Below are 56734 nucleotides of genomic sequence, written 5' to 3'. Positions count from 1 at the left end.
TCGCAGCTGGTCGGCAAAGCCGGTACGGCGGTAGACACGACGGCTGAAGGGCTGAAGGGCAAAACCATCGGCGTGCTGCAGGGGTCCATTCAGGAAACCTATGCGAAAGAGCACTGGGAAAAGCACGGTGTCACCGTGGTGTCTTATAAAGATCAGAATATGGCGTGGGGCGATCTGCTGAATGGCCGTATCGACGCCTCGCTGGTCATGTCCGCGGCCGGGCAGGCAGGTTTCCTCAGTAAGCCGCAGGGTAAAGGGTTTGGCTTTATCGGCAAACCGGTGTCGGACGACACCATCCTCGGCAGTGGGATCGGTTTTGGGTTGCGCAAAGGTGACGAGGCCACCAAAAAGCAGCTTGATGCCGCGATTGATAAAGTACGTGCCGACGGCACGATCGCTAAACTCGCTGATAAGTACTTCCCGGGTATCGATGTCAGCGTAAAATAACCGCCTCGTTAGCCCCGTCAGCCGATGTCCTGACGGGGCATTTTTCTACACATTTTCCAGGCTTTCTTTACACCACTTTCGGGCCGTTCTGGTCGACAGAAAATATTTCTCACTTTGTTCATATAATCACCGGCCAACAATTGGATTCTTAACCATTATTGTTTAGGCTGTGCGTTCTTTCTTGCCGTCATTTCGCCGCGCGCGAAACACATTCACACGACCATAAGGACGTTTTTCCAGGCATGAATCGCAGACGTTTTCTAAAAGGCTCGCTTGCAATGGCTGCCCTGAGCGGCACATCTGGCCTTGCTTCCCTGTTTTCCAAGGCGGCCTACGCGGCTGACTCTGACATTGCAGACGGCCAGAGCCGTCGTTTTGACTTCTCCGTCCTGCAATCCATGGCGCATGACCTGGCGAAAACCCCGTGGGGTGGCGCGCCGCGTCCGCTGCCGGAGACGCTGGCAACCATGACGCCGCAGGCGTATAACGCCATCCGCTACGACGAAAAACAGTCTCTGTGGAATAACATCGAAGGCCGTCAGCTGGACGTGCAGTTCTTCCATATGGGGATGGGGTTCCGCCGCCGCGTGCGTATGTTCTCGCTGGATCAAACAACCTCTCAGGCGCGTGAAATCCACTTCCGCCCTGAACTGTTCAGCTACGGCGACACGGGTGTTGATACGAAACAGCTTGAAGGCCAGAGCGATCTCGGTTTTGCGGGCTTCCGCGCCTTTAAAGCCCCCGAGCTGGCGCGTCGCGACATCGTCTCGTTCCTCGGTGCGAGCTACTTCCGCGCGGTGGATGACACCTATCAGTACGGCCTTTCCGCACGCGGTCTGGCGGTGGATACCTTCACCGACACGCCGGAAGAGTTCCCGGATTTCACCTCCTTCTGGTTTGAAACCGTTAAGCCGGGGGATACCACCTTTACCGTCTATACGCTGCTGGATAGCCCAAGCATCACCGGGGCGTATAAGTTCGTGATCCACTGCGAGAAGAGCCAGGTGATTATGGAGGTGGAAAACCATCTCTATGCACGTAAAGACATCAAGCAGTTGGGCATCGCGCCGATGACCAGCATGTTCAGCTGCGGCAATAACGAGCGCCGCATGTGCGACACCATTCACCCGCAAATCCACGACTCCGACCGCCTGGCGATGTGGCGCGGCAACGGGGAGTGGATCTGTCGTCCGCTGAATAACCCGCAGAAGCTGCAGTTCAATGCCTACATGGATAAGAACCCGAAGGGCTTTGGCCTGCTGCAGCTTGACCGTGATTTCTCTCACTATCAGGACGTGATGGGCTGGTATAACAAACGTCCAAGCCTGTGGGTGGAGCCGCGAAACAACTGGGGGAAAGGCGCGGTAGGGCTGATGGAGATCCCAACGACGGGCGAAACGCTGGATAACGTGGTCTGCTTCTGGCAGCCGGAGAAGCCGGTGGAAGCGGGGGACGAGCTGGACTTCAAATACCGACTTTACTGGAGCGCGCAGCCGCCGGTGCGTTCTCCGCTGGCGAACGTTTTCGCCACCCGTACCGGTATGGGGGGCTTCCCGGAAGGCTGGGCACCGGGCGAAAATTACCCGAAAGTCTGGGCGCGTCGCTTTGCCATTGATTTCGTCGGTGGCGACCTGAAGGCCGCTGCGCCAAAAGGTATCGAGCCGGTAATCACGCTCTCCAGCGGTGAAGCGAAGCAGGTTGAGATCCTCTACGTTGAGCCGTTTGACGGGTATCGTATTCTGTTTGACTGGTATCCTACCTCGGATTCAACCGAGCCGGTGGATATGCGCCTGTTCCTGCGCTGTCAGGGCGATGCCATCAGTGAAACCTGGCTGTATCAGTATTTCCCACCGGCGCCGGATAAGCGTAACTACGTTGACGACCGGATAATGCGTTAACGTTTGTGGGGTTGTGCCGGGTGGCGGCTTCGCCTTACCCGGCCTACTCTGGACGCATTTGTAGGCCGGGTAAGCGTTAGCGCCACCCGGTAATTGAGAGGCACCATGTCTTCAGAAATCATCCCCGTTTCACAGCAAATCGAACTGCGATCCGTCGAAGAGCGTTACACCACCGACCTGCACAACCTCGTCATCAAAAACAAAATCTTCCTGCAAACCGCCTTTGACTGGGCGCAGCACGTGGGCAGCGAAGAGGATACCCGCCGCAACGTGCAGAGTAACCAGATGCTGCACCAGCGCGGCTACGCCAAAATGTTTTTAATTTTTCATGACGATGCGCTGGCAGGTGTGCTGTCGTTCAACGCCATTGAACCCGCGAACAAAACGGGCTATATCGGCTACTGGCTGGATGAAGCGCATCAGGGAAAGGGCATCCTCTCCCGGTCGCTGCAGGCGTTTATGCGCCATTATGTTGAACTCGGGACCGTTCGCCGCTTTGTGATTAAGTGCCGGGTGGATAACCACAGCAGCAACGCCGTTGCGCTGCGCAACGGGTTTATGCTCGAAGGGTGCCTGCGTGAGGCCGAATACCTGAACGGCCGTTATGATGATGTAAATACCTACGCGAGACTGTTCCCGCTATAGCGCGCCAAGCAGCGGCGTGCGGGTAATGCGCGTATCGCCGTTGATCGCCTTTTCCCCACGCAGGTGAATGTTCTCGCCCATAAAGGCTTCAATCACCGCATCGTCGGTAATCTCCACCCGATGTTCGATAAACACGTCGCCACTGATGCGCGCGCGTCCCTGAATAACGACCTTATCGTCAATCAGAATCGGCCCACCGCGCAGCCACGCCTCTCCACCGATCAGCACGTGATGCTTGATTACGCAGTTACCTTCGATAACGGCGTTTTCTGCAACCTGCGAGCTGTAGCGCACCGTGGGGATAGCGTCGTCATCAAAGCCCGCAATAAGACGCGCGTTGCCGTACACTTTGGCGCAGTCACAGACCCAGACGTTGTTGAGATCGTTACCCTCCAGGATGGCCCTGTCGAAGACTTCGGCTCGATGCTCGATAAAGGCATAGCTGACCAGCGCGTCGCCGTAGATTTGCGCCTGGTGCACAATGCGCGATTCGCTCACCGTGGCCCGGTCATAAATTTTGAGGATCTGTTCCTGGTCGGGCGTTAAGCCTTTCGCGGCAATCACCACGCTGTTGTGGATCACACGGGCATCACCATAAATATGGCATTCGCCGCGCACGGTGGATTGCTGAATGGTGACGTTGTCACTTATTTTTGCCTCATGGCTCACCTGTGCATTGTCCAGCCAGCTGTTACCGCCGACGCGGGCACGGTGACTCACGACACAAGGCTGGGTAAGACGGGCGTTATCCGATATTGTCGCGCCCGCAAATACCACGCTGTTCTCGTCGTAGATCCAGCAGTCACCGTCCTGCGCGAGGGCACTCTCGTCGTCAATCCAGCCGCCTTTCGTGCCGGTCGTTACGTCGTTAAAATCCGCCGTGGCGATAATCTGCCGCAGCGTGGCTGAGTGGGTTGTCTCGCCATTTTTCCACTGCCAGAGGCGGGTCTCGTCGCTAAGGCGGTATTTGTTCATCATGTTATCCCAGGTGAGCGTCTCCACTAAACGTAGCAAACTTTCGGCTTTCCGTTGTGCTGGCATCCGTAGCGGAAACCTCTTAAAATGGCATTTAAAATACATTTTAAAAAATCAAATTAATGAATAACTTTAACAAATCCCAACAGGTGCTTAACCTTCCCGCGGGGTATTTTGGCATGGTGCTTGGCATCATTGGCATGGGCTTCGCCTGGCGATACGCCAGCACCCTGTGGCCGGTGACGCGCTGGCCGGGTGAGATTCTGGTCGCTCTCGCGGTTACATGCTGGTTTTTACTGACGGCGGCATTTGTCACCAGAGCGATCCGTTTCCCGTGCAGCGTGCTGGCAGAGATGCGCCACCCGTTGATGGGCAGCTTCGTCAGCCTTTTTCCGGCCACCACCATGCTGGTTGCCATTGGCTTTGTACCCTGGTTCCGCCCGGTATCGCTGGTACTGTTCAGTGTGGGCGTGGTGGTGCAGCTTGCCTATGCTGCCTGGCAAAGCGCCGGGCTATGGCGGGGGACGCACCCGCAGGAGGCCACCACGCCGGGATTATATCTGCCAACGGTGGCGAATAATTTTATCAGCGCAATGGCATGCGGAGCGCTGGGATTCAACGACGCAGGGCTTGTCTTCCTCGGCGCAGGCGTCTTTTCCTGGCTCAGCCTGGAGCCGGTGATCCTCCAGCGTCTTCGCAGCGCCGGAGAGCTTCCCTCCGCGCAGCGTACTTCTTTAGGCATTCAGCTGGCGCCCGCGTTGGTGGCGTGTAGCGCCTGGTTTAGCGTCAACGGTGGGGAAGCCGACACCTTCGCCAAAATGCTGTTCGGCTACGGCCTGTTGCAGTTGCTGTTTATGCTGCGCCTGCTGCCGTGGTATTTGTCTCAGCCGTTTAACGCCTCCTTCTGGAGTTTTTCGTTTGGCGTGTCGGCTCTGGCTACTACGGGGCTGCATCTGGGACACGGCAGTTCGTCTGGATTCTTCCATGCCATTGCCGTGCCGCTGTTTATCTTTACCAATCTCATCATTGGGATGCTATTGGTTCGTACATTTATCCTGCTGATACAGGGCAAACTTCTGGTGCGCACTGATAAAGCACTGCTTATGCAATCTGAGGAAAAATAATGGCTGTCGATGAAAATTACTTCACAGAGAAATATGGTTTAACCCGTACCCACTCTGAGGTGCTGTACAGCGCGGAGATCGTTAAACCGGGCAAAACGCTGGATCTGGGCTGCGGCAATGGCCGCAATAGCCTTTACCTGGCCGCCAACGGCTTTGACGTGACCGCGTGGGACAAGAACCCGATGAGCATTGACAACATCGAGCGCATCAAAGCGGCAGAAGGGATTACGGCGCTGCAGACTGCGATCAAAGATCTTAACAACCTGAGCTTTGACGGTGAATATGATTTTATCCTCTCCACCGTAGTGCTGATGTTCCTGGAAACGAATACCATCCCTGGTCTTATCGCCAATATGCAGCGCTGCACGACGCCGGGCGGCTACAACCTGATCGTTGCCGCCATGGATACGGCAGATTACCCGTGCACCGTTGGCTTCCCGTTTGCGTTTAAAGCCGGTGAGCTGAGCAACTACTATGAAGGCTGGGAGTTGCTCAAATACAACGAAGAGGTGGGCGAACTGCACCGCACCGACGAAAACGGCAACCGCATCAAGCTGCGCTTTGCCACTATGCTGGCGCGCAAGCCCGCTTAACGGGCGGCCAGCAGGCAGATCTGCAGGGCAGTTTTATACGACGCCTCGAACGACGACAGCGGAAGGAATTCAAACTTCGAATGGAAGTTATGCGCGCCGGTGAAGAAGTTCGGGGTGAGCAGCCCTTTAGCAGAGAGCGCCGCGCCGTCGGTACCGCCGCGCATCGGCGTCGGTTTTGGCGTGATGCCCAGTGATTCCATCGCCTCAAACATCAGATCGATGGCGCGTCTGTCTTCGCCAATCGCATTGCTGATATTGCTGTAGGTGTCTTCAATGCGATAGTCCACCCTGGCCGTTGGATGTTGGGCGGCAATCAGTGCGGCTACGTCGGCAATCTGCTGCTTGCGGGCGGCAAAGTTGTCCTTGTCGAAGTCCCGGATATTGGCTTTAAGAATGGCCTCGTTCTGCCCGGCCTGTATGCCGTTAAACCAGATATAGCCTTCACGCCCTTCGGTGCACTCCGGCGTTTGCTGGCGTTCAAAATGGTTGATGTAGTCAGTCGCCATCAGCAGTGGGTTCACCAGCACGCCTTTGGCGGACATCGGGTGCGCTGTTACGCCGGTAAAGCGGATCTCAGCGGCTGCCGCGTTAAAGTTTTCGTAGACAATTTCCCCCAGCTCGCAGCAGTCGATGGTCCAGGCGAAATCGACGTCGAAGCGCTTCAGATCCAGCGCTTTGGCACCGTTCAGGCCGATCTCTTCATCAGGCACAAATGCCACGACGATATCCCCATGCTGATGCTCCGCCGTCAGGTTTTCCAGCACCGTCATCACCACCGTCACCGCAGATTTATTATCTGCGCCTAATACGCTGGTTCCGTCGCTGAAAATAATCTCTTCACCAGGATACGCCAGAATTTCCGGGTGCTCTTTTACACGTAACCAGATGTCTTTCTCTTTATTCAGGCAGAGATCTTCACCATGAAAGGTTAATATTTGCGGATGAATATCCGGTGACAAACCCACGTCTACGGTATCAATATGCGTAATAAAGCCGATGCGCGGTGCGCCGGGCACGTTGCCTTTTTTTACCGCTGTTACCGTGGCGAATGCATCAATCACAATATCGTCTAACCCCAGCTGTGCCAGCTCCTGCGCCAGCTCCCGCGCCATATCATGCTGCCCTGGCGTTGAGGGCAGGGTTTTAACTTTGGGATCGCTCTGGCTGGTGATAGCGAGATAGCGGAAAAAACGATGCGTTAATTGTCTGGAAAGCGGCGAGCCCATAGTGATTTATTCCTTATTTATTTTTCAGGTGTTTGCCACATCACTTTAATGTTATTTATGGAATGGAAAAAGAATTAATTAGCCGTCGAATTAAAAAGACAGGAATAAATGATGAAAAGCAAACTCACAATGTTAACGCTCGCGTTTGCTGCGCTGACGGTCAGTTCCACCGTGGCGGCGAAAACGCTGGTGTATTGTTCCGAAGGATCGCCGGAAAACTTTAATCCTCAGCTATATACCTCGGGAACCAGCGTGGATGCCAGCGCCGTGCCGGTCTATAACCGACTGGTCGATTTTAAGCCGGGCACAACGGAGCTGGTGCCGAGCCTGGCGGAGCGCTGGGAGGTGAGCGAGGACGGCAAGGTCTACACCTTCCATCTGCGAAAAGGGGTGAAATTCCAGAGCAACAAAGCGTTCAAGCCAACGCGGGATTTTAACGCAGACGACGTGATTTTCTCGTTTATGCGCCAGAAGGATGTCAATCATCCGTACCATAACGTCTCCAACGGCAGCTATTCCAACTTCGAAAGCCTGGAGTTTGGCAGCCTGATTACCGCGATAGACAAGGTGGATGACCATACCGTGCGCTTTACGCTGGCTCACCCGGAAGCGCCGTTTGTGGCCGATCTGGCGTGGTATTTTGCCTCGATTCTTTCGGCGGAATATGCCGATGCGATGCTCAAAGCCGGTACGCCGGAGAAGGTCGATATGGATCCTGTCGGGACCGGGCCGTTCAGGCTGGCGCAGTATCAGAAAGACTCCCGCATTTTATTCACGGCGTTCCCGGAATACTGGCAGGGCAAATCGAAGCTGGACCGTCTGGTCTTCACCATCACGCCGGATGCGTCTGTGCGTTTTGCGAAAATCGAAAAAAATGAGTGTCAGGTGATGCCGTTCCCGAATCCGGCCGATCTGCCGCGCATGAAGGCGAACAAAGACATCACGTTGATGAGCAAGGCGGGGCTGAATACCGGTTTTCTGGCATTCAATACGCAAAAGCCGCCGCTGGATAATGTGAAAGTCCGTCAGGCTCTGGCGATGGCGATCAATAAACCCGCCATTATTGACGCGGTATTCCACGGTACGGGCACTGCGGCGAAAAACCTGCTGCCGCCGGGCGTCTGGAGCGCAGACAGCGAGCTTAAGGATTACGATTACGATCCCGAAAAGGCGAAAGCGCTGCTGAAAGAGGCCGGTTTTGCTAACGGTGTCAGCATCGACTTGTGGGCGATGCCGGTGCAGCGTCCCTACAATCCGAATGCGAAACGCATGGCGGAGATGATTCAGGCCGACTGGGCGAAGGTTGGCGTGCAGGCCAAAATTGTCACCTATGAGTGGGGGGAATACCTCAAGCGTGTGAAAGGGGGCGAACATCAGGCTGCGCTGATGGGCTGGACAACAGCCACGGGCGACCCGGATAACTTCTTTGGCCCGCTCTTTACCTGTACGTCCGCCAACGGGGGGTCGAATTCGGCCAAATGGTGCTACAAACCCTTTGATAAGATTATTGCCGAAGCAAAATCGATAACCGATCAGAATAAACGCATTGCCTTGTACAAAGAGGCGCAGCAGATAATGCATGACCAGATGCCAGCCGTCATGATTGCGCATTCCACTATATTTGAACCGGTGCGTAAGGAAGTCACTGGCTACGAAATAGACCCGTTTGGTAAGCATCTGTTCTGGCAGGTGGATATTAAGCCGTAATTTTGTCCTGCCCGGACCGCGTTCGGGCAGTCTTTTCGCAATTTGTGCTGCCTGCATCATTTTTTGCCACAACAAATCCCCCCATCTTTTGCTATAACTTCAAGTGCATACTTGCAGATAACATGGAATACCATCATGCGTACTCACACTTTTTTTAAAGTTGCAGTGCTTTCTGGTCTGTTGGCGTTGGCGGGCTGTGCATCGAAAGTTGCCGCTCCCGAACAATATTCAGGCTTTTTAAAAGATTATTCAGGCTTGCAGCAAACGACGTCCGCGACGGGGAAACCAACGCTGCGTTGGGTTGATCCTTCGTATAACGAAGCCAATTACGACAGTATTCTCTGGACGCCGATAACCTATTATCCGGCGCCAAAACCGACGACTCAGATTGGTCAAAAAACGCTTGATGAGCTCCTGGCCTATACCAATACCAAAATGAAAACGGCAATTGGTCAGCGTAAACCTGTTGTGTCGACGCCGGGCAAACACAGCCTGATCTTCCGCGGGGCTATCACCGGCGTGAGTTCGCAAAAAGAAGGCCTGCAGTTCTATGAAGTGGTGCCTGTCGCGCTGGTCGTAGCGGGTACGCAGATGGCAACCGGTCACCGCACCATGGATACGCACCTGTTCTTCGAAGGTGAATTGATTGATGCGGCAACGAACAAAACCGTCATGAAAGTAGTGCGTAAAGGCGAAGGGAAAGAGTTGGCAAACGAAAATACGCCAATGGGCTTCGCAACGCTGAAGCAAGTTGTGGATGACATGGCGACAGATGCCACCATGTTTGATGTGCATAAAACAGCGAAATAATGAATCAGGGCCTGCAGCGATGCAGGCCTTTTTTTATGCCGTTCTCAGTCGTCTGTACCAGGTTTCTGGCTTCGTAAACATCACCATATTCCCGCCCAAAATCAGCAGTAGCCCAACAATCCCATTTACGTGCCACACGTATCCTTCATAAATCGTCGAAATAGAGAGCGCAACCAGCGGGAATAACAGGGTGCTGTAGGCGGCTTTACCCGGACCGATGCGTCCGACCAGCGTAAAGTAGGCGCCAAAGGCAATCACCGAGCCAAACAGGGCCAGATAGAGCAGCGCACCAATGTAGCTTACCGTCCACTCCGGCATAAAATTGTCCCCTCTGACGAGCGCAATACCGCCCATCACCAGCGTACCGTAGAGCATCGCCCAGGCGTTTGTGGTCATGGTCTCCAGACCGTTACGCTGGTGGCGCATGCTGATCATATTACCCAGTGAGAATCCGTAGGTGCCCAGCGCCGACAGGCCAATGCCCGTCAGTAAAGAGGCGCTCCAGCCGCTTGCCAGCAGGTCGTCCCAGAAGAGGGTGATGATCCCGACCAGGCCCAGCGCGGCGGCCGTCCAGAAACGAGCGGGCGGGCGCTGTCCGAAGAAAATAAAGCTGTTAATGGCGTTATACAGCACCGCCATGGAGAAAATCACCGACTCCAGGCCGGTATTGATGTGCGCGGCGGCGGCGTAAAAGCACCAGAAGTTGAAGCAGAAAACGCAGCATCCCTGCAGCAGGCAAAAGAGGTGATCCCGCAGGGCCATCTTACGCAAACGGCGAAGGGCAAGTAAGACGATCATTATCGTGGCGGTGGCCACGGCAAAGCGCCAGAAAATCGACACCGGGGCCGCGACCGGTCCCTGCTGCAGAAAAATTGCAATCCAGGTCGTTCCCCATATCACGACCACCAGTCCATAGAGCAATGCGTTCATTGTTTCTCTCTTCTCATACCGCGAAAAGCACAGTCTGACCCGTCTGGCGCTGGGCTGCTTTCATCCTCTTGCGCTGGACTTGCAAATTCTTGCGCTTTTTTGTTGCGCGAAGGCTGGCATCGCGCGACAACACTTCTTAGACTGAGGGTCTGATCAACCATCCGTTCACGGCTATGTCTCACGCTTACGATACCTTTGAAACGCTACGCCAACAGAATGCAGTGCTCCGGGAAACGGTCGCGCTCAATTCCGGTATTCAACTGGCGGCGTGGTACAACAAGCACGATACGATCACCGTAAAAAGCAATCACCATACCCTCAGCCTGTACGTGGCCGATGGTTACGAAAGCTACCAAAAAACGCCGGGCGGCTGGAAGAATGGCGGCGGTCCGGACCGTTTCTGCCTGATGCCGAAAGAGAGCGAATCGACGTGGGATATCCGCGATGACCTGTCATTTGTTCATCTGTACTGTACCGATGAACATCTGCGCGATGTTGGCGAAAAAATCTGGGATAAACGCCCGCTGTCGCTGACGCTTGATGAGAAAATCTTCGGCAGCGATCCGAAAATCACCGCGCTTTATCGCCAGTTTTTGCTTGGCTGCGACTGGCAGCAAAAAGCGAATCAGCTCGCCCTCAGTACCGCCTCTACGCTTTTACTGACGCATCTGCTCCAGAATTACGCCAGCGTGCAGTGGAAGCTGCCGGTCGTCACCGGCGGGCTGTCGCCGTTTGTGCTGCGAAACGTGCTGGCGTTTATCGAAGAGCATCTCTCCCAGTCGCTGACGCTGGCCGATCTGGCCGATCAGGCTGCGCTGAGCGAGTATCACTTTGCCAGAATGTTTCGTCAGTCGATGGGGCTGGCTCCGCATCAGTACGTTATGCAGCGCCGTATGGAGAGAGCCAAAGCGCTGGTGCAGCATACCAACACACCGCTTACGGATATCGCACTCGCCTGCGGGTTTAACTCCGCCAGCCACTTCAGCAACCGTTTTCGCAGCATCATGGGGATAACCCCGTCACAGCTACGCGCGGCGACGGCGTGAAAACACGGCGTAACAGAGGCCACCCAGCACCAGCCCCCAGAAAGCAGAGCCAATCCCCAGAATTGTTGCCCCGCTGGCGGTCATCAGAAAGGTGACGATCGCCGCGTCGCGTTCTGCCTCGTGATGCAATGCCTGATACAAACTCCCGCTGATGGTGCCGAGCAGCGCCAGACCGGCAAGCGTCTGGATCCAGCTGAGCGGTAATGCGGCCATTAATCCGGCGATCGATCCGCCAAAAATGCCCGCCAGGAGATAAAACGCGCCCGCAGCCGCGGCGGCAAGCCAGCGTTTACCCGCATCCGGATGGGCATCAGGGCTCTGGCAAATGGCGGCGGTAATGGCGGCGATACAGATGGAGAACACGCCGAAGGGAGATAACAGCAGCGCCAGCCCGCCCGTCACGATAATCAGCGGTGAGAGCGCCAGCGGATAGCCCGATGCTTTCATCGTGGCGAACCCCGGCGCGTTTTGCGAGGCCATGGTGACCAGGAAGAAGGGCACGCCGATGCTCAGCAGGCTGGTGAAGGTAAACGCCGGTGCGATAAATTGCGGCATAGCGACAGAAAGGGCGATATCACTTGTGACAACGTCACCTCCCGCCCATGCGACTGCGCTACCCACCAGCAGTGTGGCGACAATGGCGTACCGGGGCGCAAAGGCTTTGGCCATCAGCCAGGCCGCAAGCATGCTCCCGCACAACAGAAAATGCCCGTCGAGATTGCTGAACGCCTGCAGGCCAAACCGCAGCAGCACGCCTGCCAGCATCGCGGCAGCAAGGGAATGCGGGATGAGCTTCATCAGGCGGGCAAATAGGCCGGTCACGCCGCACAGTAAAATGAGCGCGTTGGCAAAGATAAAAATGCCGATGGTTTCGGCAAGCGTCACGCCGTTGAGGCTGGTGGCTAACAGCGCCGCGCCGGGCGTTGACCAGGCGGTGAGTACCGGGGCTTTGTACCACCACGATAACGCAAGGGTGCTGAGGCCCATCCCAATGCCCAGCGCGGTCATCCAGCCCGCAATCTGGTGCGCATTTGCGCCCGCCGCCGCTGCGGCCTGCCAGATGATGGCTGCCGAGCTGGCATACCCCACCAGTACGGCAACAAACCCTGCAAGGACGGCAGGAAAGAGATGAGTTGAAGGGCGCATAAAAAAACTCCGTTGTGCGTTATAGCGTCCGGCATAAAGTACCACTGTGCGTTATAGCGTACAAGTGGTATGCTGTGTGGGTATCTGGAGGGACCATGGAAATTACACAACATCTTGCTCATACCCTGAAAACAGAGCGCCAGGCGCGCGGCTGGAGCCTGTCGAGGCTGGCAGAAGAGACGGGCGTGTCAAAGGCGATGCTGGGCCAAATTGAGCGCAATGAATCCAGCCCGACGGTGTCGACGCTGTGGAAAATCGCCACCGGGCTGAACGTACCCTTTTCTGCCTTCATCGCACCAGAGGCGGACGGGCAGGCCGTGTTTGATCCCCAGCAGCAGGCGATGGTTGTGAAACCGTTATTCCCGTGGGATGAAACGCTGAGGTTTGACCATTTTTCGATTACCCTCGCGCCCGGCGCGCTGAGCGAATCCACGCCGCATGAAGCGGGCGTCATTGAACATGTGGTGGTGATCAGCGGCGAACTGGAGATGAACATCGACGGCGAGTGGCGCACGATCCACGCTGACGCCGGGGTGCGTTTTGCGGGGGATAAACCGCACGCCTACCGCAACAGCAGCGCCCGGACGGTGCATTTTCACTCCCTTATTCATTATCCCCGCTGAGGCTACGCAAAACTGTTTCGCTGACGCATACTTCTGACTACAATAGCCGCCATTTTGACCATAACGGATAACGACGAAGTATGCGCCTGCAATCCCATCATCTTGAACTTTTAAGCCCGGCCCGTGACGCCGCCATTGCCCGTGAAGCGATCCTTCACGGTGCCGATGCCGTCTACATTGGTGGCCCTGGCTTCGGTGCCCGCCATAACGCCAGCAACAGCCTGAGCGATATTGCCGAGCTGGTACCGTTCGCCCACCGTTTTGGGGCGAAAGTGTTCGTGACCCTGAACACGATCCTTCATGATGATGAACTGGAGCCTGCGCAGCGTCTGATTACCGATCTCTACCAGACCGGCGTAGATGCCCTGATTGTTCAGGATATGGGCGTTCTTGAGCTGGATATTCCGCCCATTGAACTCCATGCGAGCACCCAGTGCGACATCCGCACGGTAGAAAAAGCGAAATTCCTCTCTGACGTCGGGTTCTCGCAGATCGTGCTGGCGCGCGAGCTGAACCTGAACCAAATCCGCGATATTCACCAGGCCACGGACGCGACCATCGAGTTCTTTATCCATGGCGCGCTGTGCGTCGCCTATTCCGGCCAGTGCAACATTTCACACGCGCAGACCGGGCGCAGCGCCAACCGCGGCGATTGCTCGCAGGCCTGCCGTCTGCCGTACACCCTGAAAGACGATCAGGGCCGCGTGGTGGCCTTCGAAAAACACCTGCTGTCCATGAAGGATAACGATCAGACCGCTAACCTTGGCGCGCTGATTGACGCGGGCGTGCGCTCCTTCAAGATCGAAGGGCGCTATAAAGACATGAGCTACGTGAAGAATATCACCGCGCATTATCGCCAGATGCTGGACGCCATCATCGACGATCGCGGCGACCTGGCGCGGGCTTCCGCCGGGCGTACAGAGCATTTCTTTATTCCGTCGACGGATAAAACCTTCCATCGCGGCAGCACCGACTACTTTGTGAATGCCCGTAAAGGGGATATCGGCGCGTTCGACTCGCCGAAGTTTATCGGTTTACCGGTTGGCGAAGTGCTGAAAGTGGCGAAAGATCACCTGGACGTAGAAGTGACGGAGCCGCTGGCGAACGGTGACGGCCTGAACGTGATGATCAAGCGTGAAGTCGTGGGCTTCCGCGCCAATACCGTGGAAAAAACCGGCGAAAATCGCTATCGCGTCTGGCCAAACGAGATGCCTGCGGATCTCTACAAAGCGCGCCCGAACGCGGCGCTGAACCGGAACCTTGACCATAACTGGCAGCAGGCGCTGCTGAAAACCTCCAGCGAGCGTCGCATTGCGGTAGATATTGAGCTCGGCGGCTGGGAAGAACAGCTGATCCTGACCATGACCTGCGAAGACGGTATCAGCGTGACGCATACGCTCGATGGCCTGTTCGAGGTGGCAAACAACGCGGAAAAAGCGCTGAACAGCCTGAAGGACGGGGTGGCGAAACTGGGGCAGACGATTTATTACGCCCGTCACATCGACGTGAATCTCCCGGACGCGCTGTTTGTCCCCAACAGTCTGCTTAACCAGTTCCGCCGTGAAACGGCCGACATGCTGGATGAAGCACGTCTGGCGAACTACCCGCGCGGTAGCCGTAAAGCCGAAGCGGTGCCCGCGCCGGTTTATCCGGATACGCACTTGTCCTTCCTGGCGAACGTCTACAACCACAAAGCGCGTGAATTTTATCACCGCCACGGCGTGCAGCTGATCGACGCGGCCTATGAAGCGCATGAAGAGAAGGGCGATGTGCCGGTGATGATCACCAAACATTGTCTGCGCTTTGCGTTTAACCTGTGTCCGAAACAGGCGAAGGGGAATATCAAGAGCTGGAAAGCAACGCCAATGCAGCTGGTGAACGGCGACGAGGTATTGACCCTTAAGTTCGACTGCCGCCCGTGTGAAATGCACGTCATCGGTAAAATGAAAAATCACATCTTTAAGATGCCGCAGCCCGGCAGCGTCGTGGCGTCAGTCAGCCCCGATGAACTGATGAAGACCCTGCCTAAGCGTAAAGGCAGCTAACTAGCGAAAATGGGTATCTGGTTTGCGCGATTTCTGCCACTGGTGGTGTTCGCGCAAACCCTCCGCTGACTCCTCCGCTGCGGTACGCAGCTCATCGCTGTCGGCTTCATGCCGAAGCTGATGCTCCACACTCTTCACATACAGAAATTCATGTCCTTTATGTCCGGCCATCAGCTGCCCAGAAAACAGTGCACAGACCAGCATAATGAGTGATAACTCTTTTCTAAACATTCGTTCACCGCAGAATGACAATTCACGGCTATCATGCAGGTAATTTCTTTGGGTTATTATTCGGAAGTTCAAATTAACGAAAAGAAATTGTCAGAATCCGTACTCTATACCCGCAATAAATGTGTATAAATAGTGAAGTGGTAACATCCTGAAAAAAGAAAGGACAGATTCGTCTCTATTTTAGGATTAAACTGAATTACATTACCCCTGCCAAATTTGATATGTCTCCGACTCACCAAAAAGTAGAATAATCCTATATAATGGTATTCCTCTGGCTAAGGAATGAGTCTGATTAAATGAAAAAAATATTACCTATTGCGCTCGTGGTGGTTTCTGTTGGTGCAGTTGCAGGGATAGGCTATACCCGTACTGGCGCCCCGGAATATATCCAGTCGGCCGAATCCCGTGTGGGCTCCTATTTAACCAGCGATTACGGCCGTGTGGCGTGTATTAGCAGCCAAAAGAGCGAGCAGCGCTGGGAATTAGATTGCACCAATCAGGCAAAAGGGAAGTCATTCCAGTTTGCCGTATATCCTTCCGAAAAGGCGCCCTATGGCGTATCACGCTCTTTTTATCTTGAAGCGATTAACGATGATGCTAAACAGAGTGCGGAACAGGGACTGATGCGTTACCTGCAAATAAACACCCAGGCAGGTTAAGCGGTCTGTTTACCTTTCGTTGAGTCTCATGGTGTTAGGTTGTACGGGATCCGCACCCCGGCATGGAATGTCGGGAACGTAGATACCAAAATACAAATCTATCCATGCAAGCATTTACCGCCAGCTAATGGCGGTTTTTTTTTGCCCGTATTCAGCCCGCGCGGGCGAACTGTTTACGGTACCGTGCCGGGGAAAGGGCGTAATGCTGCCGGAAATGGTGCCTCAGGGTAGCGGCCTGGCCAAATCCGGTCTGTTCAGCGATGCTGTCGATGCTTAATTTACTGTTTTCAAGGTAATCTTTGGCGCGCAGCAGGCGTTCATTCAACAGCCAGCGCGTGGGCGTGGTCCCGGTGGCGTCCTGAAAGCGCCGCAGAAAGGTGCGCTGACTCATGCCAACCCGACGCGCCAGGGAGTCCACGGTGTGCGCCAGAGCCAGATGCTGGTGCAGGAAATCAAACAGCTGGCCCAGACGCTGGCTTTCCCGCAGCTGGGCAACTGGACGGCTCAACTGTTGGGTTTGCGAACCGTCCCGATGCGGCGGAATAACCAGACGCCGCGCCACGCGGTTTGCCGCTTCCATGCCGTAATCCCGACGCACCACGTGCAGGCACAAATCGATTCCCGCAGCGCTGCCCGCAGAGGTCAGAATATCGCCTTCGTCCTGATACAGAACATCTTCAACTACGTCGATGGCCGGATAACGGGTTTTAAGCGCCTCAATGTAGCGCCAGTGCGTGGTGGCTTTGCGCCTGTCAAGCAGTCCGGTAGCGGCAAGTACAAAGACCCCTGAACAGATGGACAACAGCTGGCACCCGCGCGCGCTGGCCCTGCGTAAGGCATCACAAAGCGCGTCCGGTACGGCGGCGTCAATACCGCGCCAGCCCGGCACGAGGATTAAATCTGCATGCTCAAGCAGGCTCAGATCGCCATCGGCCAGAATACGGATGCCCCCCGTTGCCCGTAACTCGCCTTCATCCACACCTGCAACCGCAAACCGATACCAGCTCTCGCCCATTTCCGGGCGCGGCAGACCGAAGATTTCCACGGCCACACCAAACTCAAAGGTACACAAACCGTCATAGGCCAGAACGACCACTCTGGGAGGAGAAACCTGTCTTAAGTTTGTCATCTTTTTGCTGTTTTCTGGCATACGCGGACGCATTCACTGGCTGAATTTCTGGATAGAGTAGTGTTAACACAAACACCCAAGATGAGGAAGGATCATGAGCTATGTTACTGAAATCCCGGCAGCAGAACCGCAGGAAGCCGTTGCCCATTTTCTGCGTAGGCTGAGCGTCGAGACCGATTGTGCTGACGTGCATCATGCCATTGCAAATAATGAACAGGACTTTGTTTTGCTGCACGTGGTGGGTAAAGCAGAGCAGTTTTCCCGTCGCCACGTCCCCGGCGCGCTGCATTTACCCTGGAGCCAGATTTCCGCAGAGCGCATGGCGCAATGGCCTGCCGGTACGCTGTTTGTCGTGTATTGCGCCGGGCCTCACTGTAACGGTGCAGACAGGGCCGCGCTTAAGCTCGCACGCCTTGGGCTGCCGGTAAAAATCATGCTCGGAGGGATTACCGGGTGGGAAGACGAAGGGTTCACGTTTGCTCATGAAGGATCGCCCGTTTCGCTGTGAAGATGAATTTTTTTCAACACAGGTGAAATTTTCTCGCTTGCCGGAATGCGGCAGATATGACATCTTTTTTGGACATTTAGACATCCAGAAGTCTAAAGATTCAAATGATGAATTATCACTGTTGGCAACCATTGCCGACAGACAGAGGAGATTTCCATGCAGCGACAACACGCCCCGTACCGCGCCGATGTAGTTGGCAGTTTTTTACGCCCGGATGCCATCAAGCAGGCTCGCCAGAAATTTGCCAGCGGTGAGATTGATGCCGGGCAGCTTCGTGCGGTAGAAGATGAGGCTATCCGCCATGTTGTCGAGCAGCAGTGCGCCTGCGGGCTACACGTCGTCACTGACGGTGAGTTTCGCCGCGCCTGGTGGCATTTTGATTTCTTCGACGGCCTGCAGGGCGTGGAGCGTTACGATTCACAGCAGGGCATTCAGTTCAACGGCGTGCAGACGAAAGCCCACGGCGTTCGCGTGACGGGCAAGCTGGGCTTTGGCGAGCACCCGATGCTTGATGATTTCCGCTACCTGAAAAGCATTAGCGGGAACGCGCAGCCGAAGATGACCATTCCAAGCCCGAGCGTGCTGCATTTCCGCGGGGGACGTAAAGATATCGATGCCACGGTTTACCCCGATCTGGCTGATTATTTTGACGATCTGGCGACCACCTGGCGCGATGCCATCCGCGCGTTTTACGATGCGGGCTGCCGCTATCTGCAGCTGGACGACACCGTCTGGGCCTATCTCTGCTCGGACGACCAGCGACGCCAGATCCGCGAGCGCGGCGATGATGCCGATGAACTGGCGCGGATCTATGCCCGCGTGCTGAACAAAGCGCTCGAAGGCAAGCCTGACGATCTGACCATCGGGCTGCATGTTTGTCGCGGTAACTTCCGTTCGACCTGGATTTCCGAAGGCGGCTATGAGCCAGTGGCTGAGGTGCTTTTCGGGACGGTCAACGTTGACGCGTTCTTCCTCGAATACGACAACGACCGAAGCGGCGACTTTGCGCCATTGCGTTTCGTGCGTCCGGGCAAGCAGCAGGTGGTACTGGGCCTTATCACCACCAAGAACGGCGAGCTGGAAAACCCGGAAGGGGTGAAGGCGCGTCTGGAAGAAGCGGCGAAATACGTGGCGAAGGAGCAAATCTGCCTTAGCCCGCAGTGCGGCTTTGCCTCGACAGAAGAGGGTAACAGCCTGAGCGAATCCCAGCAGTGGGACAAAGTGCGTCTGGTGACGCAGATCGCCAGCGAAGTCTGGTAAGCCTCCTCCAGCGCTGCATTATAAAAGTGCAGCGCTGATTCATTCTGAGTCGTTCTCTTTACAACCCGCGCCTTATTTCCCGCCATTCCGCTTTCTCCATTCTGGCATCCTTTTTGCTCTCCTGAAGCTGACACCTTGTTTATCTGCGTCCCTGCGGTATCGGACGCTTTCGCACAGCTTTCTTTTCAGGAGTGAAAATATGCACCGTCGTACCTTGTTAAAAGCTTTTGCACTGTCGGCCTCCGTGGTCGCGATGGGAATGAGTTTTGGCGTGCAGGCTGCCGATACCATCAAAGTGGGAATTATGCACTCGCTGTCCGGCACGATGGCGATCTCCGAGACGCCTCTGAAAGACGTTGCCCTGATGACGATTGATGAGATCAACGCCAAAGGCGGCGTGCTGGGCAAGAAACTGGAGCCGGTGGTGGTTGACCCGGCGTCGAACTGGCCGCTGTTTGCCGAGAAAGCCCGTCAGCTCATCAGCCAGGATAAGGTGGCGGTGGTCTTCGGCTGCTGGACGTCGGTGTCGCGTAAATCCGTGCTGCCGGTGTTTGAGGAGCTGAACGGCCTGCTGTTCTACCCGGTTCAGTACGAAGGTGAAGAGATGTCGCCGAACGTCTTCTATACCGGCGCCGCGCCGAACCAGCAGGCGATCCCGGCGGTGGAGTACCTGATGAGCGAGGACGGCGGCGCGGCGAAGCGCTTCTTCCTGCTGGGCACGGACTACGTCTACCCGCGTACGACCAACAAGATCCTGCGTGCCTTCCTGCACTCAAAAGGCGTTGAGGATAAAGACATTGAAGAGGTTTACACCCCGTTTGGTCACAGCGATTACCAGACCATCGTAGCCAACATTAAGAAATTCTCTGCAGGCGGTAAAACGGCGGTGGTGTCGACCATCAACGGCGATTCCAACGTTCCATTCTATAAAGAGCTGGCTAACCAGGGGCTGAAGGCTACCGATGTTCCAGTGGTGGCGTTCTCTGTCGGTGAAGAGGAGCTGCGCGGGATCGACACCAAACCGCTGGTGGGGAACCTGGCGGCGTGGAACTACTTCGAATCCGTGGATAACCCAACCAACCAGACCTTCGTGGCGGATTACAAAGCCTACGCCAAAGCGCACAAGCTGCCGAATGCCGATACCGTCGTAACCAACGATCCGATGGAAGCCACCTATGTGGGCATTCACATGTGGGCGCAGGCCGTCGAAAAAGCAGGCACCACCGACGTGGATAAAGTGCGTGCCGCGATGGCGGGCCAGTCCTTTAACGCGCCGTCCGGGTTTACGCTCACCATGGATGCCACCAACCACCACCTGCACAAGCCGGTCATGATTGGGGAAATCGAGGGTAACGGCCAGTTTAACGTGGTCTGGCAAACCGACGCGCCGGTGCGCGCCCAGCCGTGGAGCCCGTTCATCGCCGGAAATGACAAAAAGCCTGACCAGCCGATGAAAACCGCCAGTAACTAAGCCATTACCGCAGGGAGAAACGTCATGAACGCCATGCGCATGTTCATCGCTCTTGTATGGCTTACCGGACTGCTGCCAGGGATGGCGCAGGCATCGGATGCCGATAACTTTGTTGCTGCTAACCGCACGCAGCAAGCAGCAATGCTGACCGCGTGGGCGGCTTCACCGGATGCGGCAAGGATGCCGCTGCTTCAGGCGCTGCAAGCTGAAAGCCTGTTTATCGACGGCCAGAAGCATGCCTTTGCCAGGCATGGCGGCGAGATGGTGCCGCTCGGGGCGGCAACGACGGTAGAAGGGCCAACCAAAGCCGTACGCCTGACCAACCGACTCCGTGTGCTGGCGGCGACTGCCCTGGCGACACATCAACTCATAAGTGACAGTGTCACCGAAAGGCGAGGCGCAGCCCGGCAGCTCCAGCGGGATATCCAGCCAGATATGCTCGGTTTTCTGCAAAAACGGGTCAGTCTCGAAACGGATGATGTGACGCGGCAGTCCCTGCTGCTGGCGCTGGCGAACCTCCAGCTTGCCAGTCCACTGGCGGAGACTCGTCTTCAGGCTATTGAACTGCTGGGTCAATCCGACGACCCGGACGTGCAGGCAAAAATCACACCGTTTACCCAACCGCAAACGGAGCCGGATGCGAAGGTGCGTGCGGCCGCCGCCGAGAGCCTGAGCCACATTCAGCACCGTCTGATGTGGGGCGACCTGCTCGGGCAAGCATTTATGGGGCTTTCTCTGGGCTCTGTCCTGCTGCTGGCTGCGCTGGGGCTGGCGATCACCTACGGACTGCTTGGCGTCATCAACATGGCGCATGGTGAAATGTTGATGTTAGGGGCGTATGCCACCTGGATGGTGCAGCAGGTGATGGCGCAATTTATGCCCCAGTGGCTGGCGCTTTATCCGGTTATTGCGCTGCCCGTGGCCTTTTGCCTGACGGCGGGCATCGGAATGATTCTCGAGCGCACGGTGATCCGCCATCTTTACGGACGTCCACTGGAAACGCTGCTGGCGACATGGGGGATCAGCCTGATGCTTATCCAGCTGGTACGCATGACGTTTGGGGCACAAAACCTGGAGGTGGCAAACCCGTTCTGGCTTTCCGGAGGCGTGCAGGTGTTCGCCAACCTGACGCTGCCGTGGAACCGCATTGTGGTGCTGGGTTTTGTGCTGCTGGTGCTGTTCTTCACCTGGCTGATTCTGAACAAAACCCGTCTTGGCCTGAACGTCCGCGCGGTGACCCAAAACCGCAGCATGGCTGCCTGCTGCGGGGTGCCTACCGGGCGCGTCGACATGCTGGCGTTTGGGCTGGGGTCCGGCATTGCCGGTCTGGGCGGCGTGGCGCTTTCCCAGCTGGGGAACGTGGGGCCGGAGCTGGGCCAGGGCTACATCATCGACTCGTTCCTGGTGGTGGTGCTGGGCGGCGTGGGCCAGCTGGCCGGTAGCGTCGCGGCGGCGTTTGGCCTGGGGATTTTCAACAAAATTCTCGAACCGCAGATGGGTGCGGTACTCGGCAAAATCCTGATTCTGGTGGCAATCATTCTGTTTATTCAGAAACGCCCTCAGGGACTCTTTGCCTTAAAAGGGAGGGTTACTGACTGATGAGCCAGCCACTTACCTTAACGATGGCGCGTAAAGCGCCGCGTACGACTCAGATTGCGGGCAGCCTGCTGGTGGCGTGTCTGCTGATCTTACCGTTTTTCGCGCTGCTGCCCGCCACGCATCCCCTGGCGCTTTCGACCTGGATGCTGACGCTGATTGGCAAGATCCTCTGCTATGCCATCGTGGCCGTTGCGCTCGATCTGGTGTGGGGATACGCAGGCATGCTCTCGCTGGGGCACGGCATTTTCTTTGCGCTTGGCGGCTATGCGATGGGGATGTACCTGATGCGCCAGGCGGCGGGTGACGGTCTGCCTGCGTTCATGTCCTTTCTCTCCTGGAGCGAGCTGCCGTGGTTCTGGTGGAGCACCCAGCACTTTGCCTGGGCGCTGGTTCTGATTGTGATGGTTCCGGGATTGCTGGCGCTGGTGTTTGGCTGGTTTGCCTTCCGTTCAAGAATCAAGGGGGTCTATTTTTCCATCATGACCCAGGCGCTGACCTACGCGGGCATGCTGCTGTTCTTTCGTAACGAGACCGGTTTTGGCGGTAATAACGGCTTTACCGGTTTTACGACCCTGCTCGGATTTCCGGTGACGGAGACCGCTACGCGCATCGCGCTGTTTCTGGCGACCGTGTTGCTACTGATACTGGCATTAGGCACAGGATTTGCGCTGGCGAAAAGCAAGTTTGGCCGCATCCTGACGGCGGTGCGTGACGCGGAAAACCGCCTGACGTTCTGCGGTTACGATCCGCGCGGGTTCAAGCTGCTGGTGTGGACGCTGTCCGCGGTGCTGTGCGGTCTGGCGGGGGCGCTGTACGTCCCGCAGGTGGGCATTATCAACCCTGGCGAAATGTCGCCGACCAACTCGATTGAAGCCGCTATCTGGGTGGCGCTGGGCGGGCGCGGCACGCTGGTCGGTCCGGTGATTGGCGCAGCGCTGGTGAACGGCGCCAAGAGCTTCTTCACCGTCGCGATGCCGGAGTACTGGCAGCTGTTTTTGGGGCTGATTTTTATCGCCGTCACGCTGTTCTTGCCGCGCGGCGTCTATGGCCTGTTGCGTAAGGGGGAGAAATAATGCAGCCATCTGACGGATTATTCACCCGGCAGCTGCCCGGTGACCGCTACCGGGAACAGACCGATCCCGTGTTGCAGCTTGAGGCCATCAACGTCAATTTTGACGGGTTTCAGGCGTTGACGGATCTCACGCTCAATATTGGCGTGGGCGAACTGCGCTGCGTAATTGGGCCTAACGGCGCGGGCAAAACGACGTTAATGGACGTTATCACGGGCAAAACGCGGCCTCAAAGCGGCAAAGCGCGCTATGACCAGTCTGTCGATCTGACCCTGCTCGATCCCGCCGCTATTGCCCGACAGGGGATCGGGCGTAAATTCCAGAAACCCACGGTCTTTGAAGCGCTTACGGTGTGGGAAAACCTCGAAATCGCGATGAAAACCGACAAATCCGTCTGGGCGAGTCTGCGGGCAAAGCTAAACGGCGAACAGGTCGATCGCATTGATGAAATGCTGGTGCTTCTGCGGCTTAGCAGCGAGCGCGACCGCCGCGCCGGGCTGCTTTCTCACGGGCAAAAACAGTTTCTGGAGATCGGTATGCTGCTGGTGCAGGATCCGCATCTGCTGTTGCTGGACGAGCCCGCCGCCGGAATGACGGACGCGGAAACCGAATACACCGCAGAACTGTTCAGAACGCTGGCGGGTAAACACTCTCTGATGGTGGTGGAACATGACATGGGGTTTGTGGAAACCATCGCCGATCGGGTGACGGTGCTGCATCAGGGGCGCGTGCTGGCGGAAGGCTCGCTTCGTGAGGTACAGGCCAACGAGCAGGTGATTGAAGTCTATCTGGGACGCTAAGGAGCCGTAATGCTACAGGTTAACGAACTGAATCAATACTACGGCGGCAGCCATATTCTGCGCGGCGTGAGCTTTCAGGCTCTTCGCGGCGAGGTCACCTGTCTTTTGGGGCGCAACGGCGTCGGTAAAACCACGCTGCTGAAGTGTCTGATGGGGCTGATCCCGGCGAAAAGCGGTGATATCGTCTGGCAGGGCAAGAAAATCACCCACAGCAAGCCGCACCAGCGGGTGCATGCTGGCGTGGCGTATGTCCCGCAGGGGCGTGAGATTTTCCCGCGCTTAACCGTTGAAGAGAATCTGCTGCTGGGGCTGTCACGCTTTTCCGCCCGCGATGCGAAGCAGGTGCCGGATGAGATCTGGCAGCTGTTTCCGGTGTTAAGAGAGATGAAACACCGCCGCGGGGGCGATCTCTCCGGGGGACAACAGCAACAGCTGGCGATAGGACGCGCGCTGGCAAGTCGGCCCCAGCTTCTGATCCTCGATGAACCGACGGAGGGCATTCAGCCATCGGTTATCAAAGAGATTGGGCAGGTGATCCGCTCGCTGGCGGATCGCGGCGATATGGCGATTCTGCTGGTTGAGCAGTTTTACGACTTTGCCGCCGAGCTGGCCGACAGCTATCTGCTGATGTCGCGCGGAACCATTATTCAGCAGGGTCGTGGTGAAAATATGGAGCAGGAGGGCGTTCGCGGTCTGGTTGCGATCTGAGATGTTATAATATAACATCCTCATTCTTATAAAACGGAATGAGGGTTTTGTTTTGGCTGCACATATTGGAAAAATTGCCATGACTCTGGGGGCGCTGCTGGTCAGCGGCCAGCTGTTTGCCCATTCGCATGGTCACCAGATGACCGAGGCGGAACAGAAGGCGGCGAACGGCGTGTTTGAGGATAAAGACGTGAAGGACAGAAAGCTGTCTGACTGGGACGGCACCTGGCAATCCGTCTATCCGTTCCTGTTGGACGGTTCGCTCGATCCGGTATTTAAGAAGAAAGCGGAGAAGGACCACAAATCCGTTGAGGCGGTGAAAGCCTATTATCGGACGGGCTACGCAACGGACGTGGGATCTATCGGCATCGAAAATAACGTCATGGAATTCCACCAGGGGGAAACGGTAAGCCGCTGTCACTACGACTACAGCGGCTACAAAATCCTGACCTACGCCTCGGGGAAAAAAGGCGTTCGCTATCTGTTTGAGTGTAAGGATGCCAGCAGCAAGGCACCAAAGTTTGTTCAGTTCAGCGACCATATCATTGGACCGAAAGCCTCTTCACACTTCCATCTTTTCATGGGCAACACCTCCCACGAGGCGCTGCTGAAAGAGATGGATAACTGGCCGACGTACTACCCGAACGAGATGTACAAAGAACAGGTGGTTGAAGAGATGTTGCACCACTAAGTGGTTGCTTTTGCTGTTGTTGTTGCTGTTGTTGCCGGGTGGCGGCTACGCCTTACCCGGCCTACGATTAGGGTTTTGTAGGTCGGGTAAGCGTAGCGCCACCCGACACGGTATCTTCATTTTTCACGCTCATCCCACGCAAAATCATCATCCAGGCAATGACGATGGCGGCCATCATAATCACAAACAATGACCAGTGCGGCAGATGGGTCAGGATGAGCCCGGTGATCATCGGGTTCGCCGCCGCGCCCAGCCAGCCCAGCGCCTGGGCGGAGAAATAGCTCGCCTTCATTCCCGCCGGGGCGATGTTGTCGATCAGCATATATTCCCCCGGTGCATAGATAATCTCCCCGAGGGTAAAGATCGCGGCAGCGATGCCCCAGTAAACCAGGTTTTCACCGGAGAGCATAAACCCGCCCAGACCCACGATGAAAAACAGGGTGGCAACGGTCATCAGCGGGCGAATGTTGCTGGCTGAAATTTTACGCCCGAGGGCGTATTGCAGCGTCACCACGACGGCGGCGTTGACGGGCAATACCACGGCGACCACTTTTTCGGCGAAATCACTGTCTGCATGCGCGGCCAGAACGTATTGCGAAATGCAGGTCGCGAACGATCCGCCGACGTAAGAGGCGAGCAGACCAGACAGCGTGTACCAGAACAGGGCGCGGTCCTTCAGCAACACCGACGGCTGCCATGGCGCCTTTTCTTCAGCGGCATCTAACGCAACGCTTTTCTGTACAAAGAAATGGATAAAGCCGAGCGGCAGTGCGGCGCAAAAGGCCGCCAGCCAGAACGGGAGCTGCAGGCTGTACATCACCAGCAGGGTCCCAAGCGGTGGGCCGATCGTCCAGCCGATGTTCAGGAAGCTGTAGTTCAGGGAGAAGACGCGGGCTTTCTCGCTTGAGGTCAGCACGTCGGCAAACCAGGCTTTGAGTACCGTTGAAAAAACCGAGTAGGCGCAGTTGATCAGCGCAAAAAACAGCACCACCAGCGTGACGTTATTCACCAGCGGAATGGCCACAAAGCCCGCAATAAACGCCACAATGGCGATCAGCATATAGCGCTTTTTATCAAACTTATCGGCCAGAATACCAAACCCTAAGCTGAACACGACGCCAATAGTCAGCGCAATGGTCAGCGCATAACCGATATTCTCGACGCTCATGCTATACGCGCGCGTGAGATAAATGGTCATAAACGGCAGCGTTGCCCCTCGACCAATTGTTAATAACAATGACGATGCCAGCAGCGCTGCGGTAGAGCGCCTGAGAGATGGTTTCATATTCCTGCCCGACAAATGCTTATGCTTTTTTTGTTGTGTTATAAAAGGAGTATCACGACATAAGGGGCTTGTATAGCGCCTAATTTATCCCTAAGTGCTTCGCCTGACTGCCAGAATTAATGATCTTCTCGTGGTGCTATTTTTTCTGTTACTTTGAAGTGTTAACAAATTATTAATAATTCAGGGGCAGGGTATGACGCGTAAAGACGGGCTGCTGGCATTGCTGGTGGTCGTAGTGTGGGGGCTTAATTTCGTGGTCATCAAGCTGGGGTTACACAATATGCCTCCGCTGATGCTGGCCGGTTTACGTTTTATGCTGGTGGCGTTCCCGGCGCTATTTTTCGTGGTGCGTCCAAAAATCCCCCTGAAATTGCTGCTGGGCTACGGTCTGACCATCAGTTTTGGTCAATTTGCGTTTCTCTTCTGCGCCATTAAGTTCGGCATGCCCGCCGGTCTGGCCTCGCTGGTTCTGCAGGCGCAGGCGTTCTTTACCATTATTCTCGGCGCGTTTGTATTTGGTGAGCGTTTACAGGGTAAACAGCTGGCGGGGATCACGCTGGCGGTGTTTGGCGTGCTGGTGCTGATTGAAGCCAGCCTGAACGGTCAGCATGTGGCCCTGCTGGGCTTTATGCTCACGCTGGCGGCAGGGCTGAGCTGGGCCTGCGGAAACATCTTCAACAAGCTGATTATGCAGCACGAGGCGCGCCCGGCGGTGATGTCTCTGGTGGTGTGGAGTGCGCTGATCCCTGTAATCCCGTTTCTGGCGGCATCGTTTATTCTGGACGGCCCGGATCTGATGCTGAAAAGCCTGGTCGAGATCGATCTCACAACAATCCTGTCGCTGATTTATCTGGCGTTCGTCGCCACGATTATCGGCTATGGCATTTGGGGGTCGCTGCTGGGTCGCTACGAAACCTGGCGGGTGGCGCCACTGTCTCTGCTGGTACCCGTGGTGGGGCTGGCCAGCGCGGCGTTGCTGCTGGATGAAAAACTCAGCGCGCTGCAGCTCTTTGGCGCGGTGCTGATCATGGGTGGACTCTACATCAACGTGTTTGGTTTGCGCGTGCGTCGGGCGACGCGAGTAAGGAATTAGGGCACAAAAAAGCCCCGCAGAGGCGGGGCAAAACGAATCAGAAGCCGTGCTGATTGTAATACGGCACGCCTAATTCGTCGGATTTGTCGCTACCAGCCCCCATATGGTTGAAATCAAAAGGTGACTGGTCATGTGCTGACGGCAAAATCATCGTGTCACGATTATTTTGCTGCGTTGCACTGGGCGTTTGCTCCGCGAAGGTCTGGCTGGAAAACAGCACCAGCAAGGCGAGGGCGGCGGAGACGGTAACTTTCATGATTTCCTCGGTACGTCTTTACAGGCGTTGTTTAACTACAGTGTTTTAACGGATAGAGATATCGGGATTCACCCGGCATGCTGGTGATACGATACTTATGAGGCGGCACATCAAAGTAGTTCTTAAACGTGCGCGTCAGGGTTTGTTGCGATTCAAATCCGTAACGCTCCGCCAGATAAAGGATCGGCTCATTGCTTTCTTTCAGTTTTTGGGCAATCTCCGTCAGCTTGCGGCTGCGAATATATTGACCTAATGAATGACCGGTCTCTTTTTTGAACATCCGTTGCAGGTGCCATTTTGAGTAACCTGAACGCTCTGACACTTTTTCAAGGGAGAGCGGCGATTCCAGGTTGTCCTCGATCCAGTCCAAAATGCTATGAATGGTGATAGCGTCAGTATTGCGTCTGGACATCGTCATACCTCTTTTTCTGTTTACGGCAGTATTTTCTTAAGCAAAAGCTCAAGCGTTGCCACTTCATCTGCCGTTAAGTTTTTTGTTAGTTCCTGATGCAGTGTTTGTCCTACGAGTTGATGACATTGCTCACACATGGCCGCGCCGTCGCTGGTCAGTTTGATCAGCACGCCGCGTTTGTCATTCGGGTTAGGGCTTCGTTCTATCCATCCTTTGCAGACGAGACGATCCAGCATGCGGGTTAACGCACCCAGATCGACAGAGAGCACCTTTTTCAGCTCAACCGGCGTGATACACACTTCGCAGCGAATGGAACACAGCACTTTGAACTGTGTTGCGGTGATATCCAGCGGTGACAGATAGTCATTGAGCAGGCGATCTTTTTTCTGGTTAACCATGTGAATAAGACGGCCCAGTGGAATGATGTCGTTAAAGAGATCGCTGGTGCTTTTCACAATGGTTGCCCTGGCAAGTAGTTTAGTCACGGCAGATATTATTGCTCAGGCAAGTATAAGTCAACTGAATGAATTGACGGATGCCACGAATTGCTAAAACGTTTCATGAACTTTTTTTGAGTGCTTTCAAATCATATACATAACGCAGGGTTATCATTGCAGTGAGAAAATAATGGTTACGTTGTGGTCATGGCTGAAGGACACACTTTCACCCTATAATTGCGGGGATGAATATGGATAAGGACAACGACGCACTATGTTGGATTTGATTAAAGCAATTGGCCTCGGGCTGGTGGTGTTGCTGCCGCTGGCGAACCCGTTAACGACGGTGGCGCTGTTTCTGGGGCTGGCAGGGAACATGAACAGCGCAGAGCGCAATCATCAGTCGATGATGGCCTCTGTCTATGTGTTTGCCATTATGATGGTGGCTTATTACGCCGGACAGCTGGTGATGAACACCTTTGGGATTTCGATTCCCGGCCTGCGTATCGCCGGGGGGCTGATTGTGGCCTTTATCGGGTTCCGGATGCTGTTCCCCGCGCAAAAAGCGCATGAATCACCGGAAGCGGCCAGCAAATCCGAAGAGCTGGAAACGGAGCCCAGCGCGAATATCGCCTTTGTCCCCTTAGCGATGCCGAGTACGGCGGGGCCGGGTACGATTGCGATGATCATCAGCTCCGCCTCAACGGTGCGTGATAGCTCCACCTTCCCGGACTGGGTGCTGACGGTTGCGCCACCGCTGATTTTCGCGCTTATCGGTATTATCGTGTGGGCATCCCTGCGCAGTTCCGGTGCGATTATGCGCTGGGTAGGAAAGGGCGGGATTGAAGCGATTTCCCGTCTGATGGGCTTCCTGCTGGTGTGTATGGGCGTGCAGTTTATTATTAACGGCGTGCTGGAAATTATTAAGACCTATCACTGAGGTCATTGCCGGGTGGCGCTGCGCTTACCCGGCCTACAAAAAGACGGATTTCGTAGGCCGGGTAAGCGCAGCGCCACCCGGCACAAACAAACCTCACCCGTGCTGGCCCTGTTCCTCGAGCGCCACCGGCCATTTACGGAAGATCAGCAGCGACCAGATAAGCGCCACCAGCGCAGGGATCGCCCCCAGATAGCCAATCGCCGACATCGACACGTGCAGGCTAATCTGATTTCCCAGCAGCGCGCCCGCCCCAATCCCCAGATTGAAAATTCCCGAGAAGAGCGACATCGCGACGTCCGTGGCATCCGGTGCCAGCGCCAGCACTTTCACCTGCATGCCCAGACCGATAATCATTATTGCTACGCCCCAAAACAGGCTGAGGATCGCCAGATGGCTTTCGCTGCCCGCAGCAGGCATCAACAACAGCAGGCACGCCAGCAGCAGGCCAATGGCGCTGCTCACCAGCGTAGACGCATGCTGGTTGCCGAGCTTACCAAACAAAATACTGCCGATAATGCCCGCACCGCCCAGAATCAGCAGCAGAACCGTGGCGAAATTGGCGCTAAAGCCCGCCACAACCTGCACAAACGGCTCAATGTAGCTGTAGGCCGTGTAATGGGCGGTTACCACAATCACCGTAAGTAAATAAATGCTCATCAGCGCCGGGCGACGCATCAACAGCGGCAGGCTTTTCAGCGAGCCGGAATGTTCGCTCGGCAATGTTGGCAGCAGCTTGATGAGGCAGACCAGCGTGATCAGCGCCCCCATGCCGATGGCAAAGAAGGTGGTACGCCAGCCGAAGTATTGCCCGACAATGCGGCCAATCGGCAGGCCGAGCACCATCGCCAGCGCGGTACCGGTGGCAATCAGGCTCAGCGCCTGCGCGCGTTTCCCCGCCGGTGCCAGGCGAATAGCGAGCGACGCGGTAATCGACCAGAACACCGCATGGGCAAAGGCAATACCGATGCGGCTAATGACCAGCACCGTAAAATTCCACGCCATGAATGACAGCACATGGCTGGCGATGAAGACCACAAACAGGCCAATCAGCAGCTTTCGCCGCTCCATCTGGCTGGTCAGCAGCATAAACGGCAGCGACATCAGCGCCACCACCCAGGCGTAGATGGTCAACATAATGCCCACCTGCGCCGTCTCCATCTGGAAGCTGTCGGCGATGTCAGACAGCAGCCCAACCGGAACAAATTCAGTGGTATTGAAAATAAACGCAGCGATGGCGAGCGTGACCACACGTAGCCACGCGACCCTGCGGGAAACCGTGTTTGTTGTCATAAAGATGTCTGGGATTGATTAACGATGAGGAGACGATCTTAAAGCTTTAAACGGCGAAAACTCAACCATAATGTGACCTAAATCACAAAATTTACCGTACCACAGCGGTAGCGGCGGGCGAGGTTTTCCGTGAAGATAAAGAACAACACAACGATAACAGGCGGTAAGTCGATGCAGGAGATTGATTTTTATCTGGTAGATGCGTTTAGTGATACCTCATTTGGTGGTAATCCGGCGGCGGTTTGCCCGCTTAAGGCATGGCTACCGGATGAGACGTTACTCAGCATGGCGCAGCAGCATAACCAGTCCGAAACCGCGTTCTTCGTGTGCAGTAAAGGCGGGATTGAGCTGCGCTGGTTTACCACCTTAACCGAGGTCAATCTCTGCGGACACGCGACGCTTGCCGCTGCGTATGTGCTGTTTAACGAGCTGGACTACCCGGACTCGCGCATTCACTTTGAGACCGCCTCGGGCCGCCTGACGGTCAGCCGGGAAGGTGACTGGATGACGCTCGATTTCCCGGCCTGTCCGACGCAGGAATTGACCCCGCCGCCAGAGATGCTCGCCGCGCTGGGGATCAACCGCTACGTTGAGGCCCGAAAGGGGCGCGCCTGGGTGGTGGTGCTGGAAAATCGTGAGCAGGTGGAAGCCGTGACGCCAAACTATTCCGCGATGACGCCAGGTGAACACAAGGTTGCCGTCACCGCGCGTGGGGAGGGTGAGTACGATTTCGTCAGCCGCTTCTTCTCACCGGGGGTTGCCGTACCTGAAGATCCTGTCACCGGCTCTGCGCATACGATGCTCATTCCTTACTGGAGTGAAACGCTGGGAAAAACGACGCTGTTTGCGCGTCAGGTGTCGGCCCGTGGGGGCGATGTGCGCTGCGAACTGAAAGGCTCGCGCGTGATGATGAGCGGCCAGGCATCACTATATCTGAAAGGCACAGTATTTCTGCGCTAGAAAAAAGAGGAAGAGACATGCAGGAAATTGATTTTTATCTGGTAGATGCCTTCAGCGACAGGGCGTTTGGTGGCAATGCGGCGGCGGTTTGCCCGCTGGAAGAGTGGCTTCCGGATGAGACGCTACTCAACATGGCGAAGCAGCATAACCAGTCGGAAACGGCCTTCTTCGTGCGTACGGATAACGGCTTTGAGCTGCGCTGGTTTACCACGCTTGATGAAATTAACCTCTGCGGACATGCGACGCTGGCGGCGTCCCACGTCATTTTTGAATATCTCGACTACCCGCATACCGAAATCACCTTCTCGACGCGTTTTGTTGGCGACCTGACGGTGAAGCGCAACGGAGACTGGCTGACGCTCAATTTCCCGGCATGGTCGACGGAGGTTGTCGACAATCCGCCCGCGTTACTCTTCAGCGCGCTGGGCATCAGCGGCGCGAAAGAGGTCCGCGCAGGGCGCGATTACATGGTGGTGCTGGAAAGCCAGCAGCAGGTAGAAGCCTTAACGCCGGATATCGCGGCAATGATCCCGCTGGATAAAATGGTCTGCGTCACGGCACCGGGGGACGCGTATGACTTTGTCAGCCGCTTCTTCTGTCCGGGTGAAGGCGTGCCGGAAGATCCGGTGACGGGGTCGGCGCACAGCATGTTGATTCCGTACTGGAGCGAAAAACTGGGTAAAACGTCTCTGAATGCCCGCCAGGTGTCAGCCCGTGGCGGGGATCTGCGCTGCGAGTTGAAGGGCGACCGCGTGCTGATTGGCGGGCAGGCGACACTGTATCTGAAGGGACGGATCTTCTTGCGCTAGCTGATAGCGATATAAGTTAATGCTATGAAACACCCTGGCAGGTCTGCGCTATGTTAAAAGAAAAATAGCAAGGAGCCTGCCATGTATTCCATCACCTCTGAGTCTGCCCGTCATCCCGACATCCTTAATCTGATCGCGGCCCTTGACCGCTATCAGAGCGAACTTTACCCCGCCGAAAGCAACCACCTGCTCGATTTGGCTAATCTGCCGGACGCGGCGCTGATTTTAATGATTATTCGCGACCAGCAGCTCAATGCCGTAGGGTGTGGCGCCGTGGTGCTGAACGGCGACGGTACGGGGGAGATGAAGCGGGTGTATATCGACCCGACGCACCGTGGACAACATCTTGGGGAAAAGCTGCTGGCCGCCCTTGAGGATGAAGCCCTGAGCCGGGAATGCCATACCGTCCGGCTCGAGACGGGGATCAAACAGCATGCCGCTATCCGTCTGTATCAGCAGTGCGGATACGAACTGCGTCCGGCGTTTGCCCCGTACGTCGAAGACCCGCTGAGCCTGTTTATGGAGAAGGCGCTGGTGGTTGACGTTCGTTTAGCAGCGCTATAAAGGCTTCAAGCTGACGGGTCATTGCCCCGCGTCGCCACACCAGCCAGGTGGTGAGCCAGCGCCAGTTTTCCACCAGCGGCCACGCTGCAACCTGATGGTGCCCCGGCATGCTCTCCAGCATGGATCGGGGCATTAATGCGATGCCGGCCCCGGCAATCACGCAGGCGAGCATGCCGTGATACGACTCCATCTCATGAATACGCCCCGGCGTAGCTCTGTCGGCGTGAAACCAGCTTTCCAGATGTCGGCGATAGGAGCAGTTCGCGCGAAAAGCGTAAACATCGCTGCCGCTGACCTGGGTGGCTTTTGAGACTTCAGCATGCCCGGCGGGCGTCACCAGCATCATCTCTTCCCGATAAACCGGCATCCCTTCCAGCTCCGGATGGGATAGCGGCCCGTCGACAAATGCGGCGCTCAGGGTACCTTCCAGTACCCCATCAATCATCGTCCCGGATGGCCCGGTGGACAGTGCAAACTGAATGCGCGGATAGCGCTGGTTAAACTGCGCCAGACTCTCCGGGATGCGCACGGCGGCGGTGCTCTCCAGCGCGCCGAGGGCAAACAGCCCCTGCGGTTCGTCCCCGGCCACGACCATCCGCGCCTCGTCAACCAGCGCCAGGATCTGCCTGCTGTAGCGCAGAAAGTTATGCCCGGCTGGCGATAAGCGCAAACGCTGGTTCTCGCGGATAAACAGCTCCACGCCGAGATCCGCTTCAAGCTGGCGGATGCGAGTGGTCAGGTTCGACGGCACGCGATGCACCTTCTGCGCCGCCTGGGTGATGCTGCCGGTTAGCGCGACGGCGTTAAACATTTCAAGCTGAGTTAAGTCCATAGCGTTCTCGATTCGTGAATAAGGTGGTCAGTATTATTCATTTTTAAGAAATAGCAGAGTGGGCCACAATGAATCAACTGTTATTGCGAGGAGAACATCATGACCCTTTCATCTGCTACTCATGCACGTTCTGTTAACCCGGCGACGGGCGAAACCCTGGCCACGTATCCCTGGGCGACGGCCGACGATGTAGAACGCGCTATTGCTCAGGCCGATGCGGGCTATCGCCTGTGGCGTCGCGAAAGCGTTTCCCATCGCGCGCAGAAGCTGCGCGATCTGGGCGCGGCTTTGCGTAACCGGGGTGAAGAGATGGCGCGGATGATGTCCCGCGAAATGGGCAAACCCATTCTGCAGGCGCGCGGCGAGGTGGCTAAATCTGCCAGCCTGTGCGACTGGTATGCCGAACATGGCCCAGCAATGCTGAATGCTGAACCCACGCTGGTCGAGGATCACAACGCGGTCATCGAGTACCGTCCGCTGGGACCGATTCTGGCGGTAATGCCGTGGAACTTCCCGCTCTGGCAGGTGCTGCGCGGTGCGGTTCCCATTCTGCTGGCGGGGAACAGCTACCTGCTGAAGCACGCCCCGAACGTGCTCGGCTCCGCCGAGCTGATTGCGCAGATGTTTGCCGATGCCGGTTTTCCTCAGGGCGTGTTTGGCTGGGTCAACGCCACCAACGACGGTGTCAGCCAGGCCATTAATGACCGCCGTATCGCTGCGATTACCGTCACCGGCAGCGTGCGTGCCGGGGCGGCAATTGGCGCTCAGGCGGGCGCGGCGCTCAAAAAATGCGTGCTGGAGCTGGGCGGTTCCGACCCCTTTATCGTCCTGAACGATGCCGATCTGGATCTGGCGGTGAAAGCCGCAGTGGCGGGGCGTTATCAAAATACCGGACAGGTTTGCGCGGCGGCGAAGCGTTTTATCGTGGAACAGGGGGTGGCTGATGCCTTTACCCAACGCTTTGTCGACGCGGTTGCGGCGCTGAAGATGGGCTCGCCGGAGACGGAAGAGAACTATCTTGGCCCGATGGCGCGCTTCGATCTGCGTGATGAACTGGATCAGCAGGTGCAGGCCACCCTGGCAGAAGGGGCGACCCTGCTGCTGGGCGGAGAGAAACTGGCTGGTGAGGGTAACTACTACGCGCCAACCGTGCTCGGCAACGTCAACCCGAACATGACCGCGTTCCGCCAGGAGCTGTTTGGCCCGGTGGCGGCGATGACGATCGCCAGGGATGCGGAGCATGCTTTAGCGCTGGCTAACGACAGTGACTTTGGTCTGTCTGCCACGGTCTTTACCGCAAACGACGCGCTGGCGGAGACATTCTCTCGCGAACTGGAGTGCGGCGGGGTGTTTATCAATGGCTACAGCGCAAGCGATGCCCGGGTTGCTTTTGGCGGCGTGAAGAAGAGCGGCTTCGGTCGTGAGCTTTCACATTTCGGTTTGCACGAGTTCTGTAACGTGCAGACGGTCTGGAAGGATCGCGTGTAATTTATCGCCCATCTGTGATTTCGGCCCTCATTACGAGGGCCGTTGTCATGTATCTGCAATGGTTCTGTCATTTTCGTTTCGTAGACTCGCTCGCGTCTAACGTATTGTTACAGAAGAAAATTATGAACCTAACGCAAATTTTTCGCCGTATTGCGCAGCGCGTCATCCCCCGTCAATTTGGTCTGCTGGCCGGCATTTTTTGTATTATTGGGCTTTTCTCCGCACTGCAACTCTCCTCCACGCTTCTGCTCACCGCCTCTCTGAAAGAAGCCCAGCGCAACGAACAGCATAACCAGCTGGCGTATCAGCAGCAGGGCAAGCTGGATCAGGCGCGCGTTTCCCTGCTGGCCGCAAGCGATTTGCTTAACCGCTCCGGCGTCTGGTTTATGCAGGATAAGGAGACCGGCTCGGAAGGGAGCTGGCACAGTCTGATGGACGAGGCGCAAAAGGCGCTGGACGACTCTCATCAGGCATGGACGGCGTGGCTGGCACTCCATCCGGCGAAAGACGAGGCGCTGGTGAATAGCTACCAGCTTTTCTACGGTGCCATTAAAGAGCAGGCGGAAGGGCTGATTAAAACGAACGCCATTGATGCCTTTTTTGCTGTTCCCGCGCAGGCGTTTCAGACCGACTTCAACGATAACTATGCGCGTTACCAGCAGCTGAGCGAGAAACAGGCCCTGCAAGGGCGGCAGACGCTGGTGTCGCAGCTTTCAGGCCTGCAAACGCTATTCCTGTTTGCGCCCGTCGTTCTGCTGGTGATTGCCATTCTGGTCTGGTTCGGGATGGCAAAGTGGGTCATTACGCCGCTGCGTCGGTTGATTGCACATATCAACCAGCTTTCTGCGGGCGATCTGTCCGGTACACCGCCAGCTGTAGCCAGCTTCAACCGGGAGATGGGTCAGCTCAGCGGCAGTGTTAATACCCTGCAGCATGGGCTACAGCAGCTGGTATCGCAGGTCAGCCACGCCACGACCTCGATGGTCGAGAACATTGGCTCTCTGGCGCAGGGGAATCAGAAGCTGTATCAGCAGTCTGTACGTCAGGCGAAAGAGCTTGAGGATGTCACGGCGAATATCGCCGCGCTGGAAACGCATGTTGAAGGCAACACCGGCTATGCGAAACTTGCCAGCGCCCGCGCAGATGAGGCGCGTCAGGCGGCGGCAGGCGGCGACCAGATGATGTCTACGGTAAATGCCTCTATGCAGGCGATCGTTGACCGATCCTCTGAGATGCGCGGGATCGTAGCGATGATCGACAGCGTGGCGTTCCAGACCAATATTCTTGCCCTGAACGCGGCCATTGAAGCGGCACATGCGGGCAATCAGGGGCGCGGCTTTGCCGTGGTCGCCCGCGAGGTGGGGCTGCTGGCCCGCAAAAGCAGTCATTCTACGCAGACCATTCAGGAACTGATCAATCACTCTTTGCAGGGGATTCATGATGGCTCAAAAGCGGTTAACCGGCTGGAAGATAACCTGCAGCAGGTTACCGGGCTGGTGGCGAATTTAAGCAGCCTGCTGAATGACATCTCAGACGCCACGCTGAGCCAGGGGGAGAGTATTCATCAGATGACTCGCCAGCTTCACGCCCTGAATCAGGTATCGCGGCAGACGGATGCGCTGGTGTCTGACGCGTCGGATGCCTCTGCGCGTTTGCATCAGGAGTCCGATAATTTGCTGGAAGCCGTCTCGCGTTTTCGTCTTCCCGCCTGACGCAATATATCAGCCTCTGTTATACTCGCAGCCCGTTTTAGCCTGAGGGCAAGGAGCAAAGTGTGGCTGCGGTTATCCATAATGAGATGCTGGACGAAATTCTGGCGCAGGTCCGACCGTTAATCGGAAAGGGGAAGGTTGCCGACTATATTCCGGCGCTGGCCTCGGTCAGCGGTAATAAGCTGGGTATCGCCATATGCACGGTAGACGGGCAGCGTTTCCAGGCCGGTGATGCGACCGAGCGATTCTCGATTCAGTCCATCTCAAAGGTGCTGAGCCTGGTGGCGGCAATGCGTCAGTATGAAGAAGACGAGCTCTGGCAACGTGTGGGTAAAGATCCCTCCGGCCAGCCGTTTAACTCGCTGCTGCAGCTTGAAATGGAACAGGGTAAACCGCGTAATCCTTTTATCAATGCCGGGGCGCTGGTGGTGTGCGATATGCTACAAAGCCGCCTCAGCGCGCCTCGCCAGCGAATGCTCGAAATCGTGCGCCAGCTTTCTGGCGTGCAGAGCATTGCCTACGATCCGGTGGTCGCGCGCTCGGAGTTTGAACACTCGGCGCGCAATGCGGCGATAGCCTGGCTGATGAAATCCTTTGGCAATTTCCACAACGATGTTGCGACGGTTCTGCAAAACTACTTCCATTACTGTGCGCTTGAAATGAACTGTGTTGAACTGGCGCAAACGTTCCTGTTCCTTGCGCATCAGGGGCATGCACCGCATCTCGATCAGGAGGTGGTGTCGCCGATGCAGGCCCGTCAGGTGAACGCCCTGATGGCAACCAGCGGGATGTACCAGAATGCCGGTGAGTTCGCCTGGCGTGTCGGCTTACCGGCAAAATCCGGCGTGGGCGGCGGGGTTGTGGCCATCGTTCCCCACGAGATGGCGATTGCCGTCTGGAGTCCGGAACTCGATGAAACGGGAAATTCACTGGCAGGTGTGGCGGTACTGGAACGACTGACCCAACGGTTGGGGCGCTCGGTTTACTGATGTCGAACCTGGATCCATTATTTGCGCGCCTGTCGCGTTCGACGTTTCGGTCGCGCTTTCGACTGGGGCCGAAAGAGCGGCAATACTGTTGGGAAAAAGGGGCTGGGACCATCGATCGCCATGCGGCGGATTTTGTTGCTCAGCGCCTTGCCCCAGCCCATCCCGCGAATGACGGTAAGCAAACGCCGATGCGTGGACATCCGGTGTTTATTGCTCAGCACGCCACTGCCACGTGCTGTCGTGGCTGCCTGGCAAAATGGCACAGCATTCCGCCGGATGTCGAGCTTACGGCGCAGCAGCAGCAATATATCGTCACCGTGATCCATCACTGGCTGGTCATACAAATGAATGGCTGACGCAGACGTAGGATTATCCTGTTGTTCATCCCCATACAGGGAGAAAGCGGCCTTGATATATATGATTAAAAGATAAATTGCTTGCTAGGTATTTTTAAGCTCAATAAGATACCGCAAGAAACATATCGGAAAAATCTTAGTATGAATGCCACTGACAAACTTAGTCCCAAGCCTCGCTTACCCGGTCGTCGGTTTGTCAAACGTATGTATCTCATGCGTTTACTCGGCACATTTCTCTGTTTTATTCCTGTCCTGTCCGTATTGATTGAACACCATCGCTCGGTCTGGCTGATGATCCTGCTAGGGGCGAATGCTTTTATTTGGCCAACGGTGGCCTGGCTGCGGGCGCGTCGTTCACCGACGCCCCTGGCAACCGAGCACCAGCACCTGGTGCTGGATGCAGGCGCCGGGGGCTTTTGGATCGCGATGATGGCGGTTAATCCGCTTACGTCGGTCGTGATTGCGACCATTTTGCTTTCGGACAGGCTTTCTGCAGGCGGTATTACGCTGCTGAAAAAGGCCGCCGCTCTGATGCTGGGCGTATTCCTGGTGACCTGGCTGACGCAGGGGATGGTGGTAGACGGGTTTGTTTCCCAGCGGACAATGTTTGCCACCTTGCCGCTGATCGCCATCTACCTGCTGGCCATGAGCATGCTGACTGACAGTATTGCGCAGCGCTTACGGATAAAAAGCCGCGAGCTGGAACGGATCGCCATGATGGATCCGCTGCTGGATATCGCCAACCGTCGTCTGCTGGAAAAACGCATCGATCATGAACTGAATAAACTTCGTCAGACGTGCCGTGAATCTGCTTTGATGTTTATCGATATCGACAACTTTAAAGAGGTAAATGACCGCTTTGGCCATAAGGTGGGCGACGCGATGCTGGCAACGGTATCGAAGATCCTGCATCTGGCCACGCGCCCGACAGATACCCCAGCGCGTCTGGGGGGCGATGAATTTGTTATTTTGCTCCCGGATACCAGCGTGAATGAGGCCCAGATTGTGGCTACCCGCATTATGGACGCGGCGGCAGTAATGAAGGATGTGGCGCAAGAGGCCGTGCATTGCACCCTCAGTATCGGTATCGCCTGCGCAACGCGAGACACAAGCAGCGTGGCCGACTGGCTGCAGGCCGCCGATAGTGCCCTTTACCATGCCAAGCGTGAAGGCAAGAACAGAATATTCGCACACTGACAATGTCTCTGTTTAAGCTACGCTTTTAATAACGCAAAGCGTCAGGAGACGTTATGAAAGCACCTGTAAACCCCGCTAATGAAACAGAACGCCTGAACTCGCTGCGCGAGTCTGGCCTTCTTGAGATCGACAATTCCGTGGCATTTGACCGGCTGACGCGTCTGGCTAAACGTTTTTTCCAGGTGCCGCTGGCGATGGTCAATCTCATTGATGAACATTCACTTATTGTGAAATCTGCCGACGGACAGGCACCTGACACCGTTCCGCGCAATATCTCTTTTTGTGGTCACACGATCCTCAGCGAAGCGCCGCTGGTGGTGAGTGATATGCTTCAGGACGACCGTTTTGCCGATAATCCGCTGGTGGCAGGTGACCCAAGGGTTCGTTTTTACGCGGGTTTTCCGCTGCGCTTACGTGACGGGGCGAGCGTTGGGTCTCTGTGCCTTATCGATTTCGCGCCACGTGAATTTTCCGCGGCGGATCTCGCCGTACTCGGGGACCTGGGTGCGCTGGCGGAAGATGAATTTGCCGCAGTCAGCGCGGCAACCACCGACGAACTCACCGGTTTATACAATCGCCGCGGCTTTAACCAGTTTGTTCGTTTCACCCTCTCTGTCGCCAGACGTCGGGCGGAGCCGCTAACCCTGGGATGGCTGGATCTCGATCGTTTTAAAGAGATCAACGATCGTTTCGGCCACGAGGAGGGCGACAAGGCATTGAAAGCGATGGCTTCCCTCATGCAGGCCTCTTTCCGCGAGGCCGACCTGCTGGTACGCTTTGGTGGCGACGAGTTCGCGGTGCTGTTTGCCGATACGGATGAGCAGGGCGCCTGGATCGCCATGCAGTATTTGATCGAACAGGTAGAGAGCTACAACGCGCGTCAACTGCACCCCTGGTCGCTGCATTTCTCCTGGGGCTTGAGTGAGTTCGACCATAACAGCAACGATATTCAGCAGTGGCTTAAAAATGCCGATCGGAAAATGTATTCCATGAAACAGCAGAGACATACTGAGAGATAACGAAATCCTATGTATTAGGTTATTGCGTTACGGAAATGTTAATAGCAATCTGGAGAGATTCATTAAAAGGACAAAACATGAACTCTCCACTGCATATTAAAACCCTCTCCCGGGACGACATTCTGTCCCACATCGATGCGCTGGCCGATATCCTCGAAAACTGTGTTAACGGCGGCGCATCCGTCAGCTTTATGCTGCCTTTTAGTCACGACAAAGCGCGCACGTTCTGGCGCGGGATTGCTGAAAGCGTTGGCCGTCATGAGCGTACCGTACTGGCGTGCGTTGATGAGCAGGACGGCATTATTGGAACGGTACAGCTCATCACCGATCAGCCGGAAAATCAGCCGCACCGCGCGGATGTCGCAAAACTGCTGGTTCACGAAAAGGCCCGCCGTAAAGGGGCGGCAATGGCGCTGATGGAGACCCTTGAAGCGATTGCGCGCGAAAAAGGGCTATCGGTTCTGGTACTGGATACCTCCACCGGTAGCGGCGCGGAGAGCTTTTACCAGCGGGCGGACTGGCAAAAAGTGGGGGAGATCCCGCGCTATGCCCTGATGCCAGACGGTGCGATGACCGCGACATCCGTTTTCTATAAATTCTTATGATTATTTTTCACAATTGCCTGATGAGTTGATCCAAACAGGGGTTCTGGTCTGAAAGGTTTGATAAGTTATTACACCAATCTTATCAGGCTGTATGACTAATCGAAAAGGACCCCAATGTGAACACACTCAACCGACGTGATTTCCCCGGTGCTCTCTACCCTGAACGTATCATTCAGTTTGGTGAAGGTAACTTCTTACGTGCGTTCGTTGACTGGCAAATCGACCTGTTAAACGAGCATACCGATCTTAATGCCGGTGTGGTGATTGTTCGCCCGATCCAGAGCGATTTCCCGCCATCGCTCAGCACCCAGGATGGTTTGTACACCACCATCATTCGGGGTCTGAATGAGAAGGGCGAGGCGGTAAGCGATGCGCGTCTTATCCGCTCCGTTAACCGTGAAATCAGCGTCTACGATCACTATGATGAGTTTTTGACGCTGGCCCACCACCCCGATATGCGTTTTGTCTTTTCGAACACCACGGAAGCCGGTATCAGCTATCACGCCGCTGACACATTCGACGATGCCCCGGCGGTAAGCTATCCGGCGAAACTGACGCGACTGCTGTTTGAGCGCTTTAGCCACTTTAACGGCGCAGCGGACAAAGGCTGGATTATCATTCCGTGCGAGCTTATCGACTACAACGGTGAAACACTGCGCGAACTGGTGCTGCGCTATGCGCAGGAGTGGGCGTTGCCGCAGGCGTTTATCCAGTGGCTGAATGACGCCAATAGCTTCTGCTCTACGCTGGTTGACCGTATCGTTACCGGTTATCCGCGTGACGAAGTGGCATCGCTGGAAGCTCAGCTTGGCTATCACGATGGATTTATCGATACCGCTGAACATTTCTATCTGTTCGTGATTCAGGGGCCAAAATCACTTGCCGCCGAGTTGCGTCTTGATAAATTCCCGCTGAACGTGCTCATCGTTGATGACATTAAGCCGTACAAAGAGCGCAAAGTGGCTATCCTGAACGGGGCGCACACCGCGCTGGTACCGGTAGCCTTCCAGGCCGGTCTGGATACGGTTGGTGAAGCGATGAACGATGCAGAGATTTGTGCGTTCGTCGAAAAAGCGATTTATGAGGAAATTATTCCTGTGTTGGATTTGCCGCGCGAAGAGCTGGAGTCGTTCGCCAGTGCGGTGACGGGCCGTTTCCGTAACCCTTACATCAAGCACCAGCTGCTGTCGATTGCCCTGAACGGGATGACAAAATACCGCACGCGTATCCTGCCACAGCTGCTGGCGGGGCAGCAGGCGACGGGTCAATTACCCGCGCGTCTGACGTTTGCGCTGGCCGCGTTGATTGCGTTTTACCGGGGTGAACGTCATGGCGAACGCTATCCGGTACAGGATGATGCGCACTGGTTGACCCGCTATCAGCAACTCTGGGCACAGCACCACGATAAGCAGATCGATACCCGTTCACTGGTGGAGGCGGTGCTGAGTGAAAGCAATCACTGGGAGCAGGATTTGACGCAGGTGAAGGGATTGGTGGAACAGGTTACGTTAGACCTTGAAACCATTTTGCATCAGGGGATGCGTGAAGCGGTAAAACCACTTTGCTAACACGGTTACCCGGCTTCGGTCGGGTATTGTTACGATCTTTTTTAGTTACAACATACTATTTACTCCGTTTTTAAAAAATGACTTAAACTCCGTGCGGTTTGGGCTTGCCAGTGAAGAAAATGCAATGTTCCATTAACATGCTTGCAACCGTGAGGGGGATCACGTTTAATAGCCTCGCTCTTTTCCTTTCTGACACTGACTATGATTGTTCGTCCTAAACAGCACTGGCTACAACTGATATTTGTCTGGCACGGTTCGGTTCTGCCGAAAATCTACACCCGCTTGTTGCTCAACTTCCTGCTTTCCATCGCCGTCATCCTGATGCTGCCGTGGTATACCTCGCTTGGCATCAAATTTACCGTCGCACCGTTTAGCATTCTTGGCGTGGCGATCGCAATCTTTCTCGGTTTCAGAAACAACGCCTGTTATTCGCGCTACGTTGAGGCTCGCCAGCTCTGGGGGCAACTGATGATAGCGGCACGCTCGCTGTTTCGCGAGGTAAAAAACACCTTACCCGACGATAAACATCTGGGTGAGTTTGTGCGCCTGCAAATTGCCTTTGCCAACTGTTTACGCATGACGCTGCGCCGGGAAACAAACGCAGAACAGCTTTCACCTTATCTGGCGGCAGAGGATTTACGTAAAGTGATGGACGCCAACTCTCCGGCGAACCGCATTTTACTGATCATGGGGGAGTGGCTTGCCTTACGGCGGCGTAACGGGCAGCTGTCAGATATCCTGTTCCACAGTCTGAATAACCGTCTGAACGATATGTCGATTGTCCTGTCCGGCTGTGAGCGCATTGCGACAACACCGGTGCCGTTTGCGTACACCCTGATTTTGCATCGCACGGTGTATCTGTTCTGCATCATGCTGCCGTTTGCACTGGTTGTGGATCTGCACTACATGACGCCGTTCGTCTCCGCGTTGATTTCCTATACCTTTATCTCGCTGGATACGCTGGCGGAAGAGCTCGAAGATCCGTTTGGCACCGAAGATAACGATCTGCCGCTGGACGCCATCTGCAACATGATGGAACGCGATCTGCTGCAGATGAACGATGAAGAGAACATTCCGGAAAGGTTGTTCCCGGATAAATACTATCAGCTGACCTGACGGGCATTCCACTCGTCACGGGTGATCTCCCATAACTCGGAATCCAGCATTCCGCTGACGTAGGCTTTCTTTTCCGTTCTGATTAACCGCATGCCGCTGCTGTCTGAAATACGTCGGGAGCGGCTATTGGCGGCAGCCTTCGGGGCGCGTAAAACGGGTTTGTTGAGCGTGTTAAACCAATAGTCCGTCGCGGCAATGCTGGCCTCGCGCATAAACCCTTTCCCCTGAAACTCCGGCGCCAGCCAGAACCCTCGGTTGTTATCCTCGACATCGTAGAGGCAGATAATTCCCATGAGCCGATCCGGCGCTTCACGACGGCGGATACTCCAGAACCAGGCAATCCCTTTTTCCATATCCGGCAGCGCCACGTTGTTGACATAGCTTTCCGCACCGTTTTCCGGGTAGGGCCAGGGCACCGAAGAAACCATATAGCGTACGATTTCCCAGCGCGGATACAGCTGTTGAATCTGGACGGCATCTTCAGCAACCAGCGGTTTCAGCAGCAGGCGTTCTGTCGTAAGCGTCGGTATCGTCATCCGCGGATCTCCATATTTAAGCGTTATGCTTTTGTTTGCGTTCTGGTATTTTCATCACTATCACATTCTAATGAGTTGTGCTGTAACTTATTTACTGCCAAAAAATTGCTCTGCTGACCGACCTAATACAGCGAGACCTAACATAAGGAGAAATGCATGGTTCTACCTGGAATGAATCCTGAAAAAAATCTACCTGGCTATGATTTTGCGCGCATGGCAGGATTCGGAGCTTCAGATTTTGATTTCAAAGCACTGGGTTCCGCAATGGACTGTAATCGCGAATTCGCGCAGGCCGGGATCATTTATTCTGATGGGGCTCAACGCTACCTGGTTCGCTCTGGTCAGCGTCATCCTAATGGTCAAAGTGGTATCGTAACCCACGTAATTGTAACTAAAGCGAACTCACAACCATCTACCTCCAGCGTAGGTAAATCCTTGACTGACGCTGTAGCTTCTACATCTATGGGAACTGAACTTGCATCGACGGTACTCTCATGTGGGGCGATGATCATCACTGGAGGAGTGATGCTTGCCGGCACGGCCGCAACCCCACTTACAGCAGGTGGCAGTGGGGTTTTAGTAGCGATTGGCTACGCAGGCACTGTTGCAACCGGGTTACAATGTGTTAACGGTCTTTATCGTATTTATGATTTGGTTGAAAATGGCGGCGGAAATGTTGCCTGGCTCGATACACAAGCATGGTATGTCGCCACCTCAACTTCACTGGATGTAATTTCGTTAGCAAGTGCAGGAGGGGCACTAAAAGAAGCCGTTACAACCTGGCGAGCGATGAAATCTATATCTTCCTTGAAAGCCACTGAGTGGTTAAAAAGCTATCCTCGGCAGGATCGTGCTCGTTTGACCGAATTGATAATTCGTGCGCAAAACCCCGGTATAAGCAACAAAGAAATTAAGGCACTCATTCGCGCTGGTCTTTATCCGAAACGCTTTCCAACCGGGCCGGTTCAGGTAGAACTCACAAGACAACTTGGGCAAGTGGTTACAAGTGCCGCAGCATTGGCCGGGAGCGCGGTGAGTGGAGTTATTGCCGCGCCCGGTAACCTACCACGGACAGGGAAATACATTATCGGTACCATTCAGTCGCTGGCGGTATTCTGATGAGATTTCTGAGTTTTTTAACCGGACGTGTATTCCAGGATCTCCTGCAGCATGGCAAAGAGATAGAGGAAGCTATTGCTCGTCGTGATACCCGTCTTTTGAATCATTCCACTCCCGAGCTGGAACGGTATTTTTCTCGTCCTCTCGACGAGCTTCCGTGTCAAAACCCTTACCCGATAGCGGCGCTGTTACCTCTGTTTTTAGTGGCATTTACGTTAAATCTTCTACCTTTTCTCCACATGTTGCAGGGGTTGTCGCCTTTACATCATGCACTGAGTTTTTTCGTACCATCATTGATAATCCTTGTCACGCTCATTGTTAGTAGCGTGCTTCTTGCCCGAGGGGTGACGTCAGGTTTGCTGGGCGTTATGGCATTGTTCATCATCCTACTGGTCATGACCCTCGTTCAGGCGCTACATCTCCTGTTTTCTCATGGCGGAAGCCTTTGGCCAATAGTCATCGCATGCTTCGCCTTGTTACTTTGCCGGGTGGTGATGAATAGCAGAGGTTTTGTGCTGTTTACCCTCTATTGTCGCACTCAGCGTCTTGCCAGACTGGCACGTGAAATCCGGTTAAAAAGCCGTTAAGGGGAGGTATGACGTTACGAAAAGCTAAACCACAGGAAGCCGAAATACTCTGGGATATTCGCAATCAGGCGATCCGTCACGGCTGTAAAACCAGTTACGACGCGGATGTGATTGCGCGCTGGACGCCCGACCTTATGCCCGAACACTATCGAAAAATGGTCACAGATTACCCCTTTTATGTGGTGGAAGATGAAAAGGGTGACATCGCGGCGACGGGTTATCTCGATCTTGATACGCATAGCCTGGAGGCGATATTCACCTTACCTTCAGCATCAGGTAAAGGAATGGCGACACGGATTGTCGAGGCACTGATCAACGAAGCCCGCAGACGTGGAATTACGCGCTTGCTGCTCGATTCGACGCCAAACGCCCGGTCGTTTTATCATAAGCTCGGTTTTGTCACGCTGGGCGAAAAGCATCATCACTCGCGTATGGCGGGCGCTGATTTACGCTGTTTTGAAATGGCAATCACGTTGTAATGTGAGGAACACATGGCTGTCACGGTAAGATCGTTGCGCGCAGATGACTATTCCCAGTGGCGACCGCTGTGGGATGGCTATACCCATTTTTATGATTGCTACCTCGATGAATCTGTTACCGCATCGACGTGGGAAAGGGCGCTCTCAGATAACTCCCCCCTATTTTGCCGGGTTGTAGAGAAGGATGAACAGGTTATCGGTTTCGCGATGTGTATTCTGCATGAAGGCACCTGGTCGACAGCACCCATCTGCTACCTGGAAGATCTGTTTGTGAATGCTGCAGAGCGCGGGGCGGGAGCAGGAAAGGCGCTGATAGATGCCTTGATTGCGGAAGGCCAGCGCGAAGGGTGGTCAAAACTGTATTGGGTCACCCGGGAGAGCAACCCGGCGCGTAAACTCTATGATAAATATGGTGAGGCTGACGATTACGTCCGATACCGCATAACCCTTTAACGTCAAATCGCCTGTGTTTGTATCACACTGTATCAGCGTCCCGGATACATACACAGGCTTGCAATAAACCCGCTTTCGCACATATCCGCTATACAGTGACATGTTGTTATATCCCCGTGAAATGTACACAACCGGAGATCAACATGTTTAGCAAACTCGCTTACTCGACTCTTGCATTGACCGTTTCTCTTGGCACCGTCATGTCCTGCCAGGCAGAAGCCACGGGCAACGACTTCGCCTCGGCATTTGATCACCCCCAGCAGATTAACGCTGGCGATCTCAACGTCGGCTATGTCGACATCGGACCGAAAACCGGCCAGCCGGTGATTTTGTTACACGGCTGGCCCTACGATATTCATAGCTATGCGGAAGTGGCGCCCGCACTCGCGGCAAAAGGCTATCGTGTTATCGTGCCTTCACTGCGCGGATACGGCACCACGCGGTTTATCTCGGATAAAACACCGCGTAACGGTCAGCCTTCCGCAATGGCGAAAGACGTTGTTAACCTGATGGACGCGCTGAACATTAAGCAGGCCGTTTTCGCGGGTTACGACTGGGGGGCCCGCACGGCGGATATCGTCGCCGCTTTATGGCCTGAGCGCGTTAAATCGCTGGTCTCGGTGAGCGGTTATCTGATCGGTAGCCAGGCCTTAGGCAAACAGCCCTTGCCGCCGAAAGCCGAGGTTCAGTGGTGGTATCAGTTCTACTTCGCAACCGAACGCGGCGCGGAAGGCTATGCTAAAAATACCCATGATTTCGCGCGTCTGATCTGGACCCAGGCATCACCGGACTGGAAATTCAGCGAGGCCACATTTAACGCCAGCGCCAAATCGCTTGATAACCCAGACCACGTTGCCGTAACGCTCAGCAATTACCGCTGGCGTTTAGGCCTGGAGAAAGGGGAGCATAAATACGACCGCTACGAGCAGAAACTGGCAACGCTGCCGAACATCACCGTGCCTACGATCACCATTGAGGGCGGTAATAACGGCGCGCCGCATCCTGCACCCGCGGCCTATGCCAGCAAATTTACCGGAAAATATGAGCACCGAACCTTTGGTGCCACCGTCGGGCACAATCCTCCCCAGGAAGATCCGCAGGATTTCGTTAAAGCGGTCGTCGACGCTGACGCGCTTTAAAATGTGCTATTTTCAATCCGTTACCCTTCATTCTGGAGCTTGCGGTGGAGCATATTGATCATATCCTTGTCGTCGATGACGACAGGGATATTCGTGAACTGATTGTCGCTTATCTCATTAAATCCGGCTATCACGCCTCCGGCGCGGCGAACGGGAAAGAGATGCATGCGGCGCTTAATAAACAGCACGTCGACCTGGTTGTGCTGGATGTGATGATGCCGGGCGAAGACGGTTTGACGCTGTGTCGACAGCTGCGCAGCAGCAAGCATAAAGATTTGCCGATACTGATGCTGACGGCCCGCAACGAGGAGACGGACCGGATCCTGGGGCTGGAAATGGGCGCCGACGATTACGTGGTTAAACCCTTTGTTGCCCGCGAGCTTCTGGCACGCATCAAAGCCATTATGCGTCGTTTTCGCACGATGCCGCCCAATTTGCAGGTCACCGAAGCAGGGCGGTTGGTTGAGTTTGGCGACTGGCAGCTCGACACCGTTGCTCGTCATCTTATCGACCCGGAAGGCACGATCGTGGCGCTTAGCGGTGCGGAATATCGCCTGCTGCGCGTTTTCCTTGACCATCCCCAACGCGTTTTGACGCGCGACCAGCTGCTGAACCTGACACAGGGGCGAGATGCCGAACTGTTTGAACGTTCGATCGATCTGTTGGTAAGCCGCGTCCGCCAGCGTCTGAATGAAGATGCGCGAACGCCGGCCTACATTAAAACCGTTCGTAGTGAAGGCTACGTTTTCACCATGCCGGTGACCATTAAGGAGGTTAATGAATGAGCCTCTGGCCGCGATCGCTGCTGACCCGGCTGCTGATTATTGTGCTGGTTGGGCTGCTACTGGCTAATGCGCTCAGCCTGACGCTGGTTATGGTGGAGCGCATGCGCAGCGCCCGCACGGTGATGTTGGGTAACCTGGAATATGATGTTGCTACCAGTGTCGCCATTCTTGACCGTCTTCCGGCGAATGAACGTCCGGCCTGGCTGGCGCGGCTTGACCGGGGAAATTATCGCTATATTCTTGGGCCGGGCGAACCGGGTGCGGCCCCGCAGGACAAGCGGTCGCAAGATGCTGTGCGCACCCTCAAAGAGACGCTCTCCGCAGACTACCCCCTTTATTTTACGGCCGTTGCCGGGCCGGTGTCGCACATTCAGGCGCATATCACCTTAAGCGACGGTGCGCCGCTTACGATTGATCTCATCCCCCGCATGCCGCCGGTCGCCAGCTGGCTACCCGTGGTGCTGATCTTACAACTGCTGCTTTTGGCCACCTGTTCGTGGGTTGCCGTGCGTCAGGTGGTGCGGCCATTCTCGCAGTTTACTCGCGCGGTCGACTCCCTTGACCCGTCATCACATGCCGCCATGCCCGAGCAGGGGCCGATCGAGGTGCAGCGCGCCGCGCATGCCTTTAACGCCATGCAGTCCCGCATTCAGGCTTACCTCCGCGAGCGCGGGCAGATCCTGGCGTCCATTTCACACGATTTGCAGACCCCGATAACCCGTATGAAGCTGCGCGTTGAAATGGCCGAACAACCTGAACTGCGTGACAAGCTGCTTAACGACCTCGACAACATGTCGCGTTTGGTTCGGGAGGGTATTGCCTATGCCCGCTCATCAGAAATTCTGGAAGAAGCCACGGTGAAGATGGAGTTAAACGCCTGGATAAACACCCTTGCCAGTGATTATCAGGACATCGGTAAGAACGTGCAGTTTCAGGCAAGCGACGAAAGGCTGCCCATCGTCACTCGCCCCCAGGCGCTGCGGCGGGTAATGACCAATTTGTTGGACAATGCGCTTAAATTCGGTGATTACGCCGAGATTGAAATTGAGCCTCAGGCAGAACAGGTTGTTATCCATATCAAAGACGGCGGGCCGGGAATTCCTGATGCCGAACTTGATGCGGTATTACAGCCTTTTTATCGTATTGAAACGTCCCGTAACCGCGATACGGGAGGTACCGGGCTTGGCCTTGCCATCGCGGCGCAGCTCACCGCGCAGCTGGACGGGAAGCTTCACCTGGCGAATCGCACCGAAGGGGGACTGGAGGTTTCCGTCACGCTGCCGCGCCGTTAATTGTACGGCTTTGTATCTGCGTGCCGTACGGATACGGAGGCAGACAAATCGCGCAGATTTGCACATCATCTGAACACATCATTACGTTGAAATAACCTCACTGCAGCTACGCAGCCAATCTGTTATGTGAGGTCGTTATGTTTCTGATTATCGCTTTTCTAGGCGGGATGATTAGCCTGCTTAGCCCCTGTACGCTCCCCGTTATTCCGCTGCTGTTTGCTGGCTTTCAGGGGCACCGGCGACACGTCGCGGCGCTTCTCGCGGGCATGGTTGTGATGTTCACCCTGGTGGCCCTGGCCGTCACGGCTGCCAGCGAGTGGATCGTACAAGCCACGCTGGTAGGGCGCTGGATCGCACTCATGATTTTGGCTACCGCAGCCCTTGCGCTGATTTTCCCGCAGATTGCTCAGCGTATTGCCACACCCGCGGTCCATGTCGGCAATGTGCTGAATACCCGAAGCGGACAAATGCGTGGGATGTCTGCCGCATTTCTGGCCGGGCTCGCGGTCGGGTTGCTTTGGTCTCCCTGCGCGGGCCCCATTCTTGGCGCGATCTTCAGCATCAATATCGCGGGTCACTCGCCCCTTACCACCGGCACGCTGCTCATCGCCTACGGTAGCGGATGCGCGCTGATGCTGGGATTGCTTGTTGCCGGAGGCCGTAAGTTGATTCAGCCGTTAAGGGCGAAATCGGCGCTCATGGGTCGGCTGCGTCAGGCGGCAGGTGCTGTGATGTTGGCCGCGGTGGCATTCAACGTCACGGGGATGACGTCGGCCTTAAAAGGGGCAAATGGCATCGCCGATCGGCTCGAAAACTCACTGTTAAACCTGGCAAAACCGTCGACCTCAACCGTGAAATTGCAGCCGGTGGTGGAGAGCGCGCCGAGCAGTGAATTACCGTCATTGAGCGGCGGCACCGGATGGCTGAATGGTGACCCTGTCACGTCTGAGTCACTACGAGGGAAGGTGGTTCTGATCGATTTCTGGACCTGGGACTGCATTAACTGCCAGCATACGCTTCCCCACGTTCGGGACTGGGCCAACAAATACCAGTCTCAGGGACTCGTGGTGATTGGCGTTCACACGCCAGAGTATCCATGGGAAAAACCGCTTTCGTCCGTAAAAAATGCGGTCAATAAATGGCAACTCCCGTACCGGGTGGTGGCGGATAATCAGTATCAAATCTGGAACAGATTTGGAAACCAGTACTGGCCCGCGCATTACTTCTTTGATGCGAAAGGACAGCTACGCTATACCTCATTCGGCGAGGGTAACTACGACAAACAGGAGCAGGTCATTCAACAGCTTCTGAAAGAAGCCCGCTCCTGAACGCCACCTCAGGGTTGACGCTGAGCGACGATGAAAAGCCGTGGAAACGCCAGCAGTATCTGCCCATTCTCCTGGAGTGGATACTGCTCTTCCAGCAGTTCCTGATAGCGCTTCAGGTAGGTTTTTCGCTCGCTTTCGTTGAGATCCTGCAGCCACGGACGCAATCCCGTGGCGCTGACCCAGTCAATAATGGCCTGGTGGGAGCTCATCTTGTGGAAATAGGTTGTCCGCCAGATATCCACCTCGCACCCGGCCTCCGTCAAAATATCATAGTAGGCATGCACGCCGGGCAGCGGCTCACGGCCACGGTCGGGATACCCTTGTTCGTAAGCCACTTCGCGCATTGAAACATGCGTAGGTTCAAGCCAGTTGTCGGGCATTTGAATCGCCAGCACGCCATTCAGGCGAAGCAGCGAAACCAGATGCGGCAGCAGATCGTAATGGTCCGGGATCCACTGCAAAGAGGCGTTGGCGTAGATCACATCGAGCGGCTGGTGTGGTGTGTACTGGCGAATGTCTGCCTCGACAAAGTGACATTCAGGCAGCGCGCTGCGCGCTTCCTCCAGCATGGCGGGAGAGTTATCCACCCCTGTTATGTGTGCCGATGGCCAGCGCTGCTTCAGCAATGCGGTACTGTTGCCCGGACCACACCCCAGATCAATGACGGTGGTCACCGCATCCAACGGAACACGCGCCAGAAGCTCGGCGGCAGGGCGCGTGCGTTCCGCGCTGTATTGCAGGTAGAGAGAAGGATTCCAGTCGGACATGTTCGCAGCTCCATTTCACGGGATTAAGGAAGCATAGCACAGGCAAATACCCGCCAGCGGCAGGTATCTGACAATGCGATGTTTATAAGATCCCTTTCAGGGCGACGTGGTAAATCAGCATGATGGTTTTGCCGTCTACGATTTGGCCGGTCTCAATGCCGCGGAGCGCCTCGTCCAGCGTCACCTCAAGCACGTCGATATCTTCTCCCTCTGATTTGATTCCGCCACCTTTACCGGTTTGATCCAGAGGGTGATATTCCGCCAGGTAGAAATAGAGTTTTTCCGTTACCGAGCCAGGGCTCATATAGGCTTCGAAAATTTTCTCTACGCGCGACACCGTAAACCCGGTCTCTTCCTCGGCTTCCGCTTTGATACGGCTTTCAGGATCCATATTGTCGAGCAGCCCGGCAGCGGCCTCTATCAGATCGCCTTCATGACCGTTGATAAAGACCGGAAAGCGGAACTGGCGGGTGAGGATGATCGTTTTTTTGTCGCGATTGTAGAGCAGTATGGTGGCTCCGTTGCCCCGGTCGTACACTTCTCGGCTTTGGCGCTGCCACTCGCCGTCGCGGCGTCGTTTATCAAAGGTAAATTTTTTCAGTATGTACCAGTTATCAGATAGGGTTTCGCTCTCGATAATGCGGATATCTGCGCGTTTTGATTGCACGTTCGGCTCTCCTTACGTAGAGTTAAGATCATAAACAGCACTATCGTGTACTCTCAAGATAAAACATGCAACATCAGGAAAGTCCGATGCTCACCAGTCAGCGAAAACAATTGATTCTGGAAAAACTTGAAGCGGAAGGTCAGGTACAGTCGACAGCACTCAGTGTCCATTTTTCAGTATCTGAAGACACCATCCGGCGCGATCTCCGCGAGCTGGCGGCAGAAGGGCGTTTGCAGCGCGTGCACGGCGGTGCGCTGCCGGCATCGTCGGCGGTAGTACCCTTTGCCGAGCGTAAAACCGTGAAAATGGATGCGAAGAAAAACGTTGCCCGAAAGGGCGCTCAGCTTATTTCGGCAGGACAAGTGGTGATTATCGACGGTGGCACGACCACCGCTGAGTTAATCACGTTTTTGCCCTCAGACCTGCAGATTACCGTCGTCACGCATAGCCCGAGTATTGCGCTGGGTCTGGTCGAGCACCCTTTGATTGACGTTATCCTGATCGGCGGACGTCTGTACAAGCACTCGATTGTCACCGTAGGTGCGGCAGCTATCGAAGGCATTGGGAACATACATGCGGATCTGTTCTTTATGGGGGTAACGGGCATTCACCCGGAGGCAGGGCTGACGACCGGCGATTTCGAGGAGGCATGCATCAAACGTGCATTTTCCGGCAGAGCCGCGGAGACCATTGTGCTGGCTTCACCTGAAAAGATTAATACCGCCTCGTCATTTGCGATCGGCGATGTGTCGCTGGCGAATACGATGGTTGTGGAAGAAGGCACGGATCAGGCCTGGATAAATGCGATAACAGAGAAGGGCGTGACGATCGTTAAAACCGCTGATCGGACACATGAATAACCGTTTTTCTGCCAGCTTTTTGGTCAGGCTGTCCTTGCGGTAAAGGTTATTGATTAAGCGAGTTCTTATACTGCTGATTTTCAACAGTATAAGGGATTCCATGGCAGACATTTCAATTTTAACGTTCGGGGCAGATCCGAGTGCTGAACGTATATCAACGACGGCTATCCAGCAGGCTATTGCGAAAGCAAAGCCTGGCGACAGCGTGGTGATCCCTGCAGGCCGTTATCTTACCGGAGCCATTTTTCTTAAAAGTGATATCACGCTGCATCTTGCGCAAGGCGCGGTGCTTTTAGGCAGCCAGCACCTTGACGATTACCCTTTAATCGACACTCGGGTTGCCGGCATTGATATGCGGTGGCCAGCAGGCATGATCAACGTGATTAACGCGCAGAACGTAAGCCTCACCGGAACGGGTACCCTCGACGGGCAAGGGCGGATCTGGTGGCAGCGATTCTGGGGAGATGATGAACACGGCGGCATGGTTGGGGACTACAGCGCTAACGGTTTACGCTGGGTGGTGGACTATGATTGCCAGCGTCCCCGCAATGTTCTGGTGTATGAAAGTACGAATATCCTGCTCAAGGATTTCACCAGCTGCGAGTCCGGTTTCTGGAATGTTCACCTTTGTTATTCCCGCGATGTTGCAGTCGAGAACCTGAGTATCATTAATTCTGCGGGGCCAAGCACCGATGGAATCGACATTGATTCTTGCGAACAGGTTCGAATTGAGCGCTGTACGGTTTCCTGCAATGACGACAATATCTGCATTAAGGCGGGCCGCGGGCGCGAGGCTGCGCAAAAAGCCCGTACGGCCAGGGACATTGTTATTCGGGAATGCGTGTTGAACAAGGGATCCGGCATCACCCTGGGCAGTGAAACCTCCGGTGGGATCGAGCACGTACTGATCGAAAACAACCGTTTCAACGGCACGGGGGTTGGGTTTCGCATTAAGTCAGCCCGCAATCGCGGCGGGTTTATCCGCCATATCACGGTGCGGAATTTGCTGCTTCAGAATGTGCGTTTCCCCGTACTTATCCAACTGAACTGGTTCCCGCAATACAGCTACGGTGATAGCGGCAACCTGCAGGATAAGCCTGAGCACTGGCGCAAACTGGCTGACGAGGTAGAAGGAGAGGCGGGTTTGACGGAAGTGAGCCACCTGACGCTTAGCAATATCACCGCGCGCCGTTCAGACAGCAACTTATTCTCTCGTGCGTTTTTTATCGAAGGCTATCCGGACCGTCCTGTATGCGGGTTAACGCTCGACAATATTTCCGTCGATGCCACCGAGTTTGGGAAAGTATCGGGTGTTGAGGGGTTGCGCTTCAATAATGTCCTGGTCACCGCGAATAAACTCACGCAGGACATCAATGATAGCTACGAGCGCTGATGGGTATTCCGTCAGGCCTGAGGAATGCTCTCTAAGCAGGTGTAGACCTGAAGACCACGCTTGCGCGCGACCTCAATATCCAAATCTGCACCTTTTGATGCACCTTCGATGCGATAAATCGCGTCGCATTTACCAATGAGGCGATGGGCAACGGGATAAAGCATCGCTTCACTGATTTCATCATGCAACGAGGTTGACCCTGCGGCCTTCGCCAGCGGCAGGGCGAGCCATTCACCAATGACCGGGATGTGCCCACGTTCGTACACCGCAAGCGCTGCGTTTTCTAATCTTGCCAGATTGGCATCGATACGTTCCTGAATACCATCCGTGCCGCTACGATAGGGTCCGGCGATTAAAATCAGCTGTTGAGTCATATCTACCTCTGTGAGTGATGATGCATGTTATTGCACGATAATTTCTGTTTTGCGATGAAATTAAACATAACAGGCATTATCATGCAAGATCAAGTGGAAGCATGCATGCAGATCACCGAAGTCGCGGTAGTGTCAGTCCAATGAGCCGCTTTCAGGGGCATGACAAACCGCCTCGATATTATGACCATCGGGCGCAATGACAAACGCGGCATAATAATTTTTGCCGTAAGATCGTAATCCCGGCGCGCCGTTATCTTGCGCGCCCGTACGCAGCGCGGCATTGTAAAAGTCATCAACTTGCTGACGCGTTGTTGCGACAAAGGCGATATGTAATGGTGCTGGCTTATCATGTGTCTGATACAGGCAAAGTGAAACATCGCCGGAACTCATTTCGACACCGTAGTCTGGTGCGCCTTCATCGATAATGTTTACGTCAAGCGGCCGAAGGGCTTCGAGGAAGAAGGTTTTACTTTTTTCATAATCACTTACGCCGAATTTAACATGGTCAAACATTTGAGCCTCCAGTAAGTAGCGGTGAAATACGGAGTATAGAAGCGGAGCGTGATTATGGTGGATTGGATGCCTGGTAATGTGGGTTTGGGCACGTTCGTTGACGAGGACAAGGATAAGGATGACCATGAAATGCTGGATTTTGCCTTAATCTATGTAAGTACGCATAATGTATA

60 protein-coding genes (1 of these 60 cut by a window edge) are annotated in these 56734 nt (G+C 55.3%); 43 read left to right on the top strand and 17 right to left on the bottom strand.

Annotation, left to right across the window (positions count from 1 at the left end; all coding sequences use genetic code 11):
• The 3 genes from HV355_RS13315 to rimL all read left to right on the top strand — a co-directional run.
• Positions 1-447, top strand: partial view of a transporter substrate-binding domain-containing protein gene (locus tag HV355_RS13315; protein WP_010431012.1) — the 3' portion only. The gene continues 327 nt to the left of window position 1, outside the view; the window shows 447 of its 774 coding nt (coding positions 328-774); its start codon lies off the left edge, out of view; its stop codon occupies positions 445-447.
• A gap of 242 nt (positions 448-689) precedes the next feature.
• Positions 690-2345, top strand: a complete 1656-nt coding sequence (locus HV355_RS13310) for a glucan biosynthesis protein (RefSeq protein ID WP_108417505.1) — start codon at positions 690-692, stop codon at positions 2343-2345.
• Between the two features lie 105 nt (positions 2346-2450).
• On the top strand, positions 2451-2990 hold the full coding sequence (gene rimL, locus HV355_RS13305) for a 50S ribosomal protein L7/L12-serine acetyltransferase (RefSeq protein ID WP_042715326.1): 540 nt from the start codon (positions 2451-2453) through the stop codon (positions 2988-2990).
• Here rimL and ydcK read toward each other — a convergent pair.
• Positions 2985-3965: a YdcK family protein gene (ydcK, locus tag HV355_RS13300; RefSeq protein ID WP_182402524.1), complete on the bottom strand. Its 981-nt coding sequence runs from the start codon at positions 3963-3965 to the stop codon at positions 2985-2987. The two genes, rimL and ydcK, sit on opposite strands and share 6 nt — an antisense overlap.
• Before the next feature lie 122 nt (positions 3966-4087).
• Here ydcK and tehA point away from each other — a divergent pair, with 122 nt between their 5' ends.
• Positions 4088-5089 carry a dicarboxylate transporter/tellurite-resistance protein TehA gene (gene tehA / locus HV355_RS13295; RefSeq protein WP_182402199.1) on the top strand — a complete coding sequence of 334 codons (1002 nt, stop codon included), beginning with the start codon at positions 4088-4090 and terminating at the stop codon, positions 5087-5089.
• A complete protein-coding gene (gene tehB, locus HV355_RS13290) occupies positions 5089-5682 on the top strand; it encodes a tellurite resistance methyltransferase TehB (protein WP_182402198.1) in 594 nt (197 codons plus the stop codon). The genes tehA and tehB overlap by 1 nt, the downstream gene beginning before the upstream one ends.
• Here tehB and pepT read toward each other — a convergent pair.
• Complete coding sequence (gene pepT, locus HV355_RS13285; RefSeq protein ID WP_182402196.1) at positions 5679-6908, bottom strand: peptidase T; 1230 nt, start codon at positions 6906-6908, stop codon at positions 5679-5681. The genes tehB and pepT overlap by 4 nt on opposite strands.
• 111 nt (positions 6909-7019) lie before the next feature.
• Between pepT and HV355_RS13280 the strand changes: the two genes are divergently transcribed.
• A complete protein-coding gene (locus HV355_RS13280; protein WP_108417500.1) occupies positions 7020-8615 on the top strand; it encodes an ABC transporter substrate-binding protein in 1596 nt (531 codons plus the stop codon).
• Positions 8616-8750: 135 nt separating this feature from the next.
• On the top strand, positions 8751-9425 hold the full coding sequence (locus tag HV355_RS13275) for a DUF3313 domain-containing protein (RefSeq protein WP_010431033.1): 675 nt from the start codon (positions 8751-8753) through the stop codon (positions 9423-9425).
• 33 nt (positions 9426-9458) lie between these two features.
• Here the strand turns inward: HV355_RS13275 and HV355_RS13270 are convergent, their stop codons facing one another.
• Positions 9459-10355, bottom strand: coding sequence for a DMT family transporter (locus tag HV355_RS13270; protein ID WP_108417499.1), 897 nt, complete (start codon positions 10353-10355; stop codon positions 9459-9461).
• A 173-nt stretch (positions 10356-10528) separates the two neighbouring features.
• On the opposite strand from HV355_RS13270, the gene HV355_RS13265 reads away from it, so the two are divergent.
• Positions 10529-11401 carry an AraC family transcriptional regulator gene (locus tag HV355_RS13265; protein ID WP_182402194.1) on the top strand — a complete coding sequence of 291 codons (873 nt, stop codon included), beginning with the start codon at positions 10529-10531 and terminating at the stop codon, positions 11399-11401.
• On the opposite strand, the gene HV355_RS13260 is transcribed toward HV355_RS13265, so the two are convergent.
• Entirely contained in the window at positions 11381-12547 is a 1167-nt protein-coding gene (locus HV355_RS13260; protein WP_182402192.1) for a benzoate/H(+) symporter BenE family transporter, read from the bottom strand. The two genes, HV355_RS13265 and HV355_RS13260, sit on opposite strands and share 21 nt — an antisense overlap.
• Before the next feature lie 95 nt (positions 12548-12642).
• Here HV355_RS13260 and HV355_RS13255 point away from each other — a divergent pair, with 95 nt between their 5' ends.
• Together HV355_RS13255 and HV355_RS13250 are read left to right on the top strand one after the other, a co-directional pair.
• On the top strand, positions 12643-13170 hold the full coding sequence (locus HV355_RS13255; RefSeq protein WP_120158125.1) for an XRE family transcriptional regulator: 528 nt from the start codon (positions 12643-12645) through the stop codon (positions 13168-13170).
• 80 nt (positions 13171-13250) lie between these two features.
• The gene (locus HV355_RS13250; protein WP_108417496.1) at positions 13251-15215 is read left to right on the top strand and encodes a U32 family peptidase; all 1965 of its coding nucleotides are present in this window, start codon (positions 13251-13253) and stop codon (positions 15213-15215) included.
• Here the strand turns inward: HV355_RS13250 and HV355_RS13245 are convergent, their stop codons facing one another.
• Positions 15216-15446: a DUF2554 family protein gene (locus HV355_RS13245; protein ID WP_108417495.1), complete on the bottom strand. Its 231-nt coding sequence runs from the start codon at positions 15444-15446 to the stop codon at positions 15216-15218. It abuts the gene before it with no gap.
• A 296-nt stretch (positions 15447-15742) separates the two neighbouring features.
• On the opposite strand from HV355_RS13245, the gene HV355_RS13240 reads away from it, so the two are divergent.
• On the top strand, positions 15743-16105 hold the full coding sequence (locus HV355_RS13240) for a hypothetical protein (protein ID WP_010431056.1): 363 nt from the start codon (positions 15743-15745) through the stop codon (positions 16103-16105).
• A 151-nt stretch (positions 16106-16256) separates the two neighbouring features.
• Here the strand turns inward: HV355_RS13240 and ftrA are convergent, their stop codons facing one another.
• Entirely contained in the window at positions 16257-17255 is a 999-nt protein-coding gene (gene ftrA / locus HV355_RS13235) for a transcriptional regulator FtrA (RefSeq protein ID WP_182402190.1), read from the bottom strand.
• Between the two features lie 73 nt (positions 17256-17328).
• Here ftrA and HV355_RS13230 point away from each other — a divergent pair, with 73 nt between their 5' ends.
• The 8 genes from HV355_RS13230 to zinT all read left to right on the top strand — a co-directional run bounded on the left by HV355_RS13230 (position 17329) and on the right by zinT (position 25341).
• Positions 17329-17742 carry a rhodanese-like domain-containing protein gene (locus HV355_RS13230; protein WP_182402188.1) on the top strand — a complete coding sequence of 138 codons (414 nt, stop codon included), beginning with the start codon at positions 17329-17331 and terminating at the stop codon, positions 17740-17742.
• Positions 17743-17898: 156 nt separating this feature from the next.
• A complete protein-coding gene (locus tag HV355_RS13225; protein ID WP_126816489.1) occupies positions 17899-19002 on the top strand; it encodes a cobalamin-independent methionine synthase II family protein in 1104 nt (367 codons plus the stop codon).
• A gap of 199 nt (positions 19003-19201) precedes the next feature.
• Positions 19202-20473, top strand: coding sequence for an urea ABC transporter substrate-binding protein (gene urtA / locus HV355_RS13220; protein ID WP_100166681.1), 1272 nt, complete (start codon positions 19202-19204; stop codon positions 20471-20473).
• Positions 20474-20497: 24 nt separating this feature from the next.
• On the top strand, positions 20498-22072 hold the full coding sequence (gene urtB, locus HV355_RS13215; RefSeq protein WP_182402186.1) for an urea ABC transporter permease subunit UrtB: 1575 nt from the start codon (positions 20498-20500) through the stop codon (positions 22070-22072).
• Entirely contained in the window at positions 22072-23145 is a 1074-nt protein-coding gene (gene urtC, locus HV355_RS13210; RefSeq protein WP_182402184.1) for an urea ABC transporter permease subunit UrtC, read from the top strand. The genes urtB and urtC overlap by 1 nt, the downstream gene beginning before the upstream one ends.
• Complete coding sequence (gene urtD, locus HV355_RS13205) at positions 23145-23942, top strand: urea ABC transporter ATP-binding protein UrtD (protein WP_010431077.1); 798 nt, start codon at positions 23145-23147, stop codon at positions 23940-23942. The genes urtC and urtD overlap by 1 nt, the downstream gene beginning before the upstream one ends.
• 9 nt (positions 23943-23951) lie before the next feature.
• Positions 23952-24650: an urea ABC transporter ATP-binding subunit UrtE gene (gene urtE, locus HV355_RS13200; RefSeq protein ID WP_126816491.1), complete on the top strand. Its 699-nt coding sequence runs from the start codon at positions 23952-23954 to the stop codon at positions 24648-24650.
• Positions 24651-24702: 52 nt separating this feature from the next.
• Positions 24703-25341 carry a metal-binding protein ZinT gene (gene zinT / locus HV355_RS13195; RefSeq protein ID WP_010431084.1) on the top strand — a complete coding sequence of 213 codons (639 nt, stop codon included), beginning with the start codon at positions 24703-24705 and terminating at the stop codon, positions 25339-25341.
• 67 nt (positions 25342-25408) lie between these two features.
• On the opposite strand, the gene ydeE is transcribed toward zinT, so the two are convergent.
• Positions 25409-26626, bottom strand: a complete 1218-nt coding sequence (ydeE, locus tag HV355_RS13190; protein ID WP_182402182.1) for an efflux MFS transporter YdeE — start codon at positions 26624-26626, stop codon at positions 25409-25411.
• Positions 26627-26819: 193 nt separating this feature from the next.
• On the opposite strand from ydeE, the gene eamA reads away from it, so the two are divergent.
• The gene (eamA, locus tag HV355_RS13185) at positions 26820-27719 is read left to right on the top strand and encodes an O-acetylserine/cysteine exporter (RefSeq protein WP_126816493.1); all 900 of its coding nucleotides are present in this window, start codon (positions 26820-26822) and stop codon (positions 27717-27719) included.
• A gap of 37 nt (positions 27720-27756) precedes the next feature.
• On the opposite strand, the gene marB is transcribed toward eamA, so the two are convergent.
• Genes marB through marR form a run of 3 tightly spaced genes read right to left on the bottom strand, consistent with a single transcriptional unit; the run spans position 27757 to position 28842 of the window.
• Entirely contained in the window at positions 27757-27975 is a 219-nt protein-coding gene (gene marB / locus HV355_RS13180) for a multiple antibiotic resistance protein MarB (protein ID WP_010431092.1), read from the bottom strand.
• A gap of 31 nt (positions 27976-28006) precedes the next feature.
• Positions 28007-28387 (bottom strand): MDR efflux pump AcrAB transcriptional activator MarA, encoded by a 381-nt coding sequence (marA, locus tag HV355_RS13175; RefSeq protein ID WP_001303241.1) that lies wholly within the window; start codon positions 28385-28387, stop codon positions 28007-28009.
• A gap of 20 nt (positions 28388-28407) precedes the next feature.
• Positions 28408-28842: a multiple antibiotic resistance transcriptional regulator MarR gene (marR, locus tag HV355_RS13170; protein WP_010431103.1), complete on the bottom strand. Its 435-nt coding sequence runs from the start codon at positions 28840-28842 to the stop codon at positions 28408-28410.
• Between the two features lie 256 nt (positions 28843-29098).
• Here marR and HV355_RS13165 point away from each other — a divergent pair, with 256 nt between their 5' ends.
• Positions 29099-29764, top strand: coding sequence for a MarC family NAAT transporter (locus tag HV355_RS13165; protein ID WP_010431105.1), 666 nt, complete (start codon positions 29099-29101; stop codon positions 29762-29764).
• A gap of 93 nt (positions 29765-29857) precedes the next feature.
• Here the strand turns inward: HV355_RS13165 and HV355_RS13160 are convergent, their stop codons facing one another.
• The gene (locus HV355_RS13160) at positions 29858-31054 is read right to left on the bottom strand and encodes a sugar transporter (RefSeq protein ID WP_089598470.1); all 1197 of its coding nucleotides are present in this window, start codon (positions 31052-31054) and stop codon (positions 29858-29860) included.
• A gap of 171 nt (positions 31055-31225) precedes the next feature.
• Between HV355_RS13160 and HV355_RS13155 the strand changes: the two genes are divergently transcribed.
• From HV355_RS13155 to HV355_RS13145, 3 genes are all read left to right on the top strand, one after another.
• A complete protein-coding gene (locus tag HV355_RS13155; protein WP_089598471.1) occupies positions 31226-32014 on the top strand; it encodes a PhzF family phenazine biosynthesis protein in 789 nt (262 codons plus the stop codon).
• A gap of 17 nt (positions 32015-32031) precedes the next feature.
• Positions 32032-32823, top strand: a complete 792-nt coding sequence (locus tag HV355_RS13150; RefSeq protein WP_174339538.1) for a PhzF family phenazine biosynthesis protein — start codon at positions 32032-32034, stop codon at positions 32821-32823.
• A gap of 81 nt (positions 32824-32904) precedes the next feature.
• Entirely contained in the window at positions 32905-33387 is a 483-nt protein-coding gene (locus tag HV355_RS13145) for a GNAT family N-acetyltransferase (protein ID WP_108417477.1), read from the top strand.
• On the opposite strand, the gene HV355_RS13140 is transcribed toward HV355_RS13145, so the two are convergent.
• Positions 33341-34219: a LysR family transcriptional regulator gene (locus HV355_RS13140; RefSeq protein ID WP_010431127.1), complete on the bottom strand. Its 879-nt coding sequence runs from the start codon at positions 34217-34219 to the stop codon at positions 33341-33343. The two genes, HV355_RS13145 and HV355_RS13140, sit on opposite strands and share 47 nt — an antisense overlap.
• A 99-nt stretch (positions 34220-34318) precedes the next feature.
• Between HV355_RS13140 and sad the strand changes: the two genes are divergently transcribed.
• The 9 genes from sad (at position 34319) to HV355_RS13095 (ending at position 44269) form a co-directional block, all read left to right on the top strand.
• Positions 34319-35707, top strand: coding sequence for a succinate-semialdehyde dehydrogenase (gene sad / locus HV355_RS13135; protein ID WP_148400684.1), 1389 nt, complete (start codon positions 34319-34321; stop codon positions 35705-35707).
• Positions 35708-35829: 122 nt separating this feature from the next.
• A complete protein-coding gene (locus HV355_RS13130) occupies positions 35830-37419 on the top strand; it encodes a methyl-accepting chemotaxis protein (protein WP_182402180.1) in 1590 nt (529 codons plus the stop codon).
• A 62-nt stretch (positions 37420-37481) separates the two neighbouring features.
• Positions 37482-38408: a glutaminase B gene (gene glsB / locus HV355_RS13125; protein WP_010431130.1), complete on the top strand. Its 927-nt coding sequence runs from the start codon at positions 37482-37484 to the stop codon at positions 38406-38408.
• On the top strand, positions 38408-38764 hold the full coding sequence (locus tag HV355_RS13120) for a DUF4186 domain-containing protein (RefSeq protein WP_182402178.1): 357 nt from the start codon (positions 38408-38410) through the stop codon (positions 38762-38764). Before glsB ends, HV355_RS13120 begins: the two co-directional genes overlap by 1 nt.
• Positions 38765-38968: 204 nt before the next feature.
• Positions 38969-39961, top strand: a complete 993-nt coding sequence (locus HV355_RS13115) for a sensor domain-containing diguanylate cyclase (RefSeq protein ID WP_182402176.1) — start codon at positions 38969-38971, stop codon at positions 39959-39961.
• 53 nt (positions 39962-40014) lie between these two features.
• Complete coding sequence (locus HV355_RS13110; RefSeq protein ID WP_182402174.1) at positions 40015-40980, top strand: sensor domain-containing diguanylate cyclase; 966 nt, start codon at positions 40015-40017, stop codon at positions 40978-40980.
• Positions 40981-41057: 77 nt separating this feature from the next.
• Positions 41058-41585, top strand: coding sequence for a GNAT family N-acetyltransferase (locus HV355_RS13105; RefSeq protein WP_182402171.1), 528 nt, complete (start codon positions 41058-41060; stop codon positions 41583-41585).
• Positions 41586-41701: 116 nt separating this feature from the next.
• The gene (locus tag HV355_RS13100) at positions 41702-43153 is read left to right on the top strand and encodes a tagaturonate reductase (RefSeq protein ID WP_182402168.1); all 1452 of its coding nucleotides are present in this window, start codon (positions 41702-41704) and stop codon (positions 43151-43153) included.
• 201 nt (positions 43154-43354) lie between these two features.
• Positions 43355-44269 carry a bestrophin family protein gene (locus HV355_RS13095; RefSeq protein ID WP_182402167.1) on the top strand — a complete coding sequence of 305 codons (915 nt, stop codon included), beginning with the start codon at positions 43355-43357 and terminating at the stop codon, positions 44267-44269.
• Here HV355_RS13095 and HV355_RS13090 read toward each other — a convergent pair.
• Complete coding sequence (locus HV355_RS13090; RefSeq protein ID WP_108417467.1) at positions 44257-44805, bottom strand: GNAT family N-acetyltransferase; 549 nt, start codon at positions 44803-44805, stop codon at positions 44257-44259. The genes HV355_RS13095 and HV355_RS13090 overlap by 13 nt on opposite strands.
• A gap of 156 nt (positions 44806-44961) precedes the next feature.
• On the opposite strand from HV355_RS13090, the gene HV355_RS13085 reads away from it, so the two are divergent.
• The 8 genes from HV355_RS13085 to HV355_RS13050 all read left to right on the top strand — a co-directional run bounded on the left by HV355_RS13085 (position 44962) and on the right by HV355_RS13050 (position 51987).
• Positions 44962-45924: a hypothetical protein gene (locus tag HV355_RS13085; RefSeq protein ID WP_148400692.1), complete on the top strand. Its 963-nt coding sequence runs from the start codon at positions 44962-44964 to the stop codon at positions 45922-45924.
• A complete protein-coding gene (locus HV355_RS13080; RefSeq protein ID WP_182402165.1) occupies positions 45924-46511 on the top strand; it encodes a hypothetical protein in 588 nt (195 codons plus the stop codon). Before HV355_RS13085 ends, HV355_RS13080 begins: the two co-directional genes overlap by 1 nt.
• A gap of 8 nt (positions 46512-46519) precedes the next feature.
• On the top strand, positions 46520-46990 hold the full coding sequence (locus tag HV355_RS13075) for a GNAT family N-acetyltransferase (RefSeq protein WP_182402164.1): 471 nt from the start codon (positions 46520-46522) through the stop codon (positions 46988-46990).
• Between the two features lie 12 nt (positions 46991-47002).
• The gene (locus tag HV355_RS13070; RefSeq protein WP_042718097.1) at positions 47003-47443 is read left to right on the top strand and encodes a GNAT family N-acetyltransferase; all 441 of its coding nucleotides are present in this window, start codon (positions 47003-47005) and stop codon (positions 47441-47443) included.
• Positions 47444-47586: 143 nt separating this feature from the next.
• Positions 47587-48582, top strand: coding sequence for an alpha/beta hydrolase (locus tag HV355_RS13065; protein ID WP_042718096.1), 996 nt, complete (start codon positions 47587-47589; stop codon positions 48580-48582).
• A gap of 44 nt (positions 48583-48626) precedes the next feature.
• Positions 48627-49367 (top strand): response regulator, encoded by a 741-nt coding sequence (locus HV355_RS13060; RefSeq protein ID WP_042718094.1) that lies wholly within the window; start codon positions 48627-48629, stop codon positions 49365-49367.
• On the top strand, positions 49364-50659 hold the full coding sequence (locus tag HV355_RS13055; RefSeq protein WP_182402162.1) for a HAMP domain-containing sensor histidine kinase: 1296 nt from the start codon (positions 49364-49366) through the stop codon (positions 50657-50659). The genes HV355_RS13060 and HV355_RS13055 overlap by 4 nt, the downstream gene beginning before the upstream one ends.
• Positions 50660-50796: 137 nt before the next feature.
• On the top strand, positions 50797-51987 hold the full coding sequence (locus tag HV355_RS13050) for a cytochrome c biogenesis protein/redoxin (protein WP_182402160.1): 1191 nt from the start codon (positions 50797-50799) through the stop codon (positions 51985-51987).
• 8 nt (positions 51988-51995) lie between these two features.
• Here HV355_RS13050 and tam read toward each other — a convergent pair whose 3' ends face one another.
• Positions 51996-52754: a trans-aconitate 2-methyltransferase gene (gene tam, locus HV355_RS13045; protein ID WP_182402158.1), complete on the bottom strand. Its 759-nt coding sequence runs from the start codon at positions 52752-52754 to the stop codon at positions 51996-51998.
• Positions 52755-52836: 82 nt separating this feature from the next.
• A complete protein-coding gene (locus tag HV355_RS13040) occupies positions 52837-53421 on the bottom strand; it encodes a GDP-mannose pyrophosphatase (protein WP_108417458.1) in 585 nt (194 codons plus the stop codon).
• Positions 53422-53507: 86 nt separating this feature from the next.
• On the opposite strand from HV355_RS13040, the gene HV355_RS13035 reads away from it, so the two are divergent.
• On the top strand, positions 53508-54281 hold the full coding sequence (locus HV355_RS13035) for a DeoR/GlpR family DNA-binding transcription regulator (protein ID WP_182402156.1): 774 nt from the start codon (positions 53508-53510) through the stop codon (positions 54279-54281).
• 100 nt (positions 54282-54381) lie between these two features.
• Positions 54382-55674: a glycoside hydrolase family 28 protein gene (locus tag HV355_RS13030; protein ID WP_182402154.1), complete on the top strand. Its 1293-nt coding sequence runs from the start codon at positions 54382-54384 to the stop codon at positions 55672-55674.
• Positions 55675-55685: 11 nt separating this feature from the next.
• On the opposite strand, the gene HV355_RS13025 is transcribed toward HV355_RS13030, so the two are convergent.
• Positions 55686-56048 carry a DUF4406 domain-containing protein gene (locus HV355_RS13025; protein ID WP_126816516.1) on the bottom strand — a complete coding sequence of 121 codons (363 nt, stop codon included), beginning with the start codon at positions 56046-56048 and terminating at the stop codon, positions 55686-55688.
• 132 nt (positions 56049-56180) lie between these two features.
• A complete protein-coding gene (locus HV355_RS13020; protein ID WP_182402152.1) occupies positions 56181-56561 on the bottom strand; it encodes a VOC family protein in 381 nt (126 codons plus the stop codon).
• Between the last annotated feature and the right edge of the window lie 173 nt (positions 56562-56734).

This window comes from Enterobacter sp. RHBSTW-01064, from assembly GCF_014103035.1.
GTDB classification, from domain to species: Bacteria; Pseudomonadota; Gammaproteobacteria; order Enterobacterales; family Enterobacteriaceae; genus Enterobacter; species Enterobacter mori.
This window is presented reverse-complemented; position numbering and strand designations above follow the sequence as displayed.

Coding starts and splice junctions, on each gene's coding strand:
- HV355_RS13310 (WP_108417505.1), top strand. CDS start 690: ATGAATCGCAGACGTTTTCTAAAAGGCTCGCTTGCAATGGCTGCCCTG.
- rimL (WP_042715326.1), top strand. CDS start 2,451: ATGTCTTCAGAAATCATCCCCGTTTCACAGCAAATCGAACTGCGATCC.
- ydcK (WP_182402524.1), bottom strand. CDS start 3,965: ATGAACAAATACCGCCTTAGCGACGAGACCCGCCTCTGGCAGTGGAAA.
- tehA (WP_182402199.1), top strand. CDS start 4,088: ATGAATAACTTTAACAAATCCCAACAGGTGCTTAACCTTCCCGCGGGG.
- tehB (WP_182402198.1), top strand. CDS start 5,089: ATGGCTGTCGATGAAAATTACTTCACAGAGAAATATGGTTTAACCCGT.
- pepT (WP_182402196.1), bottom strand. CDS start 6,908: ATGGGCTCGCCGCTTTCCAGACAATTAACGCATCGTTTTTTCCGCTAT.
- HV355_RS13280 (WP_108417500.1), top strand. CDS start 7,020: ATGAAAAGCAAACTCACAATGTTAACGCTCGCGTTTGCTGCGCTGACG.
- HV355_RS13275 (WP_010431033.1), top strand. CDS start 8,751: ATGCGTACTCACACTTTTTTTAAAGTTGCAGTGCTTTCTGGTCTGTTG.
- HV355_RS13270 (WP_108417499.1), bottom strand. CDS start 10,355: ATGAACGCATTGCTCTATGGACTGGTGGTCGTGATATGGGGAACGACC.
- HV355_RS13265 (WP_182402194.1), top strand. CDS start 10,529: ATGTCTCACGCTTACGATACCTTTGAAACGCTACGCCAACAGAATGCA.
- HV355_RS13260 (WP_182402192.1), bottom strand. CDS start 12,547: ATGCGCCCTTCAACTCATCTCTTTCCTGCCGTCCTTGCAGGGTTTGTT.
- HV355_RS13255 (WP_120158125.1), top strand. CDS start 12,643: ATGGAAATTACACAACATCTTGCTCATACCCTGAAAACAGAGCGCCAG.
- HV355_RS13250 (WP_108417496.1), top strand. CDS start 13,251: ATGCGCCTGCAATCCCATCATCTTGAACTTTTAAGCCCGGCCCGTGAC.
- HV355_RS13245 (WP_108417495.1), bottom strand. CDS start 15,446: ATGTTTAGAAAAGAGTTATCACTCATTATGCTGGTCTGTGCACTGTTT.
- HV355_RS13240 (WP_010431056.1), top strand. CDS start 15,743: ATGAAAAAAATATTACCTATTGCGCTCGTGGTGGTTTCTGTTGGTGCA.
- ftrA (WP_182402190.1), bottom strand. CDS start 17,255: ATGCCAGAAAACAGCAAAAAGATGACAAACTTAAGACAGGTTTCTCCT.
- HV355_RS13230 (WP_182402188.1), top strand. CDS start 17,329: ATGAGCTATGTTACTGAAATCCCGGCAGCAGAACCGCAGGAAGCCGTT.
- HV355_RS13225 (WP_126816489.1), top strand. CDS start 17,899: ATGCAGCGACAACACGCCCCGTACCGCGCCGATGTAGTTGGCAGTTTT.
- urtA (WP_100166681.1), top strand. CDS start 19,202: ATGCACCGTCGTACCTTGTTAAAAGCTTTTGCACTGTCGGCCTCCGTG.
- urtB (WP_182402186.1), top strand. CDS start 20,498: ATGAACGCCATGCGCATGTTCATCGCTCTTGTATGGCTTACCGGACTG.
- urtC (WP_182402184.1), top strand. CDS start 22,072: ATGAGCCAGCCACTTACCTTAACGATGGCGCGTAAAGCGCCGCGTACG.
- urtD (WP_010431077.1), top strand. CDS start 23,145: ATGCAGCCATCTGACGGATTATTCACCCGGCAGCTGCCCGGTGACCGC.
- urtE (WP_126816491.1), top strand. CDS start 23,952: ATGCTACAGGTTAACGAACTGAATCAATACTACGGCGGCAGCCATATT.
- ydeE (WP_182402182.1), bottom strand. CDS start 26,626: ATGAAACCATCTCTCAGGCGCTCTACCGCAGCGCTGCTGGCATCGTCA.
- eamA (WP_126816493.1), top strand. CDS start 26,820: ATGACGCGTAAAGACGGGCTGCTGGCATTGCTGGTGGTCGTAGTGTGG.
- marB (WP_010431092.1), bottom strand. CDS start 27,975: ATGAAAGTTACCGTCTCCGCCGCCCTCGCCTTGCTGGTGCTGTTTTCC.
- marA (WP_001303241.1), bottom strand. CDS start 28,387: ATGTCCAGACGCAATACTGACGCTATCACCATTCATAGCATTTTGGAC.
- HV355_RS13165 (WP_010431105.1), top strand. CDS start 29,099: ATGTTGGATTTGATTAAAGCAATTGGCCTCGGGCTGGTGGTGTTGCTG.
- HV355_RS13160 (WP_089598470.1), bottom strand. CDS start 31,054: ATGACAACAAACACGGTTTCCCGCAGGGTCGCGTGGCTACGTGTGGTC.
- HV355_RS13155 (WP_089598471.1), top strand. CDS start 31,226: ATGCAGGAGATTGATTTTTATCTGGTAGATGCGTTTAGTGATACCTCA.
- HV355_RS13150 (WP_174339538.1), top strand. CDS start 32,032: ATGCAGGAAATTGATTTTTATCTGGTAGATGCCTTCAGCGACAGGGCG.
- HV355_RS13145 (WP_108417477.1), top strand. CDS start 32,905: ATGTATTCCATCACCTCTGAGTCTGCCCGTCATCCCGACATCCTTAAT.
- HV355_RS13140 (WP_010431127.1), bottom strand. CDS start 34,219: ATGGACTTAACTCAGCTTGAAATGTTTAACGCCGTCGCGCTAACCGGC.
- sad (WP_148400684.1), top strand. CDS start 34,319: ATGACCCTTTCATCTGCTACTCATGCACGTTCTGTTAACCCGGCGACG.
- HV355_RS13130 (WP_182402180.1), top strand. CDS start 35,830: ATGAACCTAACGCAAATTTTTCGCCGTATTGCGCAGCGCGTCATCCCC.
- HV355_RS13120 (WP_182402178.1), top strand. CDS start 38,408: ATGTCGAACCTGGATCCATTATTTGCGCGCCTGTCGCGTTCGACGTTT.
- HV355_RS13115 (WP_182402176.1), top strand. CDS start 38,969: ATGTATCTCATGCGTTTACTCGGCACATTTCTCTGTTTTATTCCTGTC.
- HV355_RS13110 (WP_182402174.1), top strand. CDS start 40,015: ATGAAAGCACCTGTAAACCCCGCTAATGAAACAGAACGCCTGAACTCG.
- HV355_RS13105 (WP_182402171.1), top strand. CDS start 41,058: ATGAACTCTCCACTGCATATTAAAACCCTCTCCCGGGACGACATTCTG.
- HV355_RS13095 (WP_182402167.1), top strand. CDS start 43,355: ATGATTGTTCGTCCTAAACAGCACTGGCTACAACTGATATTTGTCTGG.
- HV355_RS13090 (WP_108417467.1), bottom strand. CDS start 44,805: ATGACGATACCGACGCTTACGACAGAACGCCTGCTGCTGAAACCGCTG.
- HV355_RS13085 (WP_148400692.1), top strand. CDS start 44,962: ATGGTTCTACCTGGAATGAATCCTGAAAAAAATCTACCTGGCTATGAT.
- HV355_RS13080 (WP_182402165.1), top strand. CDS start 45,924: ATGAGATTTCTGAGTTTTTTAACCGGACGTGTATTCCAGGATCTCCTG.
- HV355_RS13075 (WP_182402164.1), top strand. CDS start 46,520: ATGACGTTACGAAAAGCTAAACCACAGGAAGCCGAAATACTCTGGGAT.
- HV355_RS13070 (WP_042718097.1), top strand. CDS start 47,003: ATGGCTGTCACGGTAAGATCGTTGCGCGCAGATGACTATTCCCAGTGG.
- HV355_RS13065 (WP_042718096.1), top strand. CDS start 47,587: ATGTTTAGCAAACTCGCTTACTCGACTCTTGCATTGACCGTTTCTCTT.
- HV355_RS13055 (WP_182402162.1), top strand. CDS start 49,364: ATGAGCCTCTGGCCGCGATCGCTGCTGACCCGGCTGCTGATTATTGTG.
- HV355_RS13050 (WP_182402160.1), top strand. CDS start 50,797: ATGTTTCTGATTATCGCTTTTCTAGGCGGGATGATTAGCCTGCTTAGC.
- tam (WP_182402158.1), bottom strand. CDS start 52,754: ATGTCCGACTGGAATCCTTCTCTCTACCTGCAATACAGCGCGGAACGC.
- HV355_RS13035 (WP_182402156.1), top strand. CDS start 53,508: ATGCTCACCAGTCAGCGAAAACAATTGATTCTGGAAAAACTTGAAGCG.
- HV355_RS13030 (WP_182402154.1), top strand. CDS start 54,382: ATGGCAGACATTTCAATTTTAACGTTCGGGGCAGATCCGAGTGCTGAA.
- HV355_RS13025 (WP_126816516.1), bottom strand. CDS start 56,048: ATGACTCAACAGCTGATTTTAATCGCCGGACCCTATCGTAGCGGCACG.
- HV355_RS13020 (WP_182402152.1), bottom strand. CDS start 56,561: ATGTTTGACCATGTTAAATTCGGCGTAAGTGATTATGAAAAAAGTAAA.